General features: G+C 72.5%; 41 protein-coding genes (1 of these 41 only partly in view). 15 read left to right on the top strand and 26 right to left on the bottom strand.

Annotated elements, in window-relative coordinates; translation table 11 throughout:
• Positions 1-194: 194 nt before the first annotated feature.
• From ACIRFL_RS15740 to ACIRFL_RS15730, 3 genes are all read left to right on the top strand, one after another.
• Entirely contained in the window at positions 195-2,294 is a 2,100-nt protein-coding gene (locus tag ACIRFL_RS15740) for a transketolase family protein (protein ID WP_404028543.1), read from the top strand.
• 58 nt (positions 2,295-2,352) lie between these two features.
• Positions 2,353-2,628: an HPr family phosphocarrier protein gene (locus tag ACIRFL_RS15735; RefSeq protein WP_404028540.1), complete on the top strand. Its 276-nt coding sequence runs from the start codon at positions 2,353-2,355 to the stop codon at positions 2,626-2,628.
• Positions 2,629-2,749: 121 nt separating this feature from the next.
• Complete coding sequence (locus tag ACIRFL_RS15730) at positions 2,750-3,409, top strand: HAD family hydrolase (protein ID WP_404028537.1); 660 nt, start codon at positions 2,750-2,752, stop codon at positions 3,407-3,409.
• A 223-nt stretch (positions 3,410-3,632) separates the two neighbouring features.
• On the opposite strand, the gene ACIRFL_RS15725 is transcribed toward ACIRFL_RS15730, so the two are convergent.
• Genes ACIRFL_RS15725 through ACIRFL_RS15700 form a run of 6 tightly spaced genes read right to left on the bottom strand, consistent with a single transcriptional unit; the run spans position 3,633 to position 9,528 of the window.
• On the bottom strand, positions 3,633-4,751 hold the full coding sequence (locus tag ACIRFL_RS15725; RefSeq protein WP_404028534.1) for an enoyl-CoA hydratase/isomerase family protein: 1,119 nt from the start codon (positions 4,749-4,751) through the stop codon (positions 3,633-3,635).
• Between the two features lie 22 nt (positions 4,752-4,773).
• A complete protein-coding gene (locus tag ACIRFL_RS15720) occupies positions 4,774-5,949 on the bottom strand; it encodes an iron-containing alcohol dehydrogenase (RefSeq protein ID WP_404028531.1) in 1,176 nt (391 codons plus the stop codon).
• Positions 5,946-6,917, bottom strand: coding sequence for a 3-keto-5-aminohexanoate cleavage protein (locus ACIRFL_RS15715; protein WP_404028528.1), 972 nt, complete (start codon positions 6,915-6,917; stop codon positions 5,946-5,948). The genes ACIRFL_RS15720 and ACIRFL_RS15715 overlap by 4 nt, the downstream gene beginning before the upstream one ends.
• Entirely contained in the window at positions 6,914-7,660 is a 747-nt protein-coding gene (locus tag ACIRFL_RS15710) for an HpcH/HpaI aldolase/citrate lyase family protein (RefSeq protein WP_404028525.1), read from the bottom strand. The genes ACIRFL_RS15715 and ACIRFL_RS15710 overlap by 4 nt, the downstream gene beginning before the upstream one ends.
• The gene (locus tag ACIRFL_RS15705) at positions 7,657-8,583 is read right to left on the bottom strand and encodes a hypothetical protein (RefSeq protein ID WP_404028522.1); all 927 of its coding nucleotides are present in this window, start codon (positions 8,581-8,583) and stop codon (positions 7,657-7,659) included. The genes ACIRFL_RS15710 and ACIRFL_RS15705 overlap by 4 nt, the downstream gene beginning before the upstream one ends.
• Before the next feature lie 51 nt (positions 8,584-8,634).
• The gene (locus tag ACIRFL_RS15700; RefSeq protein ID WP_404028519.1) at positions 8,635-9,528 is read right to left on the bottom strand and encodes a DUF6282 family protein; all 894 of its coding nucleotides are present in this window, start codon (positions 9,526-9,528) and stop codon (positions 8,635-8,637) included.
• 248 nt (positions 9,529-9,776) lie between these two features.
• Between ACIRFL_RS15700 and ACIRFL_RS15695 the strand changes: the two genes are divergently transcribed.
• Genes ACIRFL_RS15695 through ACIRFL_RS15685 form a run of 3 tightly spaced genes read left to right on the top strand, consistent with a single transcriptional unit; the run spans position 9,777 to position 13,544 of the window.
• The gene (locus ACIRFL_RS15695) at positions 9,777-10,544 is read left to right on the top strand and encodes an IclR family transcriptional regulator (protein ID WP_404028517.1); all 768 of its coding nucleotides are present in this window, start codon (positions 9,777-9,779) and stop codon (positions 10,542-10,544) included.
• A gap of 43 nt (positions 10,545-10,587) precedes the next feature.
• Entirely contained in the window at positions 10,588-11,940 is a 1,353-nt protein-coding gene (locus tag ACIRFL_RS15690; RefSeq protein WP_404028514.1) for an MFS transporter, read from the top strand.
• Positions 11,937-13,544 carry an amidohydrolase gene (locus ACIRFL_RS15685; RefSeq protein WP_404028511.1) on the top strand — a complete coding sequence of 536 codons (1,608 nt, stop codon included), beginning with the start codon at positions 11,937-11,939 and terminating at the stop codon, positions 13,542-13,544. Before ACIRFL_RS15690 ends, ACIRFL_RS15685 begins: the two co-directional genes overlap by 4 nt.
• Positions 13,545-13,708: 164 nt before the next feature.
• On the opposite strand, the gene ACIRFL_RS15680 is transcribed toward ACIRFL_RS15685, so the two are convergent.
• The 10 genes from ACIRFL_RS15680 to ACIRFL_RS15635 are packed head-to-tail and all read right to left on the bottom strand — an operon-like array spanning position 13,709 to position 37,142.
• Complete coding sequence (locus ACIRFL_RS15680; RefSeq protein ID WP_404028509.1) at positions 13,709-15,097, bottom strand: salicylate synthase; 1,389 nt, start codon at positions 15,095-15,097, stop codon at positions 13,709-13,711.
• A 58-nt stretch (positions 15,098-15,155) separates the two neighbouring features.
• Positions 15,156-16,913 carry an ABC transporter ATP-binding protein gene (locus ACIRFL_RS15675; RefSeq protein WP_404028506.1) on the bottom strand — a complete coding sequence of 586 codons (1,758 nt, stop codon included), beginning with the start codon at positions 16,911-16,913 and terminating at the stop codon, positions 15,156-15,158.
• Entirely contained in the window at positions 16,910-18,781 is a 1,872-nt protein-coding gene (locus ACIRFL_RS15670) for an ABC transporter ATP-binding protein (protein WP_404028504.1), read from the bottom strand. The genes ACIRFL_RS15675 and ACIRFL_RS15670 overlap by 4 nt, the downstream gene beginning before the upstream one ends.
• Positions 18,778-19,506 (bottom strand): class I SAM-dependent methyltransferase, encoded by a 729-nt coding sequence (locus ACIRFL_RS15665; protein WP_404028501.1) that lies wholly within the window; start codon positions 19,504-19,506, stop codon positions 18,778-18,780. Before ACIRFL_RS15665 ends, ACIRFL_RS15670 begins: the two co-directional genes overlap by 4 nt.
• Before the next feature lie 37 nt (positions 19,507-19,543).
• Complete coding sequence (locus tag ACIRFL_RS15660) at positions 19,544-20,374, bottom strand: thioesterase II family protein (RefSeq protein WP_404028498.1); 831 nt, start codon at positions 20,372-20,374, stop codon at positions 19,544-19,546.
• Entirely contained in the window at positions 20,371-21,636 is a 1,266-nt protein-coding gene (locus tag ACIRFL_RS15655; protein WP_404028495.1) for a cytochrome P450, read from the bottom strand. The genes ACIRFL_RS15660 and ACIRFL_RS15655 overlap by 4 nt, the downstream gene beginning before the upstream one ends.
• The gene (locus tag ACIRFL_RS15650) at positions 21,633-23,702 is read right to left on the bottom strand and encodes a Gfo/Idh/MocA family oxidoreductase (RefSeq protein ID WP_404028493.1); all 2,070 of its coding nucleotides are present in this window, start codon (positions 23,700-23,702) and stop codon (positions 21,633-21,635) included. The genes ACIRFL_RS15655 and ACIRFL_RS15650 overlap by 4 nt, the downstream gene beginning before the upstream one ends.
• Positions 23,699-24,871: a saccharopine dehydrogenase NADP-binding domain-containing protein gene (locus ACIRFL_RS15645; RefSeq protein WP_404028491.1), complete on the bottom strand. Its 1,173-nt coding sequence runs from the start codon at positions 24,869-24,871 to the stop codon at positions 23,699-23,701. The genes ACIRFL_RS15650 and ACIRFL_RS15645 overlap by 4 nt, the downstream gene beginning before the upstream one ends.
• Complete coding sequence (locus ACIRFL_RS15640) at positions 24,868-30,396, bottom strand: amino acid adenylation domain-containing protein (protein WP_404028489.1); 5,529 nt, start codon at positions 30,394-30,396, stop codon at positions 24,868-24,870. The genes ACIRFL_RS15645 and ACIRFL_RS15640 overlap by 4 nt, the downstream gene beginning before the upstream one ends.
• Positions 30,393-37,142: an amino acid adenylation domain-containing protein gene (locus tag ACIRFL_RS15635; protein ID WP_404028486.1), complete on the bottom strand. Its 6,750-nt coding sequence runs from the start codon at positions 37,140-37,142 to the stop codon at positions 30,393-30,395. Before ACIRFL_RS15635 ends, ACIRFL_RS15640 begins: the two co-directional genes overlap by 4 nt.
• Positions 37,143-37,327: 185 nt before the next feature.
• Between ACIRFL_RS15635 and ACIRFL_RS15630 the strand changes: the two genes are divergently transcribed.
• Positions 37,328-38,956, top strand: coding sequence for a (2,3-dihydroxybenzoyl)adenylate synthase (locus tag ACIRFL_RS15630; protein WP_404028483.1), 1,629 nt, complete (start codon positions 37,328-37,330; stop codon positions 38,954-38,956).
• A gap of 77 nt (positions 38,957-39,033) precedes the next feature.
• Here ACIRFL_RS15630 and ACIRFL_RS15625 read toward each other — a convergent pair whose 3' ends face one another.
• From ACIRFL_RS15625 to ACIRFL_RS15605, 5 genes are all read right to left on the bottom strand, one after another.
• Positions 39,034-40,608: an ABC transporter ATP-binding protein gene (locus ACIRFL_RS15625; RefSeq protein ID WP_404028675.1), complete on the bottom strand. Its 1,575-nt coding sequence runs from the start codon at positions 40,606-40,608 to the stop codon at positions 39,034-39,036.
• 14 nt (positions 40,609-40,622) lie between these two features.
• Positions 40,623-41,480, bottom strand: a complete 858-nt coding sequence (locus ACIRFL_RS15620) for an ABC transporter permease (protein WP_404028481.1) — start codon at positions 41,478-41,480, stop codon at positions 40,623-40,625.
• The gene (locus tag ACIRFL_RS15615; protein ID WP_404028477.1) at positions 41,477-42,427 is read right to left on the bottom strand and encodes an ABC transporter permease; all 951 of its coding nucleotides are present in this window, start codon (positions 42,425-42,427) and stop codon (positions 41,477-41,479) included. Before ACIRFL_RS15615 ends, ACIRFL_RS15620 begins: the two co-directional genes overlap by 4 nt.
• Positions 42,424-44,010, bottom strand: a complete 1,587-nt coding sequence (locus ACIRFL_RS15610) for an ABC transporter substrate-binding protein (protein ID WP_404028474.1) — start codon at positions 44,008-44,010, stop codon at positions 42,424-42,426. The genes ACIRFL_RS15615 and ACIRFL_RS15610 overlap by 4 nt, the downstream gene beginning before the upstream one ends.
• A gap of 260 nt (positions 44,011-44,270) precedes the next feature.
• Positions 44,271-44,492, bottom strand: coding sequence for a ferredoxin (locus ACIRFL_RS15605; RefSeq protein ID WP_404028471.1), 222 nt, complete (start codon positions 44,490-44,492; stop codon positions 44,271-44,273).
• A 242-nt stretch (positions 44,493-44,734) separates the two neighbouring features.
• Here ACIRFL_RS15605 and ACIRFL_RS15600 point away from each other — a divergent pair, with 242 nt between their 5' ends.
• From ACIRFL_RS15600 to ACIRFL_RS15590, 3 genes are all read left to right on the top strand, one after another.
• On the top strand, positions 44,735-45,157 hold the full coding sequence (locus ACIRFL_RS15600; RefSeq protein ID WP_404028469.1) for a VOC family protein: 423 nt from the start codon (positions 44,735-44,737) through the stop codon (positions 45,155-45,157).
• Between the two features lie 107 nt (positions 45,158-45,264).
• Positions 45,265-46,296: an aldo/keto reductase gene (locus ACIRFL_RS15595; RefSeq protein ID WP_404028466.1), complete on the top strand. Its 1,032-nt coding sequence runs from the start codon at positions 45,265-45,267 to the stop codon at positions 46,294-46,296.
• A gap of 4 nt (positions 46,297-46,300) precedes the next feature.
• Positions 46,301-47,395, top strand: a complete 1,095-nt coding sequence (locus tag ACIRFL_RS15590) for a winged helix DNA-binding domain-containing protein (protein WP_404028463.1) — start codon at positions 46,301-46,303, stop codon at positions 47,393-47,395.
• 26 nt (positions 47,396-47,421) lie between these two features.
• On the opposite strand, the gene ACIRFL_RS15585 is transcribed toward ACIRFL_RS15590, so the two are convergent.
• On the bottom strand, positions 47,422-48,813 hold the full coding sequence (locus ACIRFL_RS15585) for an MFS transporter (RefSeq protein ID WP_404028460.1): 1,392 nt from the start codon (positions 48,811-48,813) through the stop codon (positions 47,422-47,424).
• Positions 48,814-49,048: 235 nt separating this feature from the next.
• Between ACIRFL_RS15585 and ACIRFL_RS15580 the strand changes: the two genes are divergently transcribed.
• The gene (locus ACIRFL_RS15580; RefSeq protein ID WP_404028457.1) at positions 49,049-49,474 is read left to right on the top strand and encodes a hypothetical protein; all 426 of its coding nucleotides are present in this window, start codon (positions 49,049-49,051) and stop codon (positions 49,472-49,474) included.
• A gap of 79 nt (positions 49,475-49,553) precedes the next feature.
• Here the strand turns inward: ACIRFL_RS15580 and ACIRFL_RS15575 are convergent, their stop codons facing one another.
• The gene (locus ACIRFL_RS15575) at positions 49,554-51,029 is read right to left on the bottom strand and encodes a multicopper oxidase family protein (protein WP_404028454.1); all 1,476 of its coding nucleotides are present in this window, start codon (positions 51,027-51,029) and stop codon (positions 49,554-49,556) included.
• Between the two features lie 243 nt (positions 51,030-51,272).
• Here ACIRFL_RS15575 and ACIRFL_RS15570 point away from each other — a divergent pair, with 243 nt between their 5' ends.
• Positions 51,273-51,716 (top strand): HIT family protein, encoded by a 444-nt coding sequence (locus ACIRFL_RS15570; protein ID WP_404028451.1) that lies wholly within the window; start codon positions 51,273-51,275, stop codon positions 51,714-51,716.
• 12 nt (positions 51,717-51,728) lie between these two features.
• Here ACIRFL_RS15570 and ACIRFL_RS15565 read toward each other — a convergent pair whose 3' ends face one another.
• Positions 51,729-53,324 carry an MFS transporter gene (locus ACIRFL_RS15565; protein ID WP_404028448.1) on the bottom strand — a complete coding sequence of 532 codons (1,596 nt, stop codon included), beginning with the start codon at positions 53,322-53,324 and terminating at the stop codon, positions 51,729-51,731.
• A 135-nt stretch (positions 53,325-53,459) separates the two neighbouring features.
• Complete coding sequence (locus tag ACIRFL_RS15560) at positions 53,460-54,473, bottom strand: NAD(P)/FAD-dependent oxidoreductase (protein ID WP_404028445.1); 1,014 nt, start codon at positions 54,471-54,473, stop codon at positions 53,460-53,462.
• A 95-nt stretch (positions 54,474-54,568) separates the two neighbouring features.
• On the opposite strand from ACIRFL_RS15560, the gene ACIRFL_RS15555 reads away from it, so the two are divergent.
• Together ACIRFL_RS15555 and ACIRFL_RS15550 are read left to right on the top strand one after the other, a co-directional pair.
• Positions 54,569-55,156, top strand: coding sequence for a helix-turn-helix domain-containing protein (locus tag ACIRFL_RS15555; protein ID WP_404028441.1), 588 nt, complete (start codon positions 54,569-54,571; stop codon positions 55,154-55,156).
• A gap of 133 nt (positions 55,157-55,289) precedes the next feature.
• Positions 55,290-56,162, top strand: coding sequence for a class I SAM-dependent methyltransferase (locus tag ACIRFL_RS15550; protein ID WP_404028439.1), 873 nt, complete (start codon positions 55,290-55,292; stop codon positions 56,160-56,162).
• A gap of 106 nt (positions 56,163-56,268) precedes the next feature.
• On the opposite strand, the gene ACIRFL_RS15545 is transcribed toward ACIRFL_RS15550, so the two are convergent.
• The gene (locus ACIRFL_RS15545; protein ID WP_404028437.1) at positions 56,269-57,084 is read right to left on the bottom strand and encodes a siderophore-interacting protein; all 816 of its coding nucleotides are present in this window, start codon (positions 57,082-57,084) and stop codon (positions 56,269-56,271) included.
• Positions 57,085-57,231: 147 nt separating this feature from the next.
• On the opposite strand from ACIRFL_RS15545, the gene ACIRFL_RS15540 reads away from it, so the two are divergent.
• Positions 57,232-57,671 carry the 5' portion of a helix-turn-helix domain-containing protein gene (locus ACIRFL_RS15540; RefSeq protein ID WP_404028434.1) on the top strand. The gene runs 304 nt beyond the window's last position, so 440 of the gene's 744 nt are visible here — the first part of the coding sequence; the start codon lies at positions 57,232-57,234; its stop codon lies off the right edge, out of view.

Here is a 57,671-nt window from a genome sequence, read left to right as displayed (position 1 = left end):
CAATCGCAGCGTCAATAGTCGACGCCTAAACGAGATCTCACACTCTCGGGACAGCTGCTTGTGTATGCCCCGTCACATCCTCACCCCCCTGGCCTGGCACATCGCATCGACGGGCCCCCTCTGGTGCCGATACGGAGGCATGAGCTACGTTTCCCGAAGTCATCATGACGTCATGCTCTCTCCAAGGAGTTCCCGTGGCCTTCTCACCCACACAGACGACGCGGCCCCTCGGGGCCTCCCCCACGGCGGGGCGGGCGCTCGGCGAGGCGGACGCACGGGCCGTCGCCGTGGCGCGGGCACTGGCGGTGGACGCCGTCGAGGCCGCGGGGTCCGGACACCCGGGCACGGCACTGGCTTTGGCCCCCGTCGCACACCTGCTCTTCCAGCGGCACATCCGGCACGATCCCGCGGACCCCTCCTGGGAGGGCCGTGACCGCTTCGTGCTGTCCTGCGGGCACGCCAGCATCCTCCAGTACGTACAGCTCCATCTGACCGGCTACGGGCTGGAGTTGGACGATCTGCGCCGCTTCCGCCGGCTCGGCTCGCTGACCCCGGGTCACCCCGAGTACCGGCACACCGCCGGTGTCGAGACGACCACCGGGCCGCTGGGCCAGGGTGTCGCCACGGCCGTGGGCATGGCGATGGCGCTCAAGCGTGACGAGGAGCGGCTGGCGGGCGCGGACACCTCACCCGGCGGTCCCGCCGGCCGCACCGTCTGGGTGCTGTGCTCCGACGGCGACCTCCAGGAAGGCATCTCCTACGAGGCCGGGGCGCTGGCCGGACGGCACCGGCTGGACAACCTGGTGGTCATCTGGGACGACAACAGCATCCAGATCGAGGGCGACACCGGCCTGACGACCCATGAGGACACGGCGGCCCGCTTCCGCGCCCAGGGCTGGTTCGTGCAGACGGTGGAGCTCGGCGCCGACGGCGACGTGGACGCCGGTGCGCTTGACCGCGCGCTCGCCGCTGCCCGCGCCGAGACCGGCCGACCGAGCTTCGTCGCCCTGAAGTCGCAGATAGCTTTCCCTGCCCCGAACGCGGTCAACACGGCGGCCTCGCACGGCGCTCCGCTGGGCGCCGCCGAGGCCGCCGCTGTCAAGGAAGTCCTCGGCATCGAGGGCGCGTTCACGGTTCCGGCGGACGTGCTCGAGCACACCCGCCGGGCCCTCGCACGGGGCGCCGCACTGCACGCGGACTGGGACCGGGAGCTGGCCCGCTGGGCGGCCGAGCACCCCGAGGCCGCGGCGGCCCGCGAACGGGCCGTCCGCCCGGCGGACCCGGACCGGCTGGCCCGGGTGCTGCCGGAGTTCGAGCCCGGCGACAGCATCGCACCACGCGACGCTTCCGGGCGGGTCATCCAGGCCCTGGCCGCCGAACTGCCGCGGCTGTGGGGCGGCTCCGCCGACCTCGGCGACAGCAACCGTACGACCATCGCGTCCGGCGGATCGTTCCTGCCCGCTAACGAGGACGGGGGTCGCGGCCTGCGGGGCCGCAACGTCCACTGGGGGGTGCGCGAGCACGCGATGGCCGCCGCGCTCAACGGCATCGCCCTGGTCGGCTACGACACCCCGTTCGCCGGCACCTTCCTGGTGTTCAGCGACTACCAGCGCCCCTCCCTGCGGCTGGCCGCCCTCATGCAGCTGCCGGTGATCCATGTGTGGAGCCATGACTCCGTCGCTCTCGGCGCGGACGGCCCCACCCATCAGCCGGTGGAACACCTCGCCGCGCTGCGCGCCATGCCGGGACTGGCCGTCGTCCGGCCCGCGGACGCCACCGAGACCGCCGCCGCCTGGCTCGCCGCGCTCGGCCGGCCGGGCCCGGTCGGTCTGGCGCTCGCCCGGCAGGGCCTGCCGGTGCTGCCCACCGACGTCGGCACCGTCCGCGCGGGCGTGGCGCGCGGCGCCTATGTGGTGACGGATCGTCAGGAAGATCCGGACGTGGTGCTGTTGGCCAGTGGCAGCGAGGTCGCCCTGGCCATGGCGGCGCGGGATCTCCTCGCGGCGCGCGCCGTGACCGCACGGGTCGTCTCGGTTCCGTGTCTGGACTGGTTCATGGCGCAGGACAGGGAGTACCGCGACCGCGTGCTCCCCCCGTCGGTGCGGGCCCGTGTCGTCGTCGAGGCCGGTACCGCCTTCGGCTGGCACGGCCTGCTCGGCGAGCACGGCCGGACCGTGACCGTCGACGGCTTCGGTACGTCCGCCCCCGCACAGGAAGCGCTCACGGCGGTGGGCCTCACCGAGGACGCGGTGGTCGAGGCGGCCCTCGCCTCCCTCGCCGCCGCTCGGTCCTGACCTCGAACCTGCCCGCACCGACTCCCTGCACCTTCTCCACCGACAAGGAAGCACTGCCATGCCCGAACGCACTGTCACCATCGCCTCGCGAAGCGGACTGCACGCCCGGCCCGCCACCGCGTTCGTCCGCGCGGCGGCCGAACAGGCCGTGCCCGTGACCATCGCCCGCGAGGGCCGTACCGTCGACGCCCGCAGCCTGCTGTCGGTCCTGGCCCTCGGCGCCGGACACGGCGACTCGGTGACACTCGCCGCCGAGGGCGAGGGCGCCGACGCCGCCCTCGACGCGCTGGCCGCCCTCCTCAGCCGGGACCACGACGCGGAGCCCGCCGGCTGACCCGCCCGCCGCGCCGGCGGCCGGCCGGTCACCGGCGCGGCGGCCCGGACCGGCGCCGACCGCCCCCTCCGGCTCCCGTTTCCACTCCCGCTCCCGCTCCGAAGCGAGGTTCCCCTTGAATGTGCGTGCTCAGGCCGCCCTGCGCGACGCCCGGCTCGTCGTCTTCGACTGCGACGGCGTCCTCGTGGACACCGAGAGCATCGGCCCGCAGGTCGTCGCGGCCATGGCCACGGAGGCGGGCTGGCCCCTGACCGCCGAGGAGGTGCGCCACCGGTTCCTCGGCCGCCCCGAGTCGTACCTGTACGAGCAGATACGCGCCCACGCCACCACCCCGACGGGCCCCGAGTGGCTGACGGAGTACCGCACGCGCGTCCGCGACGCGTTCGCCGCGCGTCCCCGCACCATGCCGGGGGTGCGGGAGTTGCTTGACCACCTCGATGCCCGGGGGCTGCCCTACTGTGTCGCCTCCAGCGGCAGCCATGAGCGCATCGCGCACTCGCTGGAGGTCACGGCGCTCCAAGGCCGTTTCGCCGGGCGGGTGTTCAGCGCCGACGACGTGGCCGCCGGGAAGCCGGCGCCCGATCTGTTCCTGCACGCCGCCCGCGCACTGTCGTACGAGCCGGAGCACTGCCTGGTGATCGAGGACAGCCCCGCCGGCGTCGACGCGGCCATCGCCGCCCGCATGCGGGTCGTCGGCTACACCGGCGGCCCCACCGACGCCGCCGCCCTGGCCCACGCGGACCTGGGCGTCGTGGCGGACCTGACCCAACTCGTCACCTGACAGGGGCCGGTACGGCAAGTTCCCCGCGCCCATGGGGGGCCTGGCTTCCCGGCGGAACAGGTTCGGGGTGGCGCCTCGGGGGGTGCCTCGGTAGGTCGTCGGCGGGTGCGGGTGTGTTGTGGCGCGGCGCGCAGTTCCCCGCGCCCCTTGGGGGGCGCTGTCCCTGCCCGGTGGAACATGTTCGGGGCGGCGGGGATGAAACCAGTGGCCCATCGGAGGACAGTCACGGGCTGCCCTTTCTGGCCGCCGCGTGCCGGACGTCGGCGTCGGTCCAACGCGGCCGGGAGCCGCGGTCGACCAGGGCGCACCGGACTCCTTCGTCGAAGTCGGGTTCGATGATGACGTTCCCGGCGGTGGCGAGTTCGCGGGCCAGGCAGTCGCGCAGGGAGGCGTCGGCTCCGAGCCGCAGCAGCCAGTCGGTCGTCACCAGGCTCGCGGGGCTCGCCGCGCGCAGGGCGGCGAGCGCAGCGGCGGGTCCTTCTCCTGGCAGGAGGCTCAGGGCGGGCTCCAGTTCGGCCAGCGGGGTGTGGGCGAAGACCGTGAGCATCGCTGTCTCCGCGTCCTCGTCGGCGTACTTGGGCGTCACAGGCGGCGTGTGGGCCGCGTCGAGGCCGCTGATTCCGTCTCGTGCGAGCGCGTCGACCAGGTCTTCGAGGTGTGTGCGCGGCACATGATGGGTCGCCAGGCCGCTGCGGAGGGCGCCCCCGGCGTCCACCCGCGCTCCGGTGAGCCCCAGATACCGTCCCCAGCCGGGGGCAAGACGCGGCAGGAAGTGACTGGCACCGACGTCGGGGAAGAAGCCGATGGCGGTCTCCGGCATGGCCAGCGCGCTGTGCTCGGTGACGACCCGGTGGCTGCCGTGGACCGACAGGCCGAGCCCGCCGCCCATGGCCACGCCGTCGAGCAGGGCGACGTAGGGCTTCGGGTAGGAGGCGATGAGTTCGTTCAGCGCGTACTCGGCGGCGAAGAACGCCATCGTGCCGTCCAGCCGGTTCGCGCGTACTTCCTCCCGCATGAGGCGGACGTCGCCGCCCGCGCAGAAGGCACGGGGCGAGGTACTGCGCACGACCACGGTGTCCACGCTGTCGTCCTGCGCCCACCGGGTGAGCACCTCGGTGATCGCCGCGACCATGGCGGGGGTGAGGGCATTGAGCGCTTCCGGCCGGTCGAGCATGATCTCGCCCAGTCCTCCCCGGATTCCGGCCCGGACATGGCTGGTCGCAAGCGGTGCGCGGCGGCCGGGGAAGACATGCCGTGGAGTGCGCGCGGGCGAGGCACCGCTGGGGCCGTGGGACGCCTCGGGTGCTCCGCCGGGGCGAAAAGACCGGTCGGTTCTCGTCATGGGTGGCCTTTCGGGTGGGGCGTCAGGCCATGAGGGAGCGGTAGAGCTCCTCGATGGCGGCCTGGTCGGGGATGCGGGGGTTGTTGGCAGGAGAGCCTGACGCGAGTGCCTGCCGCGCCATTGTGGGTGTCATCCTCTCCCACTGCTCCGGGTCGATCCCGTGGCGGGCGGGTCCCGGAACCGCGAGATCGGTGTTCAGCGCGCGCAGTTCAGCGACGAGCGCGGCCGCGGCGGCCTCCTCGGAGCCGGTCTCGCCCGTCAGGCGCATGGCGCGTGCGCAGTCGGCGTAGCGGGAGGTGGCGGCGGGCACCGAGTAGGCGGTGACGGTGGGCAGGAGCATCGCGTTGGACAGTCCGTGGGCCACGTGGAAGTGGGCCCCGATGGGGCGGCTCATCCCGTGCACGAGGGCGACGCTGGCGTTGGAGAATGCCATACCGGCCTGGGTGGAGGCGAGCATCATCGCCGCGCGGGCCCGCAGATCGCCGGGGTGGGCATAGGCGGTGCGCAGGCTTTGGGCGATGGAGGTCAGGGCGGTCAGGGCCAGCCCGTCGGTGAACGGGTTGGCGCGGCGGCTGACGTATGCCTCGATGGCGTGGGTGAGCGCATCGATGCCGGTGTCGGCGGTGAGCCGGGCCGGCATGCCGAGGGTGAGCAAGGGGTCGACGAGCGCGGCCGTGGGCAGGAAGGCCAGGCCCGCGCACAGCATCTTCTCGTCGGTGTCGCCCGAGTCGTCGGTGACGATGGTGTAGCGGGTGCACTCCGAGCCGCTGCCGGCGGTGGTGGGGATGGCGATGAGCGGCAGCGCGGGGGTGTCGGTCACGGTCGGCGCGGCGTAGTCCCGCATGGGACGGCCGGTCGTCCCGAGCAGCGCGACGGCTTTGGCGGTGTCCATCGGACTGCCCCCGCCGAGGCCGACCACACAGTCGAAGTCGCCCTCGGCCAGCACGGTGACCGCGCCTTGGACGGAGGTCGTCGTCGGGTCGGGTCTGGTGCGGTCGTACACCGTCGCGGCGATGGCCTGTGCGGCCAGGTCGGCCACGATCTGCCCCGCTGTGCCGTTGCGGGCCAGGTAGGGGTCGGTCACGATCAGCGGCCGGGCCAGTCGGAGGGAGCGCAGGACCTCGCCCAGTTGCCCGGCGGCGCCGGGTCCGATCCGCATCAGGCGTGGCAGGGCGATGGAGGACACGGAGTCGTTCACTGCCCGCTCCTCGCGCTCACGGCGGGGGCCTGCCCGGGCAGTGCGGTGTGTTCGGGGCCTTTGAGCGCGAGCAGTTCGCGGGCCCGGGCAGCGGTCGCCGGGGTGCGGCCGAGCTCGGCGAGGATCCGTACGATCTTCTCGACCTGCTCCGCGTTGTTCCGCGCGAGCTGTCCGGCGCCGATGTACAGGCCGTCCTCCAGGCCGACCCGGACGTGCCCGCCGAGCTGCGCGGCCTGCGTGGCGACGGCGAACTGGTGACGGCCCGCGGCGAACGCGGAGAACAGGTAGTCCGCGCCGAACAGCCGGTCCGCGGTACGGGCCATGTGCTGGACGTGGTCCGGATCGGGGCCGATACCGCCCAGAACCCCGAACACCCCCTGGATCAGGAAGGGCGGCCGGATGAGTCCGCGCTCCACGAAATGGGCGAGTGTGTACAGGTGGCCGATGTCGTAGCACTCGAACTCGAACCTGGTGCCGCGTGCTCCGAGGTCGTGCAGGATCGTCTCGATCTGGGTGAAGGTGTTGGAGAAGATCCTGTCGGCGGAACCGAGCAGGTACTCACGCTCCCAGTCGTGACGCCAGTGGGTGACGCGGCCGGCTGCGGGCGCGAAGTTGAAGTTCATCGACCCCATGTTGAGCGAGGCCAGTTCGGGCGCGAAGGCGCGCGCCGCCGCCAGCCGGTCGTCAAGGGTCATGACGACCGATCCCCCGGTGGTGATGTTGACGACGGCATCGCATCCGGCGGTGATCGGTGCAAGGAACTGCCGGAACACCTCCGGGTCGGAACTGGGCCGTCCATCGTGCGGGTCACGTGCGTGCAGGTGCAGCACCGAGGCCCCCGCGTCGGCCGCGTCGACGGCCTGGGTGGCGATCTCGTCCGGTGTGACGGGGAGCGCGTCGGACATGCTCGGTGTGTGGATCGAACCGGTGACCGCGCAGCTGATGATGGTGTGGTCGCACTGCCTCATCGGTGACCTCCGTCGCCGCGGATCGCGTACACGGTCGCGGTGGCCGCCTCGGCGAGCATGGAGGTGTCGTTGCCGACGACCACGAAGTCGAAGCCATGGGCCAGCAGCGCGACGGCGCCCTCGGGGGTGGCGGTCGCCGCGCCGCAGGGGATGCCGGCGCCGTGTGCCGCGTCCAGGGCCACGCCGCACAGGTCGCTCACCTCGGGTGCCGAGGGCGCGGCCCCGATGTCCAGTCCGATGTCGGCGGCGCCGACGAACAGCGCGTCGACACCCTCGACGGCGGCGATGGCCGCGGCGTTGCCGACCGCCTGGCGGCTTTCGATCTGGGGGACGCAGAGCGCGCTGTCGCTCGTGGCAAGGTACTCCGCACGGGAGAGCAGTCCCCACCGCCCCGCCCGGCTGGTACCGCCGGCACCGCGGCGGCCGGCCGGTGGGAAGCGGACGGCGGCTGCCCCCGCGCGGGCCTGTTCCACGGTGTCGACGTGCGGGATCAGCACTCCCGCGGCACCGGCGTCGAGCAGCCGCTGGATGCCGGACGGGGCTCCGTCGGCGACGCGCACCAGCGGCGGCACTCCCAACGCCTCGGCGACGGTGACCAGTTCGTAGACCGTTCGCAGGTCGAGCGGGGCGTGCTCCTGGTCGATGACGACGAAGTCGAAGGCCGCGTGGGCGACGATCTGGACCGATTCCAGGGCGGGGAGTTTGATCCAGGTGCCGAGCCGGCCGCTGTCCAGTGCGGTCACGGGGCCGTCACCTCCTGCGGGGCGGGGTAGTCGGCGGCGTTGAGGACCCAGCCGTCCCGGGCGGAGAAGTCGGTCCGGGGCGGGCTGAAGATGTCGATCAACCGGTTGCGGCCCGCTCCGCAGGCCCGCGTGGTGTGCACGGTGGGCGGGGGGATCACGGCCACCGACGGGCTGCCCAGGACCCGGTGTTCGTCGGGACGCCACTGGTCCATGTCGGTCGTCCAGGGGGTGCGGATGTGGTGTTCGAACTGCCCTGCCACGGCCAGCGAGCACTGCTGGAAGTCGTCGTGGTGGTGTGGTGAGAGCTTGTTGCGGGGCCGGGGGCCGTCCAGCGGATCGAGGAAGTTGACCATGAACGAGCGGGTGCGGTAGATGCGCCCGAAACGGCCGGGCTCGGCCGGGACCTCGTCGGGCCGGTAGATCCGCAGGCGGTCGCCGCCGACGGGAGCGGGCCACGGGGCCAGGGGGGCGACCCTGGCGTGCGGCTCGGCGTAGTCGGCGGCGTTGGCCGCGAGGGCGGCGAGGTCGGCGGTGCGGTGGTCGAAAAGACGTATCACATCGGTGCCGGCGCGGGCCCTGACGTGGGAGTGTCCCGGAGGGACGACGATCATCGCGGTTCCCCGGACCTCATGTGTGTCGGCGCCGGCTGCGACGTCGACGTGTGCGTCGTCCGAGGTGAGCAGGACCACGTATTCGTGTTCCTGGGCGGTGCGCTCCAGGATCTGTCCGGTGCGCAGCCGGGAGAGGGCCACGACGAAGTTCTGTCCGCGCACCACCCAGGTACGGCCGGATGTCTCGTCGTCGGTCTGCGGTGGGCCGTCGAACTCGGTGTAGGCGGGGGCGGCGATGGGTGCGTCGGCCGGAACGGCGGGGTGTGCGGCGGAGGTCGGCAGCGCCGCACGCGGATCGGTCGGGTCGTACACGCCGGCTTCTTTCTGTCAGGGGAATGCGGTCTGTCAGGGGAATGCGGCGGCTCAGTCCAGGCCCAGCAGGTAAGTGGGGTTCTCGACGAGCATCCGGCGTACGTCCTTCTCGGCGACGCCGTGGTCGAGCAGCGCGGTGGTGACCTCGATGAACGCGTCGACGGGTCGGGTACGGCCGAGTTGGCCCAGGTCGGAGGCGAGCACCGTGCGCTCGACACCGACGGCCTCGATCCACTCCAGCAGCACCTCGATGCCGAAGTGCGGATGGTCGTCCGGCAGATACATGCCGACCTCGTGTTCCATGAACACACCGCGCCGGGACAGCTCGACACCCTGCTCCAGCGTCAGGTCGCTGATGAAGTTCGGGTGGCTGGCGACCATCTTCTCGACACCGCGTTCGGCGCCCACCGCGAACAGCTCCGCCATGTCGTCGGGGTGCAGATGGCCGCCGTTGAGAACGGCTCCGGTCTCCGCGACGACATCGGCCACTTGAGCGACCTCGGGCCGCAGCCGCCCCTGCGCGTCATGGATGAGCACCGGCACGGTCGTGAGCTCGACGGTGCTGCGGGGGAACCCGCCGGCCAGTGCCTCCTCCTGGAACTCGATGTGCCGGCGCGAGGAGAACGTGGGGAACCAGACGATCTTGCCGCCCATCCGCAGACACATCTCGACCGCGTAGGGGTTGATGCCGCCGACCTGGTTGTTGAGGACGATGCCGCCGAACACCTGGGTGCCGATGCCCTCGAAGGAACGGCGTGCGGCCTGTAGGTCCATGACCGTGTTGTGGTGGTGCGACTTGGCGACAAAGGCCCGCATGTTGATCCGGTCGCCGTCCCTGGCTCCTTCGACGTGGTCGAACTCGCGGGGGAACGGGCCCGGTCCTGAGTGGCAGTGCAGGTCGACCATTCCGTCCAGGATCCGGGCGACGGTGGGGCTGGGTTCCATCAGCTTTCTCCTCACGTGGGGTCATCGCCGACCATCCGTGACCACATAGTGAATTGTCAATACGCCATGCGAACACAGTCGCTCCGCGCAGCGCGCCTCTGCGGGCTCACCAGAGAACTGCTGCACACCACTTGTTCGCATGGGCATTGCCGTGTTCACATTCCGTGGGTAGCGTCACCGACGTCGCCCCGCCATCAGGCAGACTTCGTGATGTGAACAGCCAGTCCTCATCACGAACGGAGTGCCAGATGGTGGAGAAGGACGACGAAGCACGGTCCGGCGGGGAGATCCAGGCTGTCGACCGCGCCGCCCAGATCCTGCGCCTGTTCGGCCCGGAGACCCCGGAGCTGACGGCGGGCGAAGCAGCGGAGCGTCTCGGCCTCAACCGCACCACGACCTACCGGTACTGCACCTCACTCGTGGCGTCGGGTCTGCTCGAACGGGGCCACGCGCCGGGAACCTTCGTCCCGGGCGCGCTGCTGCTGCAGCTCGGAGCCTTCGCACTCGGCCGGCGCAAGGTCGTCGACCTCGCCCCTGCCTACATGCGGGAACTGTGCTCGCTGACAGGGCTGACCACCGTGCTGAGCCTGTGGGGCTCCACCGGCCCGATCGTCTCCAGGGTCGAGGAGGACGCCACACGGACCGTCCTGGTGACGGTGCGCGTCGGAACCCAGCTGTCGCTCACCGCGGCACAGACCAAGGTCTTCCTGGCCCATATGTCCGACCAGCTCCAGGTCGACCGCCTGCTGGGCAGCCTGCCCGGCGATCAGCGGACCGAACTGGCCGACGAGATCCGCGCCCTCACGGGCACCGATCAGGTCGCCATGAGCCCGGACGGCTTCGGTGTGCATGCCATGGCCGCCCCCGTCTTCGACGAGTACGGCATCTGCGCCAGCCTCGCCCTCGTCGCCACCGACGACCTGCTCCCCCTCGACCCCGACAGCACCACCGCCAGCCACCTGCGCGGCACAGCCCGAGCCCTGGGCAAGGCCATGGGTGGCGAGAAGCGGCTCTAGCGCCAGCCCGCCCCGCCCGCCGGGGCCAGATCGGAGGACATCGGTGTCCACCACAGTCAACAGTCCCGCGGTATCCGCCGGCCGTCCCGTCAGGGATCCGCACCGCGCCGCACTCCGCGGCGGCATCCTCGGCTACTACGCCGATCAGTTCGACATCTTTGTGCCGATCATCACCCTCGCGCCCGCGATGATCTACTTCGAGCCGGTCAACACCTCGAAGACCACGGCCGCGCTGATCGCCGCCGCGGTCTTCGCCGCCACTCTGCTCGCCCGCCCGCTCGGATCAGCGGTGTTCGGCTACTACGCCGACAAGGTGGGCCGACGGATCACCACCATGGTCGCGGTCGCCGGATTCGGTGTGACGACCTTCCTGATCGGACTGCTGCCGGGCCACCAGCACATAGGACTGTGGGCGATCGCGCTGCTGATCGGCATGCGCTTCCTCGGCGGCATCTTCCTGGGCGGCGAATACGCCACCGCCGTACCCCTGGCGATGGAGTGGAGCCCCGCCCGCAGACGAGGACTGGCCAGCGGGCTCATCACCTGCACCTCCCCGCTGGCCACCGCCTCGATCGCCGCCCTGAGCCTGCTCCTGCTCAGCGTCATGCCCCCGGACGGCGTACACAGCGCCTACGTCCAGTGGGGCTGGCGCATCCCGTTCTTCATCGGCGGCCTGCTCGGGATCGTCCTCTTCTTCTACTACCGCCGCAATGTCGAGGAGGCCCCCGCCTTCGAAGCCGGCGAGTCGACGGCATCGCCGCTGCGCGAACTCCTCGGCGGACGCCACCGCCGCGATCTCGCCCAGGTGTTCACCCTCATGACCGGTGCCTGGTTCCTCACCAACGTCGCCGCAGCCGTCCTGCCCTCGATGCTCAGGAACGACGTCGGCCTTCCCGACCGCACCGTGAGCATCATCCTGTTGATCTCATCGGTCGTCTGCGTCGGCACCTTCATCGGCTGCGCCGTGCTCTCCCAGCGCATCGGGCGGCGCCGCTTCTACACCCTCTTCGGCATCGTCGCCGCCGTCCTCGCCTCCGCCTGCTACACACTGCTCACGACGCTGAACGCGGACCAGGCCGTGCCCGCCGCCCTGCTGGTGATCGGCGTCCAGGTCTCCACGATCTCCATGTACGGGCCGATCGCCGCCTACCTCACCGAGCGGTTCCCGGCATCGATCCGCGCGACCGGCTATGGCGTCGGATACAGCCTGGCCCTGGTCATCCCCTCGTTCTACGCCTTCTACATCAGCGGGCTCGCCCCGTTCATCGGCAGCGCGCTGGCCCCCGTCGCCCTCCTCGTCCTCGGCGGAGTGCTGGTCGCCGTCGGCGGAGCGCTCGGCCCCGAAACCAAGGACGTCGACATGACGGCCGGCACGGCTGCCGAAGCACGCCCATGACCGCTCTCTCCCCGGCGCCCTCGTCAGCCGAAACCCGCACCAAGATCTTCACCGGCCCCCGGATCCTCGCCGGTGACGGCACCGAGCCGGAGGCCCTCGCCGTCCGCTCGGGGTGGATCGTCGCCACCGGCACCCGGCACGACCTGCGCTCCGCCTTTCCCACGGCCGAGGAGGTGGCCCTCGACGGTGCGCTCGTCGTCCCGGGCTTCAACGACGCCCACTGCCACCCCACCCAGGCCGCACTCGCCCGCGTGCGCGTCGACCTGAACACCCTGCCGGACGCCGGCGCCGTACTCTCGGCCCTGCGCCGCCAGGCTCGACGCACACCCCCCGGCCAGTGGGTGGTCGGGCAGCCGCTCGACGAACGCCGCACCGGCACCCTCGACCGGGACATGCTCGACCAGGTGTCGGACAGCCATCCCGTCCTCGTCGTCCACTACTCGCTCCACCGGGCCGTGGCCAACAGTGCCGGCCTGGCCGCCCTGGGCTACCGGAGCCCCGCGGACGCCCCGCCAGGCGGCCGGCTCGGTGCCCATCCCGACGGACGCCTGGACGGGCACCTCATCGAACGTGCCTGGCTGGACCCCTGGCTGCCCGGCACCAAAGGCACGTCGATCGCACCGAACGGAACCCTCTTTGCACAACAGGCCGCGCTGAAGGAAGTGATCGCGGAACTCCACGCATGCGGCATCACATCCTTCTGCGACGCGCTCGTCACACCGGCCGAACAGGAGCTCTACGCCACCGCACTGGCCGCGGGCGAACTCACCGCACGTGTCGGCATGCTGCTGTGGCACAGCTACGCCGACCCGCGGCAGCTGCCGGGCGACAGCGCCGACCCGCACCGGCTCCGGACCGTCGGGGTGAAGATGATGCTGGACGGCGCCCTGTCCGGGGGAACCTGCCGGTGCCGCTCGCCCTACCCCAGTGCCACCGGCACCGGCAACGGACTGCAGATCCTCACCGACGACGAATTCACGGAGACCGTACGGGCCATCGACGCCGCCGGCGGCCGCGTCGCCGTACACGCCAACGGCGACCAGGCCGTACAGACAGTCCTCGACACCGTCGAGTCCCTGCCGAGGAGCCGGACCCGGCACCGGATCGAGCACTGCAGTCTCATCGACGACGGCCTCGCCGAGCGCATCGCCCGCGCACAGCTCATCACCGTGCCGTTCGGACCGTTCGTCACGCTGCACGGGGAACAACTGATCGACTACTACGGAGACCGGGTCGACAAGGTCTGTGCCCACCGCACCCTGCGCGACGCCGGAATCGTCGTGGCCGGCTCGTCCGACTACCCGCTGGCTCCCCCCGACCCCCTGCTCGGCATCCGGTCCCTGGTCACCCGCACCACGGCCGCCGGTACCACCGTCGGCGCCGGGCAGCGCATCGGGCCACAGGACGCGGTCGACGTCTACACCCGAGGCTCGGCGGCAGCCTCGGACGAAGAGTCCGTCAAGGGAACCCTGACCGTGGGACGACTGGCCGACCTGACCGTACTGGACACAGACCTCACCACGGCCGAACCCGAGGCCCTGACCGACATCCGGGTGCGTTCCACCTGGGTGGGCGGAGAGTGCGTGCACACCAGCCACCGCTAGCTCCCCGCCCCCGAGCCACCCAGACCACGACCGCCCTCAGTCATGCCTCGGCCTTGGCGATGGCTGTAGTTGCGGCCGCCAGGTCGAGGGGTGTGCTCCCGGTTGGGGTGGCCTGGCCGGGGTGGGGGTCGGGCCGCCGGGATTCGGGGGGCGGGAGGTTTGGGTCAGTTTTCGGGGGATCTGAGGTACGGGGCTACGCTGCGCAGCTTTTCGCAGGTCTCCTCGATCTCCCGTGCGGGGCTGGACTGAGCGGTGATTCCGGCGCCCGCGCGCAGCCACACCTCGTCCCCTCTGCCGATGAGGGTGCGCAGGACGAGGGCCGCGTCCAGGGCGCCATCCGTGCTTCCCCGGAACACCGCGCCGCCGTACAGGCCCCGGGGTCCTTCCTCATGGCGGGCCAGGGCCCGCAGTGCGGCGCGTTTGGAGACGCCGGTGGCGGTGATCGCCGGGAACAGCGAGGCGAACGCGTCCCACGGTCCGGTTCCGGGCCGCAGCCGGCCCGTCACCCGCGAGGCGAGGTGCTGCACCGAGCCGCGCGGCCGGACCGCCATGAACTCCTCGACCGCGACGGAGCCGGGCCGGCACACGGCCTCCATCTCCTCCCAGGCCAGGCGTACGGACACCGCGTGTTCGTGTATCTCCTTGGGGTCGGTGAGCAGTTCCGCCCGTCTGCGCTCGTTCTCCGCCGGGTCGGCCACCCGTGCGCGGGTGCCCGCGAGCGGCTGGGTGCTCACGCGTCCGTCCTCGCCGACCTCCAGGACGGTCTCGGGGCTGAATCCGGCCGCCCGGTAGCCGCCGAGGTCCATCAGGTAGGAGCGGGCCGGGGTGTTGGCACGGCGGCCCGCGAGATAGGTCGCGGGGAAGTCCACGCCGGGCTCGCGGGGCAGCGGAACCTTCCGGGACACCACGGCCTTCTCCAGGATTCCCGCCCGGATGTCCGCGACCGTACGGGCCACCACCTCGCCGTAGGCGCCGGCGCCCGCGGCGATGACGTCCTCGGTGCTCTGCGGCGGCAGTCGGTCGAGGGCGTTCGGCTGCGCCGGTGGCTCCGCGAGCAGGTCGGCGACCTTGCGCGCCCATGCCTCGTCCACCGCGCGGACCAGGGTCCCCTCGCCGGTGAGGGTCACCTCGACGGACGGAATCAGAGCGTGCAGCAGGGGCTGGTCACCGCCCGCCGCGGGGTCCGCGTGGAGAAGGTGGGAGAGTTCGAAGGCCGCCCAGCCGTAGTAGTGGCGGTCCGCGTCGCGCAGGGCGGACAGCGCGGTGGCGAACGCCGTCAGGGGTTGCCCGTCGGTGCGCGATGTCCAGGTCCGCCCCGCGGCCCGCGCGGTGATGCTGGTCGCGTTCGCGGTGACGCTCACGGCGGAGCCCGCCGCGAAGTGCCAGACGCCGCCTTCCGTCTCGTACACCATGTACTGGTCGGCGAGCCGCGCCTGCGCGAGGCGGGTGGCGGTGGCCGCGGGGTCGTGGCGGGGCTCCCGGGTGCTCGCGCGGGCGAGCGGCGGGACGGAGTTCGCCCATGCCTCCCAGGGCGTCCGAGGGCCGGTGCTCATCGTGTGGTGCCTTCCTGCTCGCGTCGGGTTCGGTGCGGCGCCGGTGCCGGGTGACGGGTCATGACCGTGCCGCCTCCAGTCGCCAGCCCTGGGCCCGGGCCCGTCGCTCCCAGAAGGAGGCGTACGTGCCGCCCGCGGTGACCAGGTCGTCGTGTGTGCCCCGTTCGGTGATCTGGCCGTCCTCCAGGACGAGGATCTGGTCGGCGTTCACGACGGTGCTCAGTCGGTGCGCGATGATCAGGAGGGTCTTGCGGTCGGCCAGGGTGCGCACGGCCTCGGCGAACCGGGCCTCGTTCTCCTGGTCGAGCGCCGCGGTGGCCTCGTCGAGGACGAGGATCGGGGCGTCCTTGAGCAGGGCGCGGGCGATGGACACGCGCTGGCGCTGCCCGCCGGACAGCCGCGCGCCGGCCTCCCCCACCTTCGTGGCCCACCCGTCGGGCAGTTCCTCGATCACTCGGTCAAGACCGGACAGGGCCGCGGCTTCGGCCAGTTCACCGGGGCCGGCGTCCGGTGCGGCGATCCGGACGTTCTCCTCGATGGTGCCGTCGAAGAGGTAGACGTCCTGGAAGACGAGGGACACGTGGGCGGCCAGTTCGTCGGCGGTGATCTCGCGGACGTCGACGCCGCCGATGCGGACGGTTCCCTCGGTGGTGTCCCGGAAGCGGGCCAGCAGCCCGGCGACCGTGGTCTTGCCCGCGCCGGAGGGCCCGACCAGCGCCGTCATGCTGCGCTCGGGCAGACGGAAGGTCACATCGCGCAGGACCGGGCGTCCGGCTGCCCCGTCCGCCGCACCGCTGTCGTAACCGAAACCCACCCCGGTGAACTCGACGCTCGCGTCCCGGGGCGTCCTGGGCTCCGCGGGCTGGGGAAACGGCGGTTCGTCGAGGACCGCGCCGAGCCGTTCCAGGGTGTTGCGGGCGATGCGCATGCCCGCACCGGCCTCGGCGGCGGACGACACGCTGTCGATCAGCCGGACCAGCAGCACCAGGAGTGCCAGCAGGGTGGGCACGGTGAGTGACCCGTCGAGCTGCCAGGAGACGCCGAGAGCGAGCAGCAGGGCGAACACGAGCCGGGTGGCGAAGGAGAAGGAGACCAGTCCGGGCAGACCCCGTGCGATGAGCCGCCGGTCCGCGCGCGCCTCGGCCACCAGGGCGTCGTCCAGCGCCCCGTAGCCCTCCGCGGTGCGGCCGAACGCCCGCAGGACGGGCTGGTTGCGCGCGTACTCCAGGACCCGGTCGGCGGACTCGCCGATCGCGGCGTCACGGCCGAGGTCGAGCCGGCGCATCACCGCGGTGCTCGCCAGTTGGACGGCGAACAGCACGGGGGCGCAGCACAGCAGCACCAGGGCCGTGCGGACGTCGAAGAAGAAGGTGGCGATCACCAGCGTCGCCGGGGTCAGGAAGGAGCTGATGAACGGGCGCAGCAGGTGGGCCGGTGTGCTCATCACCTGGATGACGTTCTGCCCGGCCAGCCGGCTGAACTCGGCCGTGCGGCCGGCGGTGAACCAGCCGAGGGGCAGTCGCAGCGCCTGGTCCGCCATGCGGCGGTGCAGCACCCGGGAGAGCCGGGAGCCGACCGTGAACCCGCCGCTGAGGGCGGCGCCCTGAAGCGCCGCGTGGGCGACCGCGCAGACGGCGAAAGCGGTCAGCCAGGGCCACACGTCGTCGGGGTCCGGGCCGAGCAGGGCCTTCAGGACGGGTACCAGCAGGGCGAAGGCGACGCCCTGGAGGACGGCCGCCCCGGACTGGAGGGCGAGCAGCCGGTTCAGCGGGCGGGAGCCCTCCGGTCCCAGGACGCGGTAGAGCTGACGGATCATCGTGCGCTTCCCTCTCGGATGTCGTCCGCCGCGCGGTCCGTGCCCGGGGAGGCGGACAGCCGGCGGGGAACGGCGGCGGTCCGGTCCGGCTGTGCGGTCCGCTGGGCCTCCCACAGCGTGGCGTAACGGCCCCGGGCGGCCAGCAGGTCGTCATGGCGGCCCTGTTCGGTGATGCGTCCGTCCTCCAGCACCACGATCCGGTCGGCGGAGCGGATCGTGGACAGCCGGTGGGCGATGACGAGCAGGGTGCGGCCGGCCGCGAGTGCGGACAGCGCGTCCTGGATCAGTGCCTCGGAGTGCGGGTCGGCGTACGCGGTCGCCTCGTCGAGCACGAGTACGGGGGCGTCGGCGAGCAACGCCCGGGCGATGGACAGGCGTTGCGCCTCTCCGCCGGACAGGGTGACGGCCGTGCCGAGTTCGGTCGCGTAGCCGTTCGGCAGGGCCATGACACGGTCGTGGATGCGGGCGGCGCGCGCGCACCGCTCGACCTCCTCGTCGGTGGCGTCGGGGCGGCCCAGCCGGATGTTGTCGGCGACGCTCGCGCGCAGCAGCCGTACGTCCTGGAGGACGAAGCCGACCCGGCGGTACAGCTCTGTCGCGGGGATGTCCCGCAGGTCGGCGCCGCCGAGGGTCACCTTGCCGTCCGTGACGTCGTGGAAGCGTGGCAGCAGCGACGCCAGGGTCGACTTGCCGGAGCCGGACGATCCGACCAGCGCGGTGACCGTGCCGGGCGCGAGGTCCAGGTCGACACCGCGCAGGACGTCGGTGCGCCCGTCGTAGGAGAAGGACGCCCCCCGCATCGAGATGTGGTGGCCCTCGGGCAGGGCGGGGGCCGTGGGCTCGGGCAGGGCAGGGGTGCGCAGCAGTTCCATGATGCGTACGGCGGCGGCCTGGCCGGCCCGGATCTGCTGGATGCGGGGGCCGACGACGCCCATGGGGGCGGCGACGGCGGGGCCGAGCAGCAGGAACGGGACGAGTTCGGCGCCCGTCATCCAGCCGTTGGTGACGAACACCGCGCCCGCCACCGTCAGGAGCAGCAGGACGACGGCCGGGGCGACCACCAGGACGGCGGCGGTGGAGCTGACCAGAGTGGCCCGGACCCAGCCGGAGAAGAAGTCGGCGAACCCCTCGGTCGCGGCGACGAAACGCTCGTGGGCCTTGCGTCCGCGCCCGAAGCTCTTGAAGACGGCGATGCCGGCGGCGAACTCCACGGCGGCGGTGGAGATCCGCCCGAGCGCGGCACCGAACTCGGCCATCTGCGCCGCCGCGCCCGACATGGCCCGGGAGAACAGGTGCACGCCGAGCAGCAGGGGCACGACGCTGAGCAGGGCCAGGCGCCAGTCGACGCTGAACAGATAGCCCAGGGCGAGCACCGGGGCGGTGAGCACGGCGACGACGTCGAGCAGGGTGTGGGCGAACAACGTGTGCAGTGCGCTCACATCGTCCTGTACCGCCTGTTTGACCTCGCCGGTGCCCTTGTCGGTGAGCCGGCCGAGGGGCAGCCGCCCGATGTGCCGGGCGAGCCGGCGGCGGAGGGTGAGCTGGAGGTCGTTGTCGGCGAGATGGGCGAGGGCGCCGGCCGCCGTCGCGCACACCAGGGCGAGCAGGCCGGCCGCGCAGGCCAGCGTGACCAGCGGCCACAGGGCACCGCCGTCGGCGGGGGACGCCCCGGTGAGGCGGTCGGCGATGCGCGAGACGGCGATGAAAGGGACCACCGCGGCGAGGGCCGCGACGGCCTGGAGGCCGACGGCGAGGACGAGTCGGCCCCGGACGGGCTCGGCCAGCGCGCGCAGCGGCGGCGGGGGCGCCTCGGTGCCCGCGCCGGAGGCGGCCGGGTCCGGGCCGGGCCCGGACGGTTGTGGCTTCACTTGACGAGTACTCCGATTTCGGGGATGGGCCTGCCGCCCGCCTCGGTGATGCGGCGGCTGGTCATGCCGGCCTCTCGAGCCAGTTGGGCGACGTCGAAGGTGTGCCAGTCGTAGCTGTCGGCGACCTCACGCACGGTGCGGCCGTCGCGCAGGACCTTCCAGGTGGTGGTGAACCGCATGGCGTCGCCCTCGGTGGGTTCGCCGCCGATCCACCACTCGTACGTCTGGCGTCCGATGGTCTCCCTGAGGGACATCACCGGTGGGATGACGCGTGGTGAGGAGACACCCATCAGCTCCACGACGATGGGCGCCCCGTCCGGCAGGCGGGCCGCGAGCCGCTTCCACAGCGCCACGCGTTCGGGGACGGTGAGATGGCCGGCCACGCCGAAGACGACCACGGCGGAGAGCCGTTCGGGCAGGACGAGGTCCTGGGCGGCGCCGTCGACCACCGTCACCCGGCGCCGCAGGTCCGGGTCGCGGGCGACCCTGGAGTTGAGCATGGCGCGCATGGTGGCCGACGGCTCGGCCGCGAGGATGTCCGCCTCGGGCAGGGCCGAGGCGATGACTTCCGTCACGCGGCCGGTGCCCGCGCCGATCTCCAGGACGGGGCCGTGCGACACGTCCAGGCCGGTGAGGACGCGCATCAGCGGGGGGCCGCTGCTGGCGGTGTGCCGGGTGGCGACCAGCTCGTAGAACTCGGCCGAGGTCGAGTAGTAGTCGATCATGACGGTCTCCGGGCGTGGGTGGCCGGGCGGTGGCGGCTCACGGGGTGCTCGGCCATGTGCGTGCGCCCGTGGTCAGTGAGGGGTCCATCCTGCGCAGGACGGTGGCGACCACCTCGCGGCGTCGCGGGGTGAGGTAGAAGTGGTCGCCGGGGAAGACACGTATCTCGGTGCGGGCGGTGGTGAGGTCCGCCCAGCCGCGGGCGCGGTCGCGGCAGCGTTCTTCGCCGAGTTCCGGGTCCGCGCCGCCGGTGAGCACATGGATCGGACAGGTCAGCGGCGGCCGGGGGCCGGGCCGGTACGTCTCGATGATCCGGTAGTCGTGGCGTACGGCCCCGAGGATCACGGCGCGCAGCCCGGGATCGTCCAGGACCTCACGGCTCGTTCCGCCGAGCCGGCCGAGTTCCGCGCTCAGTATGTCGTCGCTCTGGCGGTGCAGTTGCCCGGTCACCGCCGTGCCGGGAGCGGCACGGCCCGACGCGAAGAGCCGGCGCGGGCCGGGTGCTCCGCGGCGGTCCAGCTCGTGGGCCAGTTCCCAGGCGACGGCGGAGCCCATGCTGTGCCCGAACAGGGCGTACGGCCGGTCGAGCAGCGGCAGGACGGCGTCCGCCACCGCGCTCACCAGCTCGCCCATGCCGGCCGTCGCCGGTTCCCCGATGCGGTCCTCCCGGCCCGGGTACTGGATGCCGAGGAGTTCCACCTCGGGGGGCATCAGCGCCGCCCAGGGCCGGTAGAAGGTCGCGCTGCCGCCCGCGTGGGGCAGGCAGATCAGGGTGAGCCGGGACGCGGTCGCCTCGCTCCACCGTCTGATCCACGGGCTGTCCACACGGGCGGCACGCGCGCCGGCGCTCGGTGAGAAGGGCGCGGTCACCAGGTCACCATCAGTTCTTCGAGGCCGAAGGTGGCCGAGTCGTGTTTGAAGACGACCCGGTCCCGGTCCCCCGCGAGGCGGAGCGTGGGGACGCGGCGGATGAGTGTTTCCAGGGCGACCTCCAGCTCCAGCCGCGCCAGATGCTGTCCGAGGCACTGGTGCACGCCGTAGCCGAACGCCACGTGATGGTTGTCCGTGCGGTGGAAGTCGACCCGCTCGGGGTGGTCGAACTGTTCGGGGTCGTGGTTGGCCCCGGCGAGGAGGGCGATGACGCCGTCGTCGGCGGGGACGGTCCGGCCGGACAGCTCGATGTCCTCGGCGGCCACCCGCAGCGGTATGGAGTCGGCGACGGAGAGGACGCGCAGGAGTTCGTCGACGGCGGCGGGCATCAGCGAGGTGTCGTGGCGCAGTTCGTCCATGAGTTCCGGCCGGTCCAGGAGGAGCAGGGTGCTCAGGGCGATCATGCTGGTGGTGGTCTCGCGGCCGGCGTTGATCGTGATGCCGAGGGTGGACAGCAACTGGTCCGTCGTCACCTTGCCGGTCGTCAGATGGTCGGTGACGAGCTGGGAGATCAAGTCGTCGCGGGGTCCCTCCCGCCGCTCGGCGATCAGTTCGGCGAGCAGCCCGAACAGGCCGCCGAGGGCTTCGGAGACCTGCTCGGCGGTGCTGTGCCGCGAGCCGGAGATCCGGGTGACGTCCCGGAAGAACTCAAGGTTCTGCCGGGGGATGCCGAGCAGTTCGCAGATCACCGAGGTGGAGACGGCGTTGGCGTACGCGGAGACGAAGTCCACGGGGCCGCCGGCGGCGAGCATGCCGTCCAGGATCTCGTCCACGCGTGCCTGTACGGCGGGGCGCATCGCGCGGACCCGGCGCACGGTGAACACCGGCAGGAGCATCCGCCGGTAACGGGTGTGTTCGGGGGCGTCGGTGCGGATGAAGGGCCGGAACCTGGCCCCGGCCTCCTGTTCGCCTTCCCCGAGGGCGGGGAAGTTGGCCCGCCGGATGTCGGCGCTGACACGCGGGTCCGAGAGCAGTTCGCGTACGTCGTCGTAGCGGGACACCACCCAGGCTTCCCGCTTGGTCGGCAGGGTGACGCGGGCGACCGGGTCCTCGGTGCGCAGTGTGCCGTATTCCTCGGGTGCGGCGAAGGGACAGCCGCGCCGGATCGGGAAGTCGCGGGGCGGGACCGCGGGGTGGGGCGCGGCGCCGGTGGCGGGTGCGTCGGGGGTGTCGGTGGTCGTCGGGGGCACGGGGGTGCTCATCGGTGGTCCTCAGTCGTCGGTGGGGAAGGGGCAAGGGATGCTTCGGTGGTGCGCGGGGTGTCCGGCGCGTACGGCGAGTCCGGCGCGTACGGCGAGTCCGGTGCCCGGGTGAGTACGGCCAACGGGGGCGCGCCGGGGCGGGTCGGCAGGGCGTGTGCGGTCAGGCCGGACTCGGCCTCCACGTCTTTCAGGCCGAAGGGGGCCCAGCGGTACGAGTCGTGTACCTCGCGTACCGCCTCCGTGGCGCCGTCCAGGTAGACGCGCCAGGTGGAGTCGAGGCGCATCATGCCGTCGGCCGCGTCGTCGGGTGCCGCGCCGAACGACCACTCGTAGCGGTGCCGGCCGGCCGTGGCGGTGGCGAGCCTGGTCTCGGGAAGAGTCAACGGCTCCTCGAATCCCATGAGTTCGACGACCACGAGGCCGCCGGGGGCCAGCCGGCGGGTCAGCCGTCGCCACAGCCGGGCTCGTCCCGCGGGGTCGAGGTGGCCGAGGACCCCGCAGAGCAGGACGACGCTGATGTGATCGGGGAGGTCCAGGTCGGGGGCCGCGTCCGCGGTGACCGTGATCCGGGAGCGCAGATACGGATCGCTGAAGACGCGGCTGGTGAGCACGGCGCGCATGCCGACCGCGGGTTCGCAGGCGATGATCTCCGCGTCCGGCCGGGCCCGGGCGACGGCCTCGGTCACCAGGCCGGTGCCGGCGCCGATGTCGACCACCGGGCCGGTGCTCAGGTCGGCGCCGGCGAGGAGCGCGGCGATCGCGGGGGCGCCGGCGGTCGCGGTGTGCTCGGCCGCGACGAGGTCGAAGAACTCCGCCGACGGGGTGTAGGACGCGGTGTCCACGGGGCCGGCTCCGCCGTCCCGGCTCGGGCCGGGACGAGTGCCGGACTGTGCGTCGCCGGAGGGGACATGCCGGATCTCGGCACGCACGGCGGCCGGGCTCTGTTCGGTGCCGCGGCCGGAGAACGTGTGGGCGACGGACTGTTCCGGCACCGGGAAGATGTCACTGACCGCGAGGGGCCGCGGGACGGCCGGCCTGACGATCTCGGGCGGTCCGAGCCGTGCCGCGAGGTCGGTCCAGATGCGGCACACGGCCAACTCGTACTGACCCGCGCGCAGGGCGTCGCCACCCTGCTCGACGGCCTCACGGAGCCCGTCGAGGGTGCTCCCGATGGCCTGCGGCCACAGGTCGGAGAAGACGGTGCGGAAGGTTCCGGTGTTTCCGATGACGGATGTGGTGCCGAGCCCCAGGCGGCCGGTGCCCGGCCCGTCCAGGACGAAGCGCCTGTCGGCGTCGCGCCCGATGTGCAGGCGGGGACTGAACAGGACGGGCCCGTGGGTGTCGGCCAGGGTGAGGACTCCGCCTTCCGTGCCGAGGGAGATCCGGTGCCAGTGCAGGGCGTGGTTGTCCCGGTCGGCGGGGTCGAGCTGGTGGTGCACTCTCAGCGTGAGGGGTACGCCTGCGAACACGCCGTGCAGGGAGCGGAACGGCTGCGGTCCGATGTCGGCGGGCAGCGGTGCCGGGTCCGCGAAACGCCAGGGCCGCAGGGTTCCCAGCGCCCGTCCCAGGATGTCCACCAGCGGATGCATGAGGTGGACCGGCGTGGCGGCGTCCACGAAGAGCGGTCGCTGCCGTGCGACGAGCCTGCGGGCCGCGTCGATGAAGGCACGGACCGGGGCGACGTGCGGATAGTGGGTGTTGAGGCGGTACTGCACTCCCCGGCGACGCGCGTGTGTGAGGTTGTCCGTCAACTCGGTGAGGTGGAGGGGGTGTTCCTGGAGGACGTGGATGCCACGGTCCATGAGCGCCTTGGCGAGATCGGTGCCCTGTCCGCCCGATATGGCGGAACTGACCGCCACGCAGGCGGCGTCGATGCCGGCCGGGAGGTCGTCGAGGTCCGTGTAGTACGGGACGCCGAGGTTTTGGGCGTACGCCCGGGACGCGGCGGAACCCCGGCTGAGGATGCCGGCCAGCGCGTATCCGGGGCGCCGGTGTGCCGCCTCGGCGTAGAAGCGGCCGAAGTTGGTGCCGCAGACCAGCACACGGAACGGAACGCCGGCGCTCACAGCACACCCTCTTCCAGCTGCTCGGCGCCGGCCGCCGCTCCGGTGAGCCGTAGCTCGGCGGCTCCTTGGGACCGCAGGTGCCGCACCACGGTGGCGGGGTCCAGCACATCGCAGGCGAAGTGCACGCCGGGCCGGACCTCCGCCCGGAGCACGGCGTCCACCGCCAGCGCGCCCACGGCCGCGGTGAGCCGGTAGCTGCTGGCCGCGCGCAGGGTCAGTCCGGCCGTGGCCGGCTTTGCGGACGCGGTGCCCGACAGCGCGAAGTCCATGACGTAGTAGGGCGTGCGTCCGGCCAGGTCGAGGTCGGCGGCGAGGATCAGACGGTCCGCCAGCTCCGCGGGGTCGTCCTTGGCGGCGAGGCTGCCCGGCAGCACATTGAGGAGTGCGCGCACGCGGGGACCGGGGTGGACGTTGTACCAGTCGAGCCGGTCGAGGCCCAGGACGCCGGCGAGGCGTTCGCTCTCGCCGCTGAGATAGGGCTGCACGGCGACCCGGCCGGGGAAGCCGTCGCGTTCGGTGTCCTCGGCGGTGCGCAGGGCGCGCGGGACGCGCCGGCCGTCGCGGACGGCCGCAAGGGCCTCGCCGTAGGCCGCGCCGGCCGCCCCGCCGGAGGTGAGGGAGAGCATGAGGTCGTGTGCCACCGTCGGCGAACAGCGCTCCAGGCCGCCGCAGTGCGCGGTCAGCGCGGCGACGCTGTTCAGGCCCTGCCCGGCCAGCCAGCGGGGCAGGAGGCTGGACAGGCCGGGCAGGGCACCCGCCGACAGGACGACGGTGCGGCCGTCGCGGGCCGGGTCGCCGTCCTTGAGCAGGTCCTCGGCCGCCGGGTCGTCCCCGGCCACGTCGACGCAGTGCGCGCCGGCGGCGAGTGCCGCCGAGGCCACCGTGGCGCGGAGCCGGTAGGTGGGGCCGGCGCAGTTGAGGACGATGTCGCAGCCCTCGGTGAAGGCGCGCAGGCCGTCCGGTGCGGTGGCGTCCGCCCGGACGATCTCGTCATGGCCGCCGGGGTCCTCCTCGGCGACCGGGCGCAGGGCCGATGCGGTCCGGCCGCCGAGGCGGAGTCCCGTGTGGCCGAGTGCGCGCAGTTCGCGTACGGCGGCCCGGCCGACCGCCCCGGACGCCCCGAGGACCCCGATCAGGGGCTTGTGTCCCGCCGTCGTGCTCTCTTTCATCGGGTGATCGCCCCCTGGGTCAGTTCCGCGAGGGTCTTGAGGATGCCGGGCGCGTGCTCGACGGACAGGCAGCTGTAGTGGTCGCCGCCGATGTCGACGAGGTCCAGGTCCCCGAGGGTGAGTTCTTCCCAGTAGGCGGTGACGGCGTCCTTGCTGCCGGGGAAGGGGTAGGCACCGTCGTGCCGCAGGAAGGTGATGTCACCCGCGTAGGGTTCGGCGTCGTAGCGGGTGATGGCGAAGACGCTCTGGCGGAAGGCGAGGAAGAGCCGCGTCATGTGGTCGGGTTCGTAGGTGCCGGCCGAGGCGGGAACCGCCTCGCACATCCGCGCGATGCGGGTGGCGCGGGGTATGCCGGCGAGTCGCCGGAAGCGGCTTGCGACGTCCTCGAACTCCTCGGGCAGCGCGGCGAGTCCGCCGTCCGGCAGGACACCGGGGCTGGCGGCCAGGACGGCGTCGGCCGCCGCGGCCACCCGGTACTGGTCGTCGGGGAAGCCGAGTTCGGCGGGGTCGATGCCCATCATGACGGCGAAGGAGTACTCGGCGAGCAGTTCGTCGTCCAGCCGGAAGCGGGGGCTGTGGCTGCTGATGACGGTGAGGCTCTTCACCTCCGCCCCGGACTCGGCCAGGTTGCGGGCCACTTCGGTGGCGATCAGGCCACCCAGGCAGTAGCCGACGACATGGAAGCGGCTCTGCCCGTTCGCCGTCAGCGCCCGCGCGTAGTCGGCCGCCACCTGCTCGATGAGCCCTTCCGGCGGGGCGGCGAGGAACCCGTTCAGGTCGGGGACCTCCACACCGACGACCTCGGCGAGGCCCGGCGAGCGCCGTCTGATCTCGGTGATCAGCGCCCGGTACGGCATGATCGTCGCGGTTCCGGCGTGCACGAGCACGGTCGTGGGCTCGTCGGCCGACCGGGCGCCGTGCAGGTGGATCACCGGGTCCGTGCGGACGGCACCTGACACGGGTGCGTCCTCAGTGACGGCCAGGCCCCGCAGGAAGCCGGCGAGGCCGGCGACGGTGGGGCGGCGCAGCATGTGACGCAGGACGACCTCCCACTCCAGGTCCGCCGCCTGTGGTACGCGTTCACGCAGCCGGCCCACCATCCTGGCCACCAGGAGTGAGTCGCCGCCGAGGTCGAAGAAGTCGTCGTCGCGGGAGACGCGTTCGACCGCGAGGAGTTCCGTCCACAGGTCGGCGAGGCTGTTCTCCAGTTCGTCCCTCGGCCGCTCGTCCACGACGACCGGTGTGCTCTCCCGGGGCAGCCAGCTCCGCAGGCGCGCGCGGTCGGTCTTGCCGTTGGGGGTGCGGGACAGGGTGTCGACGACCTGCCACACCGAGGGGAGCATGTACTCCGGGAGCCGGGTGGCGGCCGTGCGGGCCAGCTCCCCCACGGGCACATGGTGCCGGTCGTCCTTCATCGTGGCGAGGAACACCTCCTGGCCGGTGAGCGCCAGGGTGTCCTCGGCCCGAGGCAGCGCGGTGACGTCGGACGCGCCGTGCCGGCCGAGGAGTTCACGCCACTGCGGGTGGGTCAGGAAGGACTGGCCGGTGTGCGCGCGCACGTCGGTCCACGCCCGGCCCGCGACCTCGAGGAACTCCATGGAGACCAGCAGCGGAAGGTTCTCGTCGCGGGTGTTCTCCACGAACACGAGCTGTCCGCCCGGCACGAGCAGTTCCCGCAGCCGGCCCACGGCCGCGTCGGCGTCGGCGGCGGCGTGCAGCGTGTTGGCGCAGACCACGACGTCGAAGGTGTTGGGCAGCAGGTGCTGGGAGCGCGGGTCCTCGTCGACGTCGAAGCGCTGGTAGCGGACCCAGGTGTGGTCGGCGAAGCGCTCGCGGGCCTCGCCGAGGAAGAACGCCGAGGCGTCGGTGAACAGGTAGTCGACGCCGTACTCGGCGAGGACGGGCACCAGTTCGCCCGTGGTGCCGCCGACGCCGCCGCCGACCTCCAGCACCCGCAGCCGCTCCTCGCCGGTGTGGCTCGCGGCGATCTCCCGCAACGCGGCCACCACCGCGCGGTTGAGGTGCCGGATGGCGAGGTTGTCCCGGTAGGCGGCGTCCGCTGCCTCGGTCGCCGCGCCGGGGAAGAGCAGGTCCCGGATGCCGACCTCCCCGGCGACCAGCTCGGGCAGCCGCTCGGCGCAGGTGCGCATGACGGTCAGCAGCTCGGTGCTCCAGCCGATCTCGTGCTCCAGCTCGGCGGCCAGCCGCCAGTGGCGCTCCGCCTCGGGCGCGGAGACGGGGACGAGGGCGGTGTAGGTGTCGTCGGCGTCCCGGTGGGTGAGCCGGTCCCGGGCGGCCAGGGCGCGCAGCCAGCGCCGCACGATGTGCCGATGGCGGGGCGTCGCGCGCAGCGCCGTGCCCACCTCGTCCGCCGTGGGCGCGGCGCCGTCCTCGAACGCTCCGCAGCCCGCGAGGACCCGGGTCATCTCGGCGAGTGCCACCTCGTCGAGGGCGGCCAGGAACTGAGTGAGCCGTGCGGCGTCGACGGCCGCGGAGGCTTCCCGTACGGCGTCGGCGGCTGCCGCGCGCGCCTGTTCCGGGCCCGGCGGGGCCGGCTCGTCGCCGTCCTTGCGTGCCGTCTCCACGAACGCGGCCAGGCGCCGTCCGCCCGCGGCCGAGTCGTCGACGACGACCGCGCCCGCCGCGACCGCGGGGTGGGCCTGCACGGCGGCCTCCACCTCGGCGAGTTCGACCCGGTAGCCGCGGATCTTGATCTGGGCGTCCTCCCGGCCCAGGAACTCGATGGTTCCGTCGGGGAGATACCGGCCGAGGTCACCGGTGCGGTAGAGCCGCTGTCCGCTGACGGGGTCGGTGAGGAACCGCTCCGCCGTGCGGGCCTCGTCGCCGAGGTAGCCCAGGGCGACGCCGGCCCCGCCGATGTACAGCTCGCCCGGCACCCACTCGGGCCGTGGCCGCAGACGCCGGTCGAGCACGGCGAACGTCTGGTTGGTCAGGGGCTTGCCGTACGGGATGCTCGGGCGGGCGGTGTCCACCTCGTCGATCGGGTGGGCGATGGACCAGATGGAGCCCTCGGTGGCGCCGCCGAGTGAGATGATCTCCAGCCCGGGCAGCAGTGCGCGGGCCTGGTCGGGCAGGGCGACCGGTATCCAGTCGCCGGATATCAGCGCGAGCCGCAGGGAGCCGTCGCCGGTGGGGGGCTCGGAGCTGAGCCAGTCGCACAGCATGTGCAGTTGGCCGGGTACCGAGTTCCACACCGTCACGCCGAAGTCGCGGACGAGTTCGGCCCAGTGGGAGGGATCGCCGCGCCGGTCGGCCCGGGGAAGGACGAGGGTGGCGCCCACCGCGAGCGGCCCGAACAGGTCGTAGACGGACAGGTCGAAGCCGAGCCCCGCGATGCCGAGGACGCGGTCGCGCTCGGTGATCGCGTAGCGGCGGTTGATGTCCTGGACGGTGTTGAGGGCGGCCCGGTGGCTGATCATCACGCCCTTGGGCGTGCCGGTGGAGCCCGAGGTGTAGATGACGTAGGCGAGTTCGCCGGGATCGCGCCGGGGCGCGGTCGGGTAGGACGCGGTGGTTTCGGGGACGAGATCGACCGCGACGGCCGACACGGTCGCCGGGAGGTCGTCGGTCTCGGCGAGCCAGGACTGGGTGAGGACCGTGCGTACGCCCGCGTCGGCGATGATCGTGTCCCGGCGGGCCGGCGGCTGGGCCGTGTCGACGGGCAGATACGCGCCGCCCGCCATGAGCGTGCCGAGGACGGCGACGGCCTGTTCCCAGCCCTTGTCCATCCAGACGGCCACCGGCTCCCCGGGCCGCAGTCCGGACGCCGCCAGCGACGCGGCGACACCGCTCGCCCGGGCGACGAGCTGCCGGTAGGAGAGCGCCGCTTCGGGCGTCCGGACCGCGATCGCCTCCGGTGTGGCCTGTGCCCGGTCCAGCAGAGGTTCGTGGAGGAGGGCGTCCGGCAGCGGTCCCCCGGTCGCGTTGACCGTGCGCCGGCGGGCCTGCTGCGCCTCGGGGAGAGGGATGCGGACCGGGGCGTCCCAGGCGGCGTCACCGGCCTCGCCCGCGGCCGACAGCTCGCGCACGAGTGCCGTCCAGGCGTCGAACATGGCCTCGGCCACGCCGTGGCTGAGCGCTCCCTCACGGATGTCCCAGGACAGGCTCAGCGCGTCACCGCGGTGCATGACCTGGCAGTCGAGCCATACCTGCGGCGTCCGGGTCGCGGCGTGGGCCACCTCGGGGGGTACGCCCTCGGTGGTGCCGCCCCCGCCCAGGGCGCTGGTGAAGACGACCGGCATCAGGACCGGGGCGCCGGCCCTGCGGGACAGTTCGGCCAGCACCTCCGAGCCGGTGAACAGCGGGTGCGCCAGGTCTTCGAGGAGCTGCCGCCCGACGGTCCTGGTCCGTTCGGCGAAGGTGGCCGGGGCGCCGAGATCGACGGCGAGCAGTTCCAGCGAGGTGAAGTCGCCGACGATGCGGCCGATGTCCTCGTGCAGGCCGGGCCGGTCGACCGTGGGCACGTTGAGGGTGAACCGGCTGGTCCGCGACCAGTGGCCGACCGTCTCGGCGTAGGCGGCGAGCAGTGCCGTCGACACGGTCAGCCCGCGCCGCGCGGCGCGCTCGGTCAGACGCTCCCGGTCGGCCGCGGGCAGCAGGACCTCCAGCCGGCGGAACGTCACCGCGTCACCGGAGGCGAGTGGCCGGTTCCCTTCCTCGAAGGCGCTCACGGCGGCCTCCCAGGGTTCGGCGAGGGGCAGTTCGGGGGCGGGCGGCAGGCTGTCGAGGCGCTCGGTCCAGTAGGCGCGGTCACGGGAGTGGCCGTCGGTGTCGGCGAGGGCGCGGCGGGCCAGGACGTAGTCGCGGAAGGTGATCCTCGGCGCTTCGGGGAGGGCGGCACCGCCGTAGCGGTGCTGGAACTCGGCGAGCAGGATGCGCAGGCTCGCGTGGTCGACGACGAGCATGTCGAAGCAGAGGTGGAGCACGGCATGCCCGGCCGTCCTGCTCACGTGGACGTCGAAGAGCGGCCACCGGTCGGTGGGTGCCTGACGGGCGGACAGACGGGCGCGGGTGCGTGCCACCTCCGCCTTCGCGAGGGCGGGCGGGAGCGCGGTCAGATCGTCGGCGCCGACGGCGAGGGCGGGCACGTCGGGCAGGACCCGCTGGTGGCCGTCGTGGTGGATGACGGCGCGGAGCATGTCGTGCCGCTGGACGAGTTCCCGCCACACGGCGGTGACCCGGTCCACGTCCAGGTCGGGGTATTCCAGTTCGACGTAGGCGTGGCAGCCAACGCCCCCGTAGGCGTAGGCGTCGGTGCGGCCGATGAGGTAGGCGGCCTGGATGTCCGTCAGCGGGAACGGCTCGTGGCGGCTGCCGGGGTCGCCGCGCAGCGCGGGCTCCGCTGCCTCCAGGTGACGCAGGATGGCTTCCTTGTGCGTGCGCAGTTCGGCTCGGTGCGTGTCGGTGAGCCGGCCCTGGGGGGCCCGGAAACGCAGGTGTCCGTCCTGGGCCCACAGGACCACGCCCTGTTCGGCGTAGCGGGCCAGCAGTTCAGCGATGTTCACAGCTCTCCGGTCTCGTAGGCGGTCTCGTGGGCCGCGAGCGTTCGGGTGACGTCCGCGGCGAGCGCGGCGATGGTCGGTGCGGCGAAGAAGCGGCGGACCGGCACGGCGGCTCCCAGGCGGCGCTCGATCGATGTGAGCAGGCGCAGCGCGGAGAGGCTGTCGCCGCCGAGGGTGAAGAAGTTGGCGTTGCGGTCCGGCACGGGGTGCGTAAGGTGCTCCTGCCAGAGTTCGGCGAGGGCTGTCTCGGTCTCGCCCCGTGGTGGCTCGGCGCCCGCGGGCACCGGCTCGGGGCCCGCCGTGCCGGCCAGTGCGTTGCGGTCGAGCTTGCCGTTCGCGGTGAGCGGCAGGGCGGGCAGCAGCAGGATGCGGGACGGGACGGCGTAGCCGGGCACCCGCCGCGCGAGCAGTCCGAAGAGGTCCGAGACGAGGTCCTGATCCTCGATGGGCGTGCCGCCCTCGCTGGGGCCCGGCCTGCCGACGGGGGCGACGGCCTGGGGGTCCAGCGGTACGGCGAAGGCGACGAGGCGTTTCGCGGTGCGCTCCCCCACGGCCACGACGGCGGCCCGCGCCACGGCGGGGTGTGCCTCCAGCGCGGCCTCGATCTCGCCCGCCTCGATGCGGTGGCCGGCGATCTTGAGCTGGCCGTCGAGGCGGCCCAGGAACTCCAGCAGTCCGTCGCCGCGGAACCGGCCCAGGTCGCCGGTCCGGTACCAGCGCCGCCCGTCCCGTACGACGAACTTCTCGGCGGTGCGGGCCGGGTCGGCCAGATAACCGCGGGCCAGTCCCGCGCCGCCGATCCACAGCTCGCCGGGTGTCCAGTCGGGGCAGTCCCGCCCGTCCCGGTCGACGACCCGGTAGTGCTGTCCGGTCAGGGGACGGCCGTAGGGGATCGACACCCACCGGGGGTCCACGTCGGCGACGGTCAGGGTGTTGGACCAGACGGCGGCCTCGGTCGCGCCGCCCATGGCGACGAACGCCGCGGGCCGGGCGGTGCGGGCCCGCAGCCGGGCCGGGAGGTCGAGGCCGATCCAGTCACCGGAGACCAGTGCGGTCCGCAGTCCCCGTACGCCACTTGCTTCGTGACCGCTGTGGACGCCCTGTTCGTCGGCGTCGAGCAACAGGTCGAGCAGGGCGGGGACGGTGTTCCAGACGCTCACCCCGTACCGGTCCAGCAGGCTCGGCCAGCGGGCGGGTTCCCGGCGCTGGTCCTCGGTGGGGAGCAGCAGGGAGCCGCCTGCGCAGAGCAGGCCGAAGAGGTCGTACACGGACAGGTCGAAGTCCAGTGCGGACAGGGCGAAGACGCGGTCGTCCTCCCCGATGCCGTGCCGGGCGTTGATGTCCGCGATGGTGTTCCAGGCGGCGGCGTGGGTGATCTCGACGCCCTTGGGCTCGCCCGTGGAACCCGATGTGAAGATCACGTAGGCGAGCGCGTCGGGGGACGTCCCGTGCGGCGCCGGCAGCGGCTCGCGGCTCTGTGTGTCCGGGAAGGGGACGGCGCGGGGGCCTGTGCCGTCCGCATCGGGCCAGTCTCCGAGGACGAGGCGGAACCCGGCCGTGGTGTGGACCCGCCGCAGCCGGGCGGCGGGCTGTTCGAGACCGAGGGGGACGTAGGCGGCGCCGGCCGCGAGCACGCCGAGGACCGCCGCGATCTGGTCCGGTCCCTTGGGCAGGGTGACCGCGACCAGGTCGCCCGGCCGTACGCCCGCGTCGACGAGCGCGGCTGCGGTGCGCAGCGCCTGCTCGGCGAGGGTTGCGTAGGTGGTCTCCTCCCCCGCCGTCGTGACGAGGGCGGTGCGGTCGGGGCGGGCCTTCGCGCGGGTGAAGAAGGTCTCGTGCAGCAGGCGCGGCGCGACCGGCTCCAGGGCGGACTCCCGTGCGGCGGCGGCCCGCCGTTCGCGCTGGGCGGCGGGCAGCAGGTCGGGCAGCGGCGCGGCCCAGTCGCCGGTGACGAGGTGCCGCAGCAGCCGTGCGTAGGCGTCGAACATCGCGTCCAGCACGCCCTCCGCGAACAGGTCCTCCACCGCGTCCCAGGTGACGATCAGGTTCCCGGACTCCTCCGTGACCTGGTTGTCCAGGCAGACCTGCGGGGACTGGGAGATGCCCCAGACCTTCTCGGGGAAGCCCGTGTCCGCTCCGGCCAGCGTGGCGTCGCCCACGCCGATGGCGCTGGTGAACACCACGGGTGCGGCGGCGTCCACCGTGCCCGTGCGACGGCCGAACTCCCTGAGCAGCCAGTCGATCGGCACATCGGCGTGGTCCAGGTCCTGCGCCTGGCGGCGCTGCAGCGCGACGGCCGCCGCGAGCCAGGACGCGCCGTCGCGCCGGTGACCCGCGAGGGACAGGGAGGTGAAGTCGCCCAGCACCCGGTGGATGTGGGGGTGTACGTCACGCCGGTTGAAGAGGGTGAGTGTGACGGTCACGGCGTCGGTTCCGCTCCAGGCCGCCAGGACTTCCGCGTACAGGGCCAGCAGAACGGTGGAGGGTGTCAGGCCGTGCCGGGCCGCGCTCTGTTTGACGGCCTGCCAGTCCTCGGCGGGCAGGCTGAGCCGGCGCCGGGTGAAGACGGGCGTGTCGAGCGTCGCCGGATCCCGGTCGAAGGGCAGGGCGGGAGGGGGCGGCAGTTCGGACAGCCGTCTTTGCCAGTGGGCGCGCGCCCGGCCGGCGGACTCCGGGTCCGCCGGGGGACGGGTCAGGTAGTCGCGGAACGTCACGTCGACGGGCGGCAGTTCGTGTGCCGGGTCGGCGTAGAGCGTGTTCAGTTCGGCGTAGAGCGTGGTGATGGAGAGCGCGTCGAGCACGAGGTAGTCGAGGCCGATGCCGACACGGACACGCATCCCGCTCCCGCCCTGCTCGTCGCTCGGGCGGTAGCGCACGGCCTCGACGGCGAACAGCGGCCACCGCGCGGGGTCGCGGACCTGGTGGGACAGCCGGGCGCGCAGGCCGGCAAGGGCCTCGCGGGCGCCTTCGTCGCCGGCGTCCTCGACCGGTATGCGCACGGTGGGTACGTCGGGCAGGACGCGCTGTCGTCCGTCCTCGACGACGGCGCGGAGCATGCCGTGCCGTCGGACGAGGGTGTTCCAGGCGCGTTCCAGCCGGTCCAGGTCGACGTCTGTGCCGTCGAACTCGGTGTAGTGCCAGGTGCCGACGCCGCCGAGGGTGAAACGGGGATCGCGGCCCGTGTGGTAGGCGGCCTGGACGTCGGTGAGCGGGAATGGTTCGTGGGCGTGGTCCGGGTCGGGCACGAGGACGGGCGGGGCCGGCTCGCCGGCGGCCGTGGCCGGGTGCAGCGTCGCGCAGAAGTGCTGGAGCACGGGGTGGGCGAACAGGTCGGCCACGCGGGCGCCGGGGAATCCGGCGGCGCGCAGCCGGCCGATCATCCGCGTCGCGACGAGCGAGTCGCCGCCCAGCAGGAAGAAGCTGCTCTCGCGTCCCACCTCGGACACCCCGAGCAGTTCGGCCCACTCGGTCGCGACGGCCATCTCCACCGGGCCGGCCGGCGCCGAGGTGCGGGGCCCGTCCTTACCTGCGGTCTCGGTCAGGGCCTGGTGGACCGCGGCCCGGTCGAGCTTGCCGTTGGCGGTCAGCGGCAGGTCGTCGAGGACCAGGACGCGCTCGGGCACCATGTAGGAGGGCAGTCGTTGCGCCGCCCGGGTGCGGACGGCGGCCGGGTCGGGTGCCTGGCCACGGGCGGACACGGCCGCGGCCAGGTGACGCACCGGCGCTTCGAGGACGGTGGCGACCGCGTGCAGCACGGCGGGGTCGTCCTCCAGCGCGGACTCGACCTCGCCGAGTTCGATGCGGTGGCCGCCGATCTTCACCTGGTGGTCGGCGCGTCCGAGGAATTCCAGCACACCGTCGGGCCGGTAGCGGGCCAGGTCACCGCTGCGGTACCAGCGTTCGCCGTCGTACTCGACGAAGCGTTCCGCGGTGCGTTCGGGGTCCGACCGGTAACCGGTCGCCACACCGGGGCCGCCGATCCACAGTTCGCCGGGGACGAGGTCGGGGCAGTCCCGTCCCCGTCCGTCCACGACGCGAGCCCGCATGTTGCGCAGCGGAACCCCGTACGGGACGGACTTCCAGGCCGGGTCGGTCTCCTCCACCTCGAAGACGGTCGAGTGGACCGCCGCCTCCGTCATGCCGCCGAGTGCCACGAAGCGGCAGCCGGGTACGAGGGCCCGGAGTCGGGCCGGCTGGTCGAGTCCGACCCAGTCCCCGCCGAGCAGGACCATGCGCAGGGATGTCCCCAGGCCCTCCTGCTCGCCCGCGGCCATCAGCAGGTCCAGCAGGGCGGGCACGCACTGCACCAGCGTCACCCCGTGCGTGCGCACCAGTCGCGCCCAGTGGTGGGCGTCACGGCGGTGCTCCTGTGCCACGGCGACCACCTGGCCGCCCAGGGACAGGGGGGCGAAGATGTCCCAGGTGGCGAGGTCGAAGTCCAGGGCGGAGATCGCGAGGGTGCGGTCCGAGGGCCGAAGGCCCAGCTGCTCTTGCATCGCCTCGACGGTGTTGACGACCGCACGGTGCGGCACCTCGACGCCCTTGGGCACTCCCGTCGAGCCGGATGTGAACAGCACATAGGCGGGCAGCGCGGGGTCCGGCCGGACGACCGGGGCGGGGTGGGCCGCCGACGCGTCCTCAAGGAGCAGCACCGGCGCCGGGGAGACGCCCGCGCACAGATGGGCGTGGGCCCGGTCGGTGAGTACGGCGGACGCGCCGGCCACGGAGTGGATGCGGTGCCTGCGTACGGCGGGCTGTTCCACGCCGACGGGGGCGTGGGCGGCGCCCGCGGCGAGGATGCCGAGGACCGCGGTGATCTGGTCGGCGCCCTTGGGCAGGGTCACCGTGACGGTGTCGCCTTCCCGCACGCCGTGGTCCCGCAGCAGCGCGGCGATCTGCCGTGCCGTGTGGGCGAGTTCGCCGTAGGTGAGCGGGTCGCCGCTCGTGCGGACGACCGCGGTGCGGTCCGGCTCCGTCTCGGCGAGCTGGAAGAAGCGGGTGTGCAGGGCGCGGTCCGGGACGGGCGTGGGCGGCAGGGCCGCGACCGCGCGCCGGGCGAGGACATCGGGCGCCGGCAGGCCGTCCACCGGGCGGGCCCAGGCGTCGGGGTCCGTCACGAGGCGGGTGATGAGGCGGCGGTAGGCGTCGAACGCGGCATCGGGCACGCCGGCTTCGAACACGCCGTCCCGGACGTCCCAGTTGAGGAGCAGGCCGCCGTCGAGTTCGGTGACCTGGGCGTCCAGGCAGACCTGCGGGCCCTGCGAGATGATCCAGGAGGGGCTGCCGAAGGACTTCTGGACGTCCTGCTCGAAGATCTCGCCCAGCCCGATGGCACTGGTGTAGACGACGGGGGCCAGCACCGGGGAGCCCTCGACGCGGGCGAGGTCGCGCAAGACCTCGACGCCGCCGTACGCGCCGTGGGACATGCCTTCTTGAAGGCGTTCCTGGAGGCGGCGGGCCTGCTGGGAGAACGGCAGGGACGCGCTCAGGTCCGCGTCGAGCAGGATCGAGCTGCTGAAGTCCCCGACGAGGTGGGCGACTTCGGGAGTGAAGAGGTCCCGGTCGAACAGCGGCAGGTTGAGCAGGAAGCGCCGGCTGTCGCTCCAGGCGGCGATGATCTCGGCGAAGGCGGTGGCGAGCGCGGCGGCGGGGGTGAGGCCGTGCCGGCGTGCGGCGTCGATCAGCGCCGCCTTGTCGTCGGGGCCGAGCCAGTGGTGCAGTCGGCGGGAGTGGGTGAGCGTGGTGTCGCTCGCCCCGACGGGGGTGAGCGGATCGACGGTCGTCGGCAGTCGCGGGGCGCGCGGCAGTTGGTGCAGGCGCTCTTGCCACCAGGCGGCGTGCTGCTCGCGTTCCGCCTTTCGCCGGGCGTCGTGCTCGGCGAGGTACCGGCGGTAGTCGAGGCCGAGTTCGCATGGCGGGTCGTCGGGACACTCGTAGAAGCGTTGCAGGTCGGACAGGAGCACCCGCAGGCTCAGCGCGTCGCCGGCCATCATGTCCAGGTCGATCTGCAGACGGGTCCTGCCGCCCGGAAGCAGGCACACGGCCGCGCGGAAGACGTCACCGGCGGCGATGTCCGCGCGCGCGTGGGTGTTGCGCTCGCGCAGCAACTCCAGCTCCGACTCGGCTTCTTCAGGTGTGCGTGCGCGCAGGTCGTGGACGGTCAGTGGCGCACCGGACGCACCGAAGCGCTGGCGTCCCTCCTCGTCGAAGACGGCCCTCAGCATGCCGTGGCGTCGCACCAGTGCCTTCAGGGCGGCGTCGAGCCGGGTGGGATCGACGTCGCGGCCGTCGAGTTCGACGTAGAAGTGTGCGGCGACGCCGCCGAGCGGCTGCCCGTCCTGGCGTCCGATCCAGTAGGCGTGCTGCATCGTCGCCAGCGGGAAGGATTCCGCCTCCGTTCCGGTCGTCGCCGCACCGGGCGGGGCGAGCGCGGCGGGCCGCCGGGCCGTGGCGGGCGCGTCGCCGCGAGGGGCCCGCCCGAGCAGGGCCGTCCATGCCCCGAGGGTCGGAACGCGGGTGAGGTCCTGGAAGGTGACCGTGCTGCCCTCGCGTCGCCAGGCGCCCACCAGGGACATCAACACCAGTGAGTCGAGGCCGAGTTCGAAGAGGTCACGGTCGTCGTCCAGCTCCTGCGGCGCCAAGTCCAGGGCGCGTGCCACCGCTTCCCGTACCGCCACCGCCGTGTGGGGGGCATGACTGTCGGCGTCACCTTCCGCTGTCCGCGCCTTGACGACTGCTTCATCGCTCACTACTGGGGGCCTTCCGGTCGGGTGGGGTGGGCGTCGGTCGGGGGAGCGGACGCAGACGGCTCCCTCGCGCAGGGCCGAAACCGGCGCCCAGATAGAAACGATTATCATTTCTATACTTCGCATCGTAGTCACACGACGGGGCCCGGCGCCAGAGCCCGCGGCCCGGCAATGAGAGGCAGAGCTCCATGACCGAGACTCAACCGACCTGGTCCGAGGCCGAATCGGCGCGCTACCGAGCCGCCGGACACTGGGAGGGTGTGACCTTCGGCGCCCGGCTGAGGCAGGCGGGCGCCGCCCACGGAGGGCGCGTCGCCCTCGTCGACGGCGACCGGCGGTGGACCTACGCGGACCTGGACGCCGAGGCGGACCAAGTCGCCGCCGGGCTGCGCGGGCTGGGGATCGGCCGGGGCGACCGCGTGGTGGTCCAGCTCCCCAACTGCGCCGAGTTCCTGCTCGTCTGGTTCGGGCTGCAGCGGCTCGGGGCGGTTCCGGTGCACGCCATGCCCGGCCACCGGCGCCGGGAGATCGGCCATCTGGTGCGCCTGGCGGGTGCCGTGGCCTGTGTGGTGCCCGACCTGCACGCCAGGTTCGACCACCGGGAACTGATGAGGGACGTACGGGCGGAGCAGGGGCCGGGCGGCTCGCTGCGGCATGTCATCGTGGTCGGCGACCCCGGACCGTACGACGGCTTCGTCCCGTTCGACGCGCTGCGGGTGGACACCCCGTCCGCGTCCGGCCCCGACGCCGGCGGAGCGGACCCCGCCGATATCGCCCTCCTGCTGCTGTCCGGCGGCACCACGGGGCTGCCCAAACTCATCCCGCGCACACACGACGACTACGCCTACAACGCCCGCGCCTGCGCCGGTGTCTGCGCGCTCGACGCCCAGACCGTGTACTTGGCGGTCCTGCCGATCGGCTTCAACTTCACCTTCGCCTGCCCCGGTGTGCTGGGCACCCTCATGGCCGCAGGAACCGTCGTCGTCGCGCCGGACCCCAGCCCGCAGACGGCGTTCACCCTCATCGAGCGGGAACGCGTGACCCTGACCTCCCTGACCCCGCCGCTCGTTCCGCACTGGATGGACGAAGCCTCGTCCGGCTCCTGGGACCTCCGGAGCCTCGCGGTGGTACAGGTCGGCGGGGCGCGGCTGCCGGAGAACCACGCGCGCAGGCTCGGGCCGGCGCTCGGGGCGAGCGTGCAACAGGTCTTCGGCATGGCCGAAGGGCTGATCAACCTCACACGGCTCGACGACCCGGACGACCTCGTCTGCACCACCCAGGGCCGTCCCGTCTCGCCGGACGACGACGTCCTGGTGGTGGACGCGGACGGCAGACCAGTCCCGGACGGCACGGCGGGTGAACTGCTCACCCGCGGCCCGTACACGCTGCGCGGCTACTACCGGGCCGAGGAGCACAACCGCACGGCCTTCACCCCGGACGGCTACTACCGGTCCGGCGACGTGGTGCGGCGACTGCCGACCGGACACCTCGTGGTGGTGGGGCGGATCAAGGACCAGATCAACCGTGGCGGTGAGAAGATTCCCGCGGTCGAGGTGGAGGAGCAGTTGCTGACGCATCCGGCCATCACCGCGGCGGCCCTGGTCGGTGTCCCTGACGAGCGGTGGGGTGAGCGGTCCGTCGCCTTCGTCGTGTGCGCGGGCACGGCTCCGGGCGCGCGCGAGGTCGCCGTCCACCTGAGGGAGCGCGGGCTCGCCGGTTACAAGGCCCCGGACGAGGTCGTCCAGGTTCCCGGTCTTCCGCTCACCGCCGTCGGGAAGGTCGACAAGGCGGCGCTGGCCGAGCTGCTGCGGCGGTGAGGCGCGGCCGGGGGGAGCGCCCGGTGGGCGTTGCGCTCCCCCCGGCGGCGGTAAGCGGCTCCGCACCCGCCGCCCGCTCACCGCTGCTCGGGCACCGCGGGCACGGGAGGGTCGGCGCAGGCGAGCAGGTCCCGGGTGACCCGGTGTTCCGGGGCCGCCAGCACCCGCTCGACCGGGCCGGCCTCGGCCACCCTCCCCTCGTCCAGAACGACGACCCGCTCCGCGTGACGGGCGGCGGCCGCCAGGTCGTGCGTCACCATCACGACCGTCAGACCCAGCGTCCGCCGCAGCGAGTCCAGCAGATCCAGAATCCCCCGCGCCGTCTGCGGGTCCAGCGCCGACGTGATCTCGTCGCAGACCAGGACGCTCGGCCGGGCGGCCAGCGTCCGGGCCAGTGCGACGCGTTGCCGCTGGCCTCCCGACAACTCCCCCGGACGGCGCAGGAGCACATCCGGGTCCAGTCCGACCCGGGCGAGCAGCCGTACGGCTTCGTGCGCCGCGTCCTGGTCCGGCAGGCGCCCCACGCCCGTCAGGGGCCGCAGGAGTGCGGTGCGTACGGATTCCCGTGGGTTGAGGGCGCCGCGTGCGTCCTGCGCGACGAGTTGGACCGGGGCGCCGCCTGCTCGCTGCGCGCCGCGCTCCCGCCACTGGACACTGCCCCGTGTGGGCCGGTGGAGTCCCGCGAGACATCGGGCGAGGGTGGTCTTCCCCGACCCCGAGGGACCCACCACGGCGGTGCAGCAGCCCGCCGGGGCGGTGAGGGAGACATCGTGCAGCACGGGGATGCGGCCGTGCACGGCATGCAGCCCGCGTACGGTCAACTCGCCGACGACGGCGGGGGCGACGCTCTTCTGCTTCCCCCGGCGGGGGTCGGCGACCCCGGCCGGCGGCGGCGCGGGCACCGGCGCCTTCGGGACGCCGAGCGGGGCGATCCGGCCTGCTTCCAGACGGATCACGTCGTCCGCCACGGACGCGATCCACGCCGGGTCGTGGCTGACCAGCACCGCGGAGCGGTCCCCGTCGGCCAGGACCTCGCCCAGCAGCCCGCGCATCCCGGCCGCCAGCACCGTGTCCAGGCCGCTGGTGGGCTCGTCCAGGACCAGCAGGCTGGGCCTGCCCGCCAACGCAAGGGCGAGGGCCACGCGTTGGGCCTGTCCTCCCGAGAGCCGGCGCGGCAGCCACCGCTGGAACGCCCGGTCGGCCGGTAGCCGCACGGACAGCAACAGCTCCTCGACCCGCGCCCGGACGTCGCCTGCACCCCGCGCGGACGAGCGCAGCCGCACCGCCTCGGCGAGCTGCGTGCCGATCCGAAGCGCGGGGTTGAGCGACGAGGCGGGGTCCTGGCCCAGGAACGACACCACGCGCCCGCGCAGGCGGCGGGCGCCCCCGCGGTCGAACGGGTCGAGCCCGGCGACCCGGACGGTTCCGCCACGGACCTCCAGGCCCGGACGGACATGTCCGAGCAGGCTGTACGCCAGCGTGCTCTTGCCGGACCCCGATCTGCCCACGACCCCGAGGACCTGCCCGCGCGACAGGGAGAGGACGGCGTCGTGCAGGACGGGCGGGCCGCCGGTCACCGGGCCGAGTGTCAGTCCGCTGATCTCGGCGAGCGGGCCGGTCCCGGACGGGCGGCCGGACACATGGCCGGTCATGCGGTTGATATCGCTCATGCGGCACCCCGCCCCACCGTGTCCGCCAGCCGTCCGGCCAGCCGGCCCACGCACACGGACAGCAGCACGAGCAGCAGGGCCGGGGCGAGGAACGGCGCGGCGGCCAGTGTCGCGCCGGGAACGTTCTCGCTCACCATGCGCCCCCAGTCGGGCGCCGCTCCGCCCTGTCCGAGTCCGAGAAACCCCGCGGTGGCGGTGAGGTGCAGGGAGGCAACCAGACGCAGCGCGGTGTCCACCAGGGCCGGTCCTGCGATGTTGGGCAGCACGTCGTGGCGCAGTACGGCCCGCCGGGTGTCGCCCCGGGCCAGGGCGGCCTCGACGTACCCACTGGTGAGGACGGTGTCCGCCGCGGCCCGCAACACCCTGGTGGAGAACGGAGCGGTGGCCAGGGCCACGGCCGCCACGACGGCCGTGTCGCTGCCGGGGAAACCGGCGGCCAGGACGAGGACGATCAGGAGGGCCGGGAGTACGGCCAGGGCGTCGACGCAGCGCACCATCAGGTCGCCCAGCCGGCGGGACGCCAGGGCCGCCAGCACGCCGGCGGACATCCCGACGGCACCGGCGGCCGCCGTTGACGCGAGCGCGGTGAGCACGATGGTCCGGCCGCCGCTGAGCACCCGGCTCGCCACGTCCCTGCCCAGCACGTCTGTGCCGAGGAGGAAATGTCCGTCCGGCTGCTGGAAGGGCGCCGCGAGCTGCGCGGTGGGGCTGTACGGCGCGGCCAGCGGGCCCAGCAGGGCGAGCAGCACGACGAGCAGCGTTCCCGCGCCCATGAGCAGGAGCGGCCGGCGGCGGCGCGGTGTGCGCCGACCGGCCGGGCGCTCCCGCCGCCGCGATGTCAGGGCTGTGGTCATCGGCCCTGCCTCTCCCGCGCGCCGAGCAGACGCGCGCAGATGTCACCCAGCAGCAGCACCGCGAGCATCACCGCGACCAGGGCGGTGGCGATGCCCTGCACCATCGGCACGTCCCGTGCGGCGACGGCCAGTTGCAGTTCCCGGCCGATGCCCGGGTAGTCGAACACGTTCTCCACCACCACCGCGGAGCCGACCAGCGCCCCCGTGGTGAGGGTGAGGGCCTGCACCGCGGGCCCCGCGGCGTTGGGAAGGATGTGACGAGCCGCGAGCCGCACACCGCGGACGCCGTTGAGTCGCGCCGCTTCGCAGTACGGGGTGGCCGCCGCGTCCGCGACGGACACGCGCAGCAGTCTGGTGGCGACGGCGAGGCCGACCGCGCTGAGCGTCAGTACGGGCAGGACCAGGGCGCGCGGCACATCGAGCGGGGTGCCTCCCAGGGGGATGACGGAGACACGCGGAAGAACCTCAAGCCATACCGCCAGTACCGCGATCAGCAGCGCCGCGATGACGAACTCGGGTACGGCCGCCAGCACTTGAGCGCCTGTCGCGACCAGGCGGTCGGCGCCGCCGCCGCGCAGCCCGGTCCACAGACCCAGCAGCGTGGCAAGCGGTGCGGTGACCGCGAGGGTCAGTCCCGCGAGCAGCAGGCTGTTGGGCAGGCGGGTGGCGATGACCTCGGTGACCGGGCGCTGTCCGACGAAGCCATGGCCCAGGTCCCCGCGCAGGGCGCCGGCCGCCCAGGACGCGTACCGCTCGGCGGCGGGCCGGTCCAGACCGAGTCCGGCACGGACGTCGGCGCGTTGTGCCTCGGAGGCGTCCGCACCGGCGACCACGCTGACGGCGTCTCCCGGAAGCACGGCCGTGGCCGCGAAGATCGCGGCCGACAGCACGACCAGCAGGACGGCCGCCCCCGCGAGGCGACGGCCGGCGAACGCGAGCAGGTTCACGCCAGGGACGCCTGGGAGAAGCCGGGGAACTGTTCGAAGAGGTCGTCGGCTATCCCGCTGACCCCCTTGGCCTGGGCGTTCAGATTCGGCTTGAAGACCGGCAGCACCTGGTTGCCCTCGGCCCAGCGCGTGCGCTGCGCGCGGGTGGCCAGCCGCTTCGCCTCGGACGGATCGCTCTCGGCGCGGGCCTTCGCCACGAAGGTGTCCGTCTGCGACTTCTTCCAGCCGAACGCCGACGGCGATCCGCCGGCCGTGCTCATCTGGTAGGTCGACAGCGCGGGGATGGGCATCTGGTACGAACCGGCCAGCGGCAGCGCCGCATAGGCGGCGAAGTCGGCGTAGAGCTGCCCTGCGGGCAGTTCACGGACCGACGCCTGGACGCCGGCCTTCTTCAGGTCCTCGACGAAGAGCGTGGCCATCTCCACCATGCCGGGTGTCTCGGGGCCGGTCGTCAGCCGGATCCTCATCCCGTCGGCGCCGGCCTCCTTGAGGAGCCTGCGGGCCCGTTCCGGGTCGTGGGCCCGCTGGGGCAGGCTCTCCGCGTAGTCCGGGAAGCCCATGGATGGCAGGTCATTGCCGATCTCGGCGTGTCCGTAGAACACGGTCTGGACCATGGCCTCGCGGTCGACCGCGAGTTTGAACGCCTCCCTGACCCGCGGGTCGTCGAACGGCTCGACGCTCATGTTCATCTGGAAGGAGAGCCCGACCAGGTAGGGGCTCTTCGTCGGGACGAGCCGGACCGTCGCGTCGTCCGCGAGGGTGCGTGCGGTGACGGGTGAGAGGTCGTGGGCGAAGTCGATCTCACCGCTGGTGAGCGCCCCGGCCCTGGCGGTCGAGTCCGCGATCGACCGCAGCTCCAGGCCGTCCAGGTGCGGCACGCGGCCGTAGTGGTCGTCGAAGCGCTCGAAGGCCGAGCCCTGACCCGCCGTGAACTCGGTGAGCCGGAAGGGCCCGCAACTGGGCATGCCCCTGCGGAAGTTCTTGGTGCCGTCCTTGACGACGAGGAAGTTGCCCTGGCAGAGGATCATGCGGCCGTCGGCGATGGGCCGTTGGGTGGGCAGGACGACCTTCAGGTCGCCGTCGGCCTTGGCGCGCGCGAGGTCGAAGTTCGCGGCGGCGAGCCGGTACACGGGCAGCGTGCTCCTGGCCGCGAGGACGCTGAGCGAGTGCAGGATGTCGGCGGAGGTCAGCTCGGAGCCGTCCGTGAAGCGGACGCCGGGCCGCACATGCAGCGTGTAGGTGGACAGATCCTCGGAGATGTCGATGCCCTTGAGGACGCCGTAGCGCACCCCGTCGGGCCCGCTGGGATCGAGGTTGCCCAGGGTGCCGTGCCAGGCCCGGGCGCGCACCAGGTCCAGTGCGGACGGGCCGTTGAAGAAGTCAAGCGTCTCGGAGGCGCCGCCTCCGACGAAGGCGGCTCGCAGGGTGCCGCCCGAACGGGGCGAGGAACCCGACTGCGGCTTCCGGTCGTTGCCGGGCCCTTCGGTGGAGCACGCCGCCAGCAGGCCGGGCCCCACCGCCAGAGCCGCGGCTCCCGCCGCGCCGCGACGGAGGAAGGTACGGCGATCGAACTGTCTGGACATGCTTCTCCTTGACGTTCTGCTGAGCTGGACCGGGCGCCGGGGGACATGCGCCGGCGCGTGAACTGAGGCCGACACGAGGACGGGCGGGCGGTGGCGGGCGAGCGGTGGAGGCGGGCGGTGGCGGGCGCGCAGTCGAGGTGTCCGGTGGCGGGCGCGCGACGGAGGCGGGCGGTGGCGGGCGCGCGGTTATGGCGGCCGGTGGCGGGTGCGCGCACCGACGAGTCGCACGCCGGCCCCAACCGCAAGGAACGGTTGCCGGGCTAGCGCAGGGCGAGGGCACCGGACGGGCACGCCCGAACGGCCTCGTGCACGGCGTCCGACTGGGAGACCGGTGGCCTCTCGTCGAGGACGAGTACGAGCCCGTCCTTCTCGTCCTGGTCGAAGACGGCCGGTGCGGCGAGCACACACTGTCCCGCCCCCACGCACCGCTCACGCTCCGCGCTGATCTTTCCGTCACCGGACATCCGGCCTGCCCCGGTCATGACGACCCCTCCCCTGCTGCCGCACACACGGCCGCCGATGCGGCAACCAGAGATTAATCGATAACGACTTCCATATTCAACAAGTCCGCGAGGGCGGGGCCAGTACAGGACACAACCTGTCCGCTACCCCCGCCAGGATGGTCAACGAGCCGTTCGGGAGGCATCGCTCCCGGTCACGGCAGCCGCCACATCGCCTTGAACGATCGGCGGCGTATTCGTCACATCGAGGTTGGGAGCAGGTCATGTCCGTCACGACCACCACACATCTGAACTTCCGGGGCACCGCACGTGAGGCGCTGGACTTCTACCGGTCCGTCTTCGGCGGACGTACCGTCGCGATCACCTACAAGGACGCCGGCGCCGTGCGGAACGAGAGCGAGGCGGACTGGGTGATGTGGGGCGAGGTGGCCGGCGACAACGGCTTCCACGTCATGGCCTACGACGTGCCCTCGCACCTGCCCTGGAACCAGGGCGAGAACCCGTTCTTCGTCTCCGTACGCGGTGACGACGCCGAGGAGATCAGCGCCCTGTGGGGCAGGCTCGCCGACGGCTCGACCATCCAGCGTCCGCTGGAACCCGCGCAGTGGTCGCCGCTGTACGGCATGCTCACCGACCGCTTCGGTGTCACCTGGGTGCTGGACGTCACCGCTCCCTATAACGGCTGAACCAGCCGACCTCACATGCCCGCGCCGTCCGGGCCGCCGCGGCCACACGGGCGGCCCGGACGGCGCGGGCACCGAACACGTACAACAGCGAAGAGAAGTGGGTCACCATGCGGATGCGGAAGCTGGGACGGACCGGCATCGAAGTCAGCGCCTACTGCCTGGGCACCATGATGTTCGGCAGGACGGGCAACCCGGATCACGACGACTGCGTACGCATGATCCACCAGGCGCTCGACGCGGGCATCAATGTCGTGGACACCGCCGACGTCTACGGCTACAGCGAGACCGAGGAGATCGTCGCGAAGGGCCTCAAAGGGCGCCGCGACCAGGTCGTGCTGGCGACCAAGTTCAACGGACCGATGGGCGAGGGCCCCAATCGCAGCGGCAGTTCCCGGCGCTGGATCATGCAGGCGGTCGAGGGCTCGCTGAAGCGGCTGCAAACCGACTACATCGACCTCTACCAGATCCACCACCCCGACCCGCACACGGACATCGAGGAAACCCTTTCCGCGCTCACCGACCTCGTACGGGCCGGAAAGGTCCGCGCGATCGGCTCCTCCAACCTGCCGGCCTCGGACATCGTCGAAGCCCAATGGGTGGCCGAGCAGCGCGGCCTGCACCGCCTGCGAACCGAGCAGCCCACCTACTCCCTGCTCAACCGGGGCATCGAGCGCGAGATCCTGCCCACCTGCCGCCGCTACGGCCTGGGCGTTCTGGTGTGGAGCCCGCTGGCCATGGGACTGCTCACCGGCCGCTACCGCAAGGACACCCCGCGGCCCGGCAACGCCCGTATGCACTGGGTCCCCCGTCACCTCACCGACGAACGCAAGCTCGATGCCGTCGAGGTGCTGCTCGCCCTCGCCGAAGAAGCCGGCCTCTCCCTCACCCACCTGGCCATGGCCTTCGCCACCGGCCATCCCGACGTCACCGCCGCCATCATCGGCCCCCGCACGAGGGACCAGCTCGACGACCTGCTCGCCGGAGCCACCCTCACCCTGGGCGACGACATCCTCGACACGATCGACACGATCGTCCCGCCCGGCACCGACATCGGTCCTCTGGACGTCTCCTACACCCCGCCCTCCCTCACCCGTACCGACCTGCGCCGCCGCCCGGCCCACGAGCGGGCCGCGGCCTGACGCCATGACCGTCCTCGACAGCCGCGCCCTCAACCGCGCCACCCTGGCCCGCCAGCACCTGCTCACCCGCGGCGACACCTCCGTGCCCGAGGCGGTGGCCCACCTGTGCGGGTTGCAGGCGCAAGAGCCCCACGAACCGTTCATCGGGCTGTGGTCCCGCCTGGCCGACTTCACACCCGCGCACCTGGACGAAGCGCTCACCGGCCGCACCGTGGTGCGCACCCATCTGATGCGCCGCACCGTGCACCTCGTCACCTCCGACGACGCGCTCGCCTGGCGGGCCCGCCACGACACCATGCTGCGCCAGCGAGTGCTGGGCACCTATCGGCGCGAACTGGCCGGCATCGACCTGGAGGAGGTCGCCGCCGCGGGCCGCGCGGTCATGGCCGACCAGCGGCCCCGCACCATGACCGAACTCGTGCAAGCCGTCGAAGACCGCTGGCCCGGCCCACCACGCCGGGCCCTGGGCGAGTTGCTTGTCGCGGCCCTCATCCCCATGGCCCAACTCCCGCCCCGCGGGCTGTGGCACCAGACCGCCGGCGTACGCAACCTGCCGTTGGCCACCTGGCTGGCACGGGACGTCGACCCGCTGCCCGACGGGGACGGCGATCCCGTCGGACAGCGGCTGCTGCGCCGCTACCTCGCCGCCTACGGCCCCGCCGCCAGCGCGGATCTACGCGCCTGGTGCGGCCTCGCCGGACTTCCCGCCGCTGTCAGAGCCGCCCGGGACGAACTCGTCGTCTTCCGCGACGAACGGGGCCGCGAACTGCTCGATCTGCCCGACGCGCCTCGCCCGCACCCCGACACCCCGGCCCCCGTACGGTTTCTGCCGGCCTTCGACAACGCCATCCTCGGCTACCACGACCGCAGCCGCATCATCGACGCCGCACACCTCGGTCTGTCCGTCGCGGGCCACCGCACGGTCCTCGTCGACGGACGCGTCACCGCCACCTGGACCGTGCGCAGCCGCCAACTCCACATCAGCCCGCTCCGCCCCCTCACCGCCCCGGAACAAGAAGCCGTCCACGCCGAGGCCGAGACCCTGCGCACCTTCCTGGACGAAGACATCGAACAGGTCCGCCTCACCACAGAAACCTGACGAACCCGCGCCCGGGAGTACGGCTGTCAGTCGCGGGTACGCCCGGCGAGCAGTACGAGCGACACGCTGGGCACGAGAAGGACGGCGAAGGCGGCGCCGTAACCCGCCAGTCCGGTCGAACCGGCCGCCCAGCAGGTGTTGAGCACGAGGGTGGACAGCCCCAGCACCCAGATCTGCCCGAGGTTCTGGTTGGTCTGCATCGCCGCGCCGGCATGGCCCCGCCGGCCCGGACGGCTGTGCGCGAGCGACAGCACGATGAGGGACGGCTCCAGCATGCCCATGCCGATGGCGGCCAGGGGCATCGCGGCGGCAGCGGTGAGGGACGGCACGCCGGGGAGCGTGCCGGCGACCGCCACCGCGATCGCGGCCGTCTGCACCATGGCGCCGAGCCGGACCAGCCGGTGCCGCGGCCAGCCCTCAAGCACCCGGCCCTGCACCCAGGAGGCGCCCGCCCACACCACGGAAGCACTGGTGAAGACCAGGCCGATGATGACCGCGGACACCTCCCTCTCGGCCACCAGCATCAGCGGGACGAACGCCTCCAGGGTGAAGAACACCCCCGATCCCAGGCCGCGCAGCAGGACGGTGGCGGGCAGTCCCGGGCGGGCCCGCCAGGTTCCGGTGGGCAGCAGCCGGGGGGCCAGGGCCACCAGAAGGACCAGTCCCCCGGCGGCGAACAGAGCGTGCTGGGCGTTCCAGCCCGACACGCCGTACTGGCCCAGTGCCGCGCCGACGCTCACGGCCGCGGCGATCAGCAGCGGGGGGCGCGGCGCGGGCTCGTCGGCCTGCTCGTCCGCCGCCCAGGTACGCCCGCGCCCAAGGACCGCCACCAGCGCGAGCGCCGGTATCAGCGTCAGCGCGGCCAGGCCGTAGAACACACCGCGCCACGACCACCATTCGGTCACCAGCCCGGCCAGAGGCGGGCCTGTGAGGGACGGGACGATCCAGCTGGCGCTCATCAGGGCCAGCGCGCGGGGACGCAGCCGGGACGGATAGGCCTCGCCGATGGCGGTGTTGACCGACACGGCGACCATGCCGGCCACCAGTCCGTCGAGGAAGCGCCCGGCCGCGAGCTGCCATACGGAGGTGCTGGTGGCGGCCACCAGCAGGGTGACCACGGTCAGCGCCATGCCGGTGGCCAGCGGCCGGGGCGCCCCGGACCGGTCGGCCCAGTTCCCGCCCACGACGCCACCGAGCAGACTCGCCGCCACGAAGCAGCCCGCCACCAACGGGAACAGGGCGACACCGTCCAGTGCCTCGGCCGCCGTCGGCAGGGTGGGGACCACGGCCAGCGCGGCGAAGCCGGTGAGGAACATCGTCGCGGCGAAGGTGACCGTGGCGGCCAGGTAGGAACGGGAGAACAGACCTTCCGCGGGCTGCTGTTCCTCTGGCCGTGCCAGGGATTTCTGCTCAGACATCGTTGCCGTTCTGGGAGAGTCCGGTGAGCGGGTCGCCTTGCAGGCCCTGCGTCCGCACCCGCGCGCCTGACTCCCGGGAACCTAGTGATCACAGCGAGTCGACGTCAAGTGGTCCAGACCAAATTCCGCGCCTCGTGCCCGTGATCGCGGTCGCGGTGGCGGGTGATTGCGGGGATGCTGGCAGGGAGGCGTGGCCGGATTCGTGTGGGCACGGCTGGGCAGGGAGGCGATGGCCATGGCAGCGATACCCACCAGGACGACACAGCAAGGGCACCGCACCAAAGCACTCAGCGGCGCCTCCTCGGCCGCCGGGGCCATGATGACGCTCAGCGGGGCGCTCAGCGTCATCATGGGCGTGTCCGGCGTCGCACAGGACACCCTGTTCGCCGGCTCGGCCGGCTACACCTACTGGTTCGACCTGACCACCTGGGGCGTGATCCACCTCGTCGTCGGGGCGGTGCTCCTCGTATCCGGTCTGGGCGTCCTGGCGGACAAGAGCTGGGGGCGCGGGGTCGGCGCGGCGATGGCGGCGATAAGCCTGATCACCCAGTTCATGTTCGTGCCGCACTATCCGGCATGGGCGATCCCCATGATGACACTCGATCTCCTGATCCTGTTCGCGCTGACCAGGTTCCACATCGAGACCATCGGTGCCCGGTAGACCGGAACTCCGGCCGGACCCAGCGCACTCGGCCGGCTGCACGCGCGGTCGTGCCAGAGGACCGGCGCCGCGGACGACGTCACGTACAGCGCAGCAGGAGCATGAAACCGAAGTCCATGTGGAGCTGCTGGTGGCAGTGGAACAAGGACAGTCCCGGCTGGTCGGCGGTGAAGTCGAAGTCGAGGGACTGGTAGCCGCCGAGCATGACGACGTCCTTGCGCAGGCCATGGGTGGGGGTGCCGGCGACGTGGGTGACCTCGAAGGTGTGACGGTGCAGATGGAGGGGGTGGATGTCGTCGGTGGCGTTGCGGAACCGCAGCCGGTACCGCTTGCCGTGCTCGACGTCGAGCACCGGCTTGTCGGTGTCCATGGAGAAGGGGACGCCGTTGAGGGTCCAGATGTTGAATCCCTTGGCGGCGGCGTTGCGTTTCTCCACCAGGAAGTCGAACGTGCGATCAGGCCGCTGGGCGGTGCCGCCGGCCCGGGCGAATGTGCGGTAGTCCCAGATGAAGTCGGGCGGCGCCGTCCACTGCGGGGTACCGCCGCGGCCGGCGTATTCCACCACGGTGCCCATGCCGTTGTTCCGGTCGTCGTCGGACAGGTCCCCCAGCACCCAGACGCCCGGGTGATTCATCTCCACGAGAGCCGAGACGCGTTCGGCGGTGCCGATCCAGAGCACCGGCACGTCGGCCGGGCGGGGCACCGGGTTCCCGTCGAGCGCGACGACCTTGAAGGTGTGGCCGGGCAGGGCAAGGCTGCGGATCTCCGTGGCGCTGGCGTTGAGGACGTGGAACAGTACGCGCTGCCCGGACCTCACCTTGACCGGCCGGCCGTGGCCCAGCTTGCGGCCGTTGACGCTGAAGACCCGGTAGCCGACCTCGTAGCCGTGGGGCATTCCCTGCGCCAGTGAGTCGGCCATCGCCTTCTCGCCCCTGCGTTTCAGGTCCGGCACCGGGGAACCGGCCAGGAAGTGCTGGGCCATGTCCCCGCCATGGCTGAGAGAGGGCTCGAACTCCTTCAGTGTCAGGAACACTTCCTGGTCGTAGGCGCCGGGGTCGGCTCTCGGCTCGATGTAGACGGGGCCCGCCTGACCGGTGTAGGTGCTCCGGGCCAGGTCACCGTGTGCCGCCACATGGGTGTGATAGAAGCGGAAACCGGCCGGTCCGGGTGTGAACGACAGACGTCGCACTCCATGGGCCGGGATGAGCGGGGTGCCCTCCTCGGAAGCGCCGTCCACTTCGGCGGGAACGAACTGGCCGTGCCAGTGCAACAGCTCGGGGGTGCCGGTGTCGTTGTGGACGTCGACCACGACCGGACGGCCCTCGGTGAACCGCAGCAGCGGGCCGGGGAACTGCCCGTTGTAGGTGGTGGTGGAGACGACCGTGCCCGGAGCGAGCTCGACGCGCCCCGCCCCGATCCGCACCTCGTAATCCGCCTTGCCAAAGGCGGCAGACCGGGCGGCCGGCTCCGCGCCGCTGCACCCCGAGGCCGCGCCGACCCCGCCTCCGCCCAGCACAGCCAGACCGCCCACCTTGAGGACATCACGACGGGTCATCGGCACGGCCTGCTCCCTTCCGGCCCCGGCACGCCCAGTCGACTCCGGGAAACCTCAATTCCCACAACGGGAGAAATAGCCATGAAGGGCCCAGCCAAACCATGATTGTGCTGTTCAGAGCACCGTGATGTCAGCGGAGGCGCGACCCGTACCGGCGCATGCGGGGTGAGTTCGACGAGGACCTTTTCGCGAGGGTGGTGCCCTGCCAGACTCGTCGATCCGGCCGGCTGGGGCCGGTATGAGGTGACTTCGGAGGTCTCCAGGGTGAATGCGTGTGCCTTCTGCAGGATCGGGCTGGGCGAGATCGACGAGGAGTTGGTCGCCCACCGCTCGGAGCACGTCTTCGTCGTTCCCGCGCTCAAGCAGCGGCGGAAGAACCCTGGTCACGCCCTTGTCCTGCCGGTGTCTCATGTGACCGACCTGCATGACCTGCCGACTGATCTGCTGCATGAGGTTTTCGACGTCACGGCGAGAGTGACCTCGGCGGTGAAGGATGCCTATGGGGCCGTCGGAAGCACGGTCACGCAGAACAACCACATCCCGGGTCAGGTGCTGCATCACGTGCACGTTCATGTCGTCCCCCGGTTCGCGGACGACGCGTTCCGCATGCCTGACCCGGAAGTGCGCGAGGCGGCTCCAGATGTGCGGCGTGCCCGGGCCGCAGCCCTGCGGAAGGCATTGCGGTGACAGGGGTGCATGTCACCGGGCGGCGACGGCCTCGGGGGTTGCTGCCTCGTCCGCGGCAGCGGGGGCCGTGTTTCTCGGTCCGCGCAGCGCGATGTAGACGAACAGGGCACCCATGACGGCGACGCCGGCCCACATGGCCTGCTGCCATCCGTCGACGAAGGACTGCCGGGCGGCGTGGAGGAGGTCATGCGCGTGCGAGCCGGTGCTGCCCGCGACCTCGACGGCGTTGGCGATGCCTTCGCGGGCGGTGTCGGCGGGCCCCTGGGGGATGCCGTGCAGACGGTCGTCGATGGCGTTGCGATACCCGGCGGACAACAGCGCGCCGAGCAGGGCGACACCGAGGGCGGTACCGAACTCGCGGGTGACGTCGTTGAGCGCGGAGGCGACGCCCTGCTTCTCGCGCGGCAGTGAGCCGGTGATGGCCTCGGTGGAAGGCGTCATGGACAGACCCATGCCGATGCCCATGGCGAGCATGCCCGGCAGGATGGTCGGATAGCCGCCGTCGACGGAGACGAACAGGGCCATGAGGGCCAGTCCGGCGCCGGCCAGCGCGATGCCCACGGCCATCGTCGAGCGGGATCCGATGCCCGCGGCCAGCTTGGGTGCCAGGCCGGAGGCCATCATCATCATGACGGCCATGGGCATCAGCGCCACCGTGGACAGCAGGCCCGACCAGCCGAGCACAGCCTGGAAGAACGGGAAGAGGACCACGGCGATGCCCGCCTGGACCCCGAAGACCACCAGCAACGTGATCGAGCCGCCGGCCAGGCCCCGCTCCCGGAACAGCCGCACGTCCAGCAGCGAGGCATCGCGGCGGTGTACTTCCCAGGCCACGAAGCCGAGGGCGGCGACGACGCCGACGGCGAGGCCGATCAGCGTCGCGGGTGCCGTCCAGCCGCGCTCGGGGCCCTCCTGCAGGACGAAGATGAGACCGACCACGGCGACGGTGGAGACCAGCGCGCCGACGGTGTCGAAGCTGTGGGCGGAGTGCTCGCGGGAGTTGGGCACCGACTTCAGGGTCATGGCCAGGGCGACGACGACCAGGACGACGGGCAGGAGGAACAGCCGGCGCCAGTCGGCGACATCGACCAGGAGCGCGGACAGGAACATGCCCAGGATGCCGCCGCCTCCGGCGACGCCGGTCCACACGCCGATCCCCTTGCCGCGCTGGTCCTCGGGAAAGGTGGAGGTGATCACGGCGAGGGTGATCGGCATGATCATCGCTGCGCCGACGCCGCTGGCCACGCGTGCCGCCAGCATGACCTCCGCCGTCGGGGCCAGTCCGGCCGCGACGCTTGCGGCACCGAAGACACCCAGTCCGGCGATCAGCATGGGTTTGCGGCCCAGCCGGTCACCCATGGCGCCGAGCGGCAGCAGCAGCGCGGCCAGGGTCAGGGTGTAGATGTTGATGATCCACAGGACGGTGCCCTGCGAGGCGCCGAACTCGACGGCCATGTGGGTCTGCGCGACGTTCAGTCCGGACACCGACGCGATGACGGCCATCAGCGCGACGGAGACGGCGATCAGGATCGAGTTCAGCTGACGCGCGTCCGGCACGCCGCCGGTTGCCTGTGCGGATGCCTCCGGTGAGGGCTGGTGCGTACTCATGGATTCCTCTCAGAAAGGGCATGCGGAGTCGGCGCCGGAGCAAGGCCGGTCGCCGAAGGGAAGGTGCGGGGTCCGAACACCGCGCACCGGGCCACCGCGCACCGCCGGGCGCGGTGGCCCGGTGGTGTCCGGGTGTCAGTGGGTGGTGGTCTCGCCCTGCGCGGCGGCCAGCGCCGCGTCGGTGTCCGCGGTGGCCAGCAGGGCGTTGATGTGGGAGCCCGCCAGGGCTCCGGCGGCGGCCGAGGCGCCGACCTGGGCCGCGAGGTCGGTGGCGTTGCCGGCCACCCACACGCCCGCCACCTCGGTGGTGCCGGCGGTGCCGGAGGCGAAGCGGCACCCCATGCCGTCGGGCAGCTCCTCCATGGGCAGCTTCAGTCCGTGCAGGCCCTCGGCGCGGGCCTGCATCCGTGTGGCGACGGCGAGGACGCGGCGCGCCACGAACGTGCCGTCGGCCAGGCGCACCCCCGCGACACCGCCGTCCTCGCCCTCGACGACTTCCCGCACCGGGGCATCGACGACACGGATGCCCCGGGCTGCGAAGCGCGCGCGGGTGCCCTCGTCCAGGTCGGTGTCGCGGGTGAAGTAGACGAGGTCGTCGGTGAGCTGACGGAACAGCAGCGCGTGGTGGACCGAGGCCGGTCCGGTGGCGAGGATGCCGATGGGCTCGTCGCGCACCTCCCAGCCGTGGCAGTAGGGGCAGTGCACCACGCCCTGTCCCCAGTGCCCGGCGAGCCCGGGCACGTCGGGCAGTACGTCCCGCAGACCGGTGGCCACCAGCAGACGGCGCGCCGTCACCGTGCGGCCGTCGGCCAGGGTGACGGTGAACCGCAGGTCTGCGTCGGGCGCCGGGTCGGCCGGTTCGGCCGAGGCCACCTCGCCGAGGACGATCCGGCCGCCGTACTCGCGTACCTGTTCCCGTCCCCGCTTCAGGATCTCCGCGGGCGGCATACCGTCCAGGACGATGAAACCGTGCATGGCCGCCGCGGGCGCGTTGCGCGGGGTGCCGCTGTCGATCACGACGACCGAACGGCGGGAGCGGGCGAGCATCAGCGCACCGTTCAGTCCCGCGGCGCCGCCGCCGATCACCACGACGTCCACCGTCTCCCCGGGCAACGCGTCGCTCGCGTACGCCGAAGTCGTCACACTCATGGCTCGCACCTTTCCTTGCGCCCGGCCCCGGCCGCTCCGGACCGGCTGCACACGACGCTAAGCCCGGTTTGCACATTGGGCATACGATGTTGCCCATGACGCAAGAAGATGGTGATCTGGACAGCCTCGTACGCAAACGGATCCGCGCGCTGCGGGTCGCACAGGGCTGGTCCCTGGAGGAGCTGGCCACCCGCGCCAACCTCAGCCAGTCGTCGCTGAGCCGCATCGAGAACGGCCGGCGGCGCCTTGCCCTGGATCAGCTCGTCACCCTCGCCCGCGCCCTGGACACCAGCCTCGACCAGCTCGTCGAGACCGCCGCCGACGACGTCGTCACCAGCCCGATGATCGACGGCGCCCACGGGATCATGCGGTGGCCCATCAAGGGCGACCCCGGGATGACCGTCGTACGCCGGCGTATGACCGAACCGCCGCCCGACAACCCCGCCCGCATGCGTGCCCACCCCGGCCGGGAATGGCTCGTCGTCCTGTCCGGCACCGCGATCCTCATGCTCGGCCACCGCCGCTTCCGCGTCGGGACCAACCAGGCCGCCGAGTTCCCCACGATGATGCCGCACGCCATCGGCGCCGAAGGCGGTCCGTGCGAGATCCTGGGCGTCTTCGACCGCGACGCCCGCCGCGGCCACCAGCGTGAGGGCGGCGACGGCGACACCCAAGACGCCTGAGCATGGCAGCGCGGGCCGCGCCATGGCCTTCACGGATGTGCGGTTTTGCGTGTCCGGCAGCACAGAACACCAATGTCTTGCGTCATGCGAAAGCAACCGTGCCCGACACGCATGGCGGCCCTAGTGTGACGGCATGACCCAGGCGCACCAGCACACACCCCACCACGGCGCTCGGCACGGCCACCACCAGGACCACGACAGCGACGACCAGGCGCAGCTCCTCGACCTGGACGCCGAGGTGCTTGCCGAACACATGGCCTCCATCACCGCATGGCTCCCCCTGAAGACCGCGCCGCGCCAGATCGTGGACCTGGGCTGCGGCACGGGGGCGGGCACCTTCGCGCTGCTGGACCGCTTCCCCGATGCACACGTCACCGCCGTCGACGCAGCGGCCGGACATCTCCAGCGCCTGCGTGAGAAGGCGTGCGCCCGCGGCGTGGCGGAGCGCGTGCGCACCGTACAGGCCGACCTCGACCACGCCGACTGGCCCGGTCTGGGCCTTCCTGACCTGGTGTGGGCCTCGGCCTCGATGCATCACATGGCCGACCCCGACCGCGCCCTGCGCAAGGTCCACAGGATGCTCGCGCCCGGCGGCCTGTTCGCCGTGGTCGAGCTGGCCGGCCTCCCCCGCTTCCTGCCGGAGTCCGCCCCCGCGGACCGGCCGGGTCTGGAAGAGCGCTGCCATGCCGCGACCGACCGCTTCCATGCCGAGCACGTGTCCCATCGCGGCGCCGACTGGGGGCCGATGCTGACCGCCGCCGGGTTCACGGTCGAAGGCGAACGCACCGTCGCCGTGCACATCGAGGGCTCCCACAGCGAAGCGATCGGCCGCTATGCCCTCGGCACCCTGCGGCGCCTGCGCGGCACCGTCGCCGGAGTGCTCGGCGCCGAGGACATCGCCGCGCTGGACCGGCTTCTGGACACCGACGGCCCGCACAGCATCCTGCGCCGCGACGACCTGGCGGTACGCACCGAACGCACGGTCTGGGCCGCACGCCGCACCTGACTCGCCGCACGCCGCACCTGACTCGCCGCACGCCGCACCTGATGCTCAGCACCCAGAGCGTTCTTCAGGATCGGCTCGGCCGGGCGAAGGTGGTGTGGTGGCGAGGTCAGAGGGCGGCTCGGCCGTGTCTCCAGTAGCCGCGGAAGGTGATGTCGGAGCGGGGGACGCCGCGTTCGCCGACGAGATACCGGCGAACGCCGGCGGCCAGTGCGGCCTCGCCCGCCACCCAGGTGTAGAAGGAGCCTTCCGGGAGCCGGGCGTTCCGCACGGCCCGCAAGGCGAGAGAGCCCGGCTTCGTCGGGGAATCGGCGTCGACGCCGCGGGGCAGCCAGTGGATCGTGGTCCCCGGCGGCGCGGTGACGTCGCGTCGGATGTCGTCATCGGCGGGCACTTCGAGGAAGACCTCGGCGGGCAGCGCATCGGCGCAGTCCTCCAGGATGGCGAGGATCGCCGGCAGCGCGCTCTCGTCGCCGACGAGGAGCTGCCACCCGGCGCCTGCGGTCGGCCGGTAGCTGTACCCCTCGTCGAGGAACGCAACCTGATCGCCGGGCTCGGCCGCCAGCGCCCAGGCGGTCCCGGGCGCGTCCGGCCCGTCCCGCTCGTGCAGGGAGATCTCGATGTCGAACGCGGAGGTCTCCGGCCGGAAGCGGCGGATCGAGTACGACCTGACGCGCGGGCGCCGCCTGCCGCTCAGCAGGGTGCGCTGGAGCATCCACCGTTCGCTGGTCGGCAGCACGACGTCGTCGTTGCCGGGATCGGCGAAGAACAGGCGGCCCGACTGGTCGTAGCCGTACCGCTCCAGGTGTCGGACGTCGTCGCCGCCCAGCGTGATGGACCGGAAGTGCGGGCTGACCCGCTCGCCGGCCCGGACCGTGAGGGTCAGCATCCGCCGGTGGCGTGGGCGCTGGGGCGCGGGTGCCATCACTGTCGGCTTCCTCCGCTGTCCGCTTGGGTGTCGGTGCTCATGAGAGTCACTGTCCGCCCCGCGCCGGCCGACGCACCACCGGTAGGCTGTCACCCGATGCCGAAAAGCCGCCAACCTTCTCCGAAGTGCTCCGTACCGCAGGCCATGCCCAGCGGAGCCGGTTGGCTGCCGCACGGCTACCACCTCGACCCCCACACCCACGACCACGGCCAGCTCGTCTACGCGGCCGCCGGGACACTGGCCACCACGACCGAGCGCGGCACCTGGGTCGCCCCGGCCAACCGCATGACATGGACGCCGCCCGGCTTCGCCCACTCCCACCGTTTCTACGGCCGCACCGACGTACGCCTGCTGACCGTCCCGATCGAGTGGTGCGGCGAACTCGTGGAACATCCCAGCGTGTTCGCCGTCAGCCCGTTGCTGCGCGAGGCCGTCCTGGCGCTGACCGACGACCGGCCCGAGGCCCGTCCTGGCGCACACAGGCGGCTGTTCGCGGTGGTCGTCGACGAACTCTCCGACACTCCCGAGCAGTCCCTGCACCTGCCCGAGCCCGGCGACGACCGGCTCCGCGCCGTCACCGACCT

This window comes from Streptomyces sp. NPDC102462 (assembly GCF_044765425.1).
Taxonomy (GTDB): domain Bacteria; phylum Actinomycetota; class Actinomycetes; order Streptomycetales; family Streptomycetaceae; genus Streptomyces.
The sequence above is the reverse complement of the archived record's forward strand: the minus strand, read 5'-3'. Positions and strand labels throughout refer to the sequence as shown.

What these genes read in the sequence shown, in the direction of transcription:
- ACIRFL_RS15560 (WP_404028445.1), bottom strand. Translation starts at nt 54,473, where the DNA reads ATGAGTGTGACGACTTCGGCGTACGCGAGCGACGCGTTGCCCGGGGAG.
- ACIRFL_RS15555 (WP_404028441.1), top strand. Translation starts at nt 54,569, where the DNA reads ATGACGCAAGAAGATGGTGATCTGGACAGCCTCGTACGCAAACGGATC.
- ACIRFL_RS15625 (WP_404028675.1), bottom strand. Translation starts at nt 40,608, where the DNA reads ATGACCGGCCATGTGTCCGGCCGCCCGTCCGGGACCGGCCCGCTCGCC.
- ACIRFL_RS15600 (WP_404028469.1), top strand. Translation starts at nt 44,735, where the DNA reads ATGTCCGTCACGACCACCACACATCTGAACTTCCGGGGCACCGCACGT.
- ACIRFL_RS15725 (WP_404028534.1), bottom strand. Translation starts at nt 4,751, where the DNA reads ATGACGAGAACCGACCGGTCTTTTCGCCCCGGCGGAGCACCCGAGGCG.
- ACIRFL_RS15605 (WP_404028471.1), bottom strand. Translation starts at nt 44,492, where the DNA reads ATGACCGGGGCAGGCCGGATGTCCGGTGACGGAAAGATCAGCGCGGAG.
- ACIRFL_RS15655 (WP_404028495.1), bottom strand. Translation starts at nt 21,636, where the DNA reads ATGAGCACCCCCGTGCCCCCGACGACCACCGACACCCCCGACGCACCC.
- ACIRFL_RS15565 (WP_404028448.1), bottom strand. Translation starts at nt 53,324, where the DNA reads ATGAGTACGCACCAGCCCTCACCGGAGGCATCCGCACAGGCAACCGGC.
- ACIRFL_RS15580 (WP_404028457.1), top strand. Translation starts at nt 49,049, where the DNA reads ATGGCAGCGATACCCACCAGGACGACACAGCAAGGGCACCGCACCAAA.
- ACIRFL_RS15735 (WP_404028540.1), top strand. Translation starts at nt 2,353, where the DNA reads ATGCCCGAACGCACTGTCACCATCGCCTCGCGAAGCGGACTGCACGCC.
- ACIRFL_RS15585 (WP_404028460.1), bottom strand. Translation starts at nt 48,813, where the DNA reads ATGTCTGAGCAGAAATCCCTGGCACGGCCAGAGGAACAGCAGCCCGCG.
- ACIRFL_RS15595 (WP_404028466.1), top strand. Translation starts at nt 45,265, where the DNA reads ATGCGGATGCGGAAGCTGGGACGGACCGGCATCGAAGTCAGCGCCTAC.
- ACIRFL_RS15665 (WP_404028501.1), bottom strand. Translation starts at nt 19,506, where the DNA reads ATGATCGACTACTACTCGACCTCGGCCGAGTTCTACGAGCTGGTCGCC.
- ACIRFL_RS15645 (WP_404028491.1), bottom strand. Translation starts at nt 24,871, where the DNA reads ATGAAAGAGAGCACGACGGCGGGACACAAGCCCCTGATCGGGGTCCTC.
- ACIRFL_RS15695 (WP_404028517.1), top strand. Translation starts at nt 9,777, where the DNA reads ATGGTGGAGAAGGACGACGAAGCACGGTCCGGCGGGGAGATCCAGGCT.
- ACIRFL_RS15620 (WP_404028481.1), bottom strand. Translation starts at nt 41,480, where the DNA reads ATGACCACAGCCCTGACATCGCGGCGGCGGGAGCGCCCGGCCGGTCGG.
- ACIRFL_RS15680 (WP_404028509.1), bottom strand. Translation starts at nt 15,097, where the DNA reads ATGAGCACCGGCCCTCGGACGCCCTGGGAGGCATGGGCGAACTCCGTC.
- ACIRFL_RS15630 (WP_404028483.1), top strand. Translation starts at nt 37,328, where the DNA reads ATGACCGAGACTCAACCGACCTGGTCCGAGGCCGAATCGGCGCGCTAC.
- ACIRFL_RS15610 (WP_404028474.1), bottom strand. Translation starts at nt 44,010, where the DNA reads ATGTCCAGACAGTTCGATCGCCGTACCTTCCTCCGTCGCGGCGCGGCG.
- ACIRFL_RS15685 (WP_404028511.1), top strand. Translation starts at nt 11,937, where the DNA reads ATGACCGCTCTCTCCCCGGCGCCCTCGTCAGCCGAAACCCGCACCAAG.
- ACIRFL_RS15575 (WP_404028454.1), bottom strand. Translation starts at nt 51,029, where the DNA reads ATGACCCGTCGTGATGTCCTCAAGGTGGGCGGTCTGGCTGTGCTGGGC.
- ACIRFL_RS15545 (WP_404028437.1), bottom strand. Translation starts at nt 57,084, where the DNA reads ATGGCACCCGCGCCCCAGCGCCCACGCCACCGGCGGATGCTGACCCTC.
- ACIRFL_RS15675 (WP_404028506.1), bottom strand. Translation starts at nt 16,913, where the DNA reads ATGATCCGTCAGCTCTACCGCGTCCTGGGACCGGAGGGCTCCCGCCCG.
- ACIRFL_RS15715 (WP_404028528.1), bottom strand. Translation starts at nt 6,917, where the DNA reads ATGAGGCAGTGCGACCACACCATCATCAGCTGCGCGGTCACCGGTTCG.
- ACIRFL_RS15550 (WP_404028439.1), top strand. Translation starts at nt 55,290, where the DNA reads ATGACCCAGGCGCACCAGCACACACCCCACCACGGCGCTCGGCACGGC.
- ACIRFL_RS15590 (WP_404028463.1), top strand. Translation starts at nt 46,301, where the DNA reads ATGACCGTCCTCGACAGCCGCGCCCTCAACCGCGCCACCCTGGCCCGC.
- ACIRFL_RS15700 (WP_404028519.1), bottom strand. Translation starts at nt 9,528, where the DNA reads ATGGAACCCAGCCCCACCGTCGCCCGGATCCTGGACGGAATGGTCGAC.